This is a genomic window from Alteromonas sp. B31-7 (assembly GCF_015767655.1).
Taxonomy (GTDB): Bacteria; Pseudomonadota; Gammaproteobacteria; order Enterobacterales; family Alteromonadaceae; genus Alteromonas; species Alteromonas australica.
Map to the genome: position 1 here is coordinate 4,210,015 of NZ_CP065233.1, position 57,671 is coordinate 4,267,685.

General features: G+C 45.7%; 51 protein-coding genes and 1 pseudogene (2 of these 52 only partly in view). 11 read left to right on the forward strand and 41 right to left on the reverse strand.

All coding sequences use genetic code 11. The features are described 5' to 3' along the window. The 16 genes from IUA53_RS18435 to IUA53_RS18510 form a co-directional block, all read right to left on the reverse strand. A protein-coding gene (locus tag IUA53_RS18435; protein ID WP_196897533.1) for an aldehyde dehydrogenase family protein crosses the window boundary here: on the reverse strand, positions 1 to 902 show its 5' portion. 526 nt of this gene lie to the left of the window's left edge; the window shows 902 of its 1,428 coding nt (coding positions 1–902); its start codon is at positions 900 to 902; the stop codon falls past the left edge of the window. A 9-nt stretch (positions 903 to 911) separates the two neighbouring features. Beyond that, positions 912 to 2,552, reverse strand: coding sequence for an acetolactate synthase large subunit (locus IUA53_RS18440; protein WP_196897534.1), 1,641 nt, complete (start codon positions 2,550 to 2,552; stop codon positions 912 to 914). A 126-nt stretch (positions 2,553 to 2,678) separates the two neighbouring features. Next, complete coding sequence (locus IUA53_RS18445) at positions 2,679 to 3,089, reverse strand: DUF4112 domain-containing protein (RefSeq protein ID WP_196897535.1); 411 nt, start codon at positions 3,087 to 3,089, stop codon at positions 2,679 to 2,681. 23 nt (positions 3,090 to 3,112) lie between these two features. Then, on the reverse strand, positions 3,113 to 4,192 hold the full coding sequence (hemH, locus tag IUA53_RS18450; protein WP_044058334.1) for a ferrochelatase: 1,080 nt from the start codon (positions 4,190 to 4,192) through the stop codon (positions 3,113 to 3,115). A 226-nt stretch (positions 4,193 to 4,418) separates the two neighbouring features. Continuing rightward, a complete protein-coding gene (locus IUA53_RS18455; protein WP_196897536.1) occupies positions 4,419 to 5,486 on the reverse strand; it encodes a DNA cytosine methyltransferase in 1,068 nt (355 codons plus the stop codon). Beyond that, entirely contained in the window at positions 5,479 to 7,593 is a 2,115-nt protein-coding gene (locus IUA53_RS18460; protein ID WP_196897537.1) for an ATP-binding protein, read from the reverse strand. Before IUA53_RS18460 ends, IUA53_RS18455 begins: the two co-directional genes overlap by 8 nt. A 798-nt stretch (positions 7,594 to 8,391) precedes the next feature. Continuing rightward, positions 8,392 to 9,990, reverse strand: coding sequence for an AbgT family transporter (locus tag IUA53_RS18465; protein ID WP_375276538.1), 1,599 nt, complete (start codon positions 9,988 to 9,990; stop codon positions 8,392 to 8,394). Between the two features lie 232 nt (positions 9,991 to 10,222). After that, the gene (hflC, locus tag IUA53_RS18470) at positions 10,223 to 11,107 is read right to left on the reverse strand and encodes a protease modulator HflC (RefSeq protein ID WP_044059100.1); all 885 of its coding nucleotides are present in this window, start codon (positions 11,105 to 11,107) and stop codon (positions 10,223 to 10,225) included. Positions 11,108 to 11,112: 5 nt separating this feature from the next. Then, positions 11,113 to 12,261, reverse strand: a complete 1,149-nt coding sequence (hflK, locus tag IUA53_RS18475) for an FtsH protease activity modulator HflK (RefSeq protein WP_044058336.1) — start codon at positions 12,259 to 12,261, stop codon at positions 11,113 to 11,115. Positions 12,262 to 12,330: 69 nt separating this feature from the next. Then, a complete protein-coding gene (hflX, locus tag IUA53_RS18480) occupies positions 12,331 to 13,620 on the reverse strand; it encodes a ribosome rescue GTPase HflX (RefSeq protein ID WP_044058337.1) in 1,290 nt (429 codons plus the stop codon). Between the two features lie 17 nt (positions 13,621 to 13,637). Continuing rightward, a complete protein-coding gene (gene hfq, locus IUA53_RS18485; RefSeq protein WP_044058338.1) occupies positions 13,638 to 13,889 on the reverse strand; it encodes an RNA chaperone Hfq in 252 nt (83 codons plus the stop codon). A gap of 78 nt (positions 13,890 to 13,967) precedes the next feature. Then, positions 13,968 to 14,903: a tRNA (adenosine(37)-N6)-dimethylallyltransferase MiaA gene (gene miaA / locus IUA53_RS18490; RefSeq protein WP_044058339.1), complete on the reverse strand. Its 936-nt coding sequence runs from the start codon at positions 14,901 to 14,903 to the stop codon at positions 13,968 to 13,970. Then, on the reverse strand, positions 14,896 to 16,674 hold the full coding sequence (gene mutL / locus IUA53_RS18495; protein ID WP_196897539.1) for a DNA mismatch repair endonuclease MutL: 1,779 nt from the start codon (positions 16,672 to 16,674) through the stop codon (positions 14,896 to 14,898). The genes miaA and mutL overlap by 8 nt, the downstream gene beginning before the upstream one ends. A 34-nt stretch (positions 16,675 to 16,708) precedes the next feature. Further along, on the reverse strand, positions 16,709 to 18,043 hold the full coding sequence (locus IUA53_RS18500; protein ID WP_196897540.1) for an N-acetylmuramoyl-L-alanine amidase: 1,335 nt from the start codon (positions 18,041 to 18,043) through the stop codon (positions 16,709 to 16,711). Between the two features lie 69 nt (positions 18,044 to 18,112). Beyond that, complete coding sequence (gene tsaE / locus IUA53_RS18505; protein ID WP_196897541.1) at positions 18,113 to 18,595, reverse strand: tRNA (adenosine(37)-N6)-threonylcarbamoyltransferase complex ATPase subunit type 1 TsaE; 483 nt, start codon at positions 18,593 to 18,595, stop codon at positions 18,113 to 18,115. Between the two features lie 42 nt (positions 18,596 to 18,637). After that, positions 18,638 to 20,137, reverse strand: coding sequence for an NAD(P)H-hydrate dehydratase (locus IUA53_RS18510; protein WP_196899597.1), 1,500 nt, complete (start codon positions 20,135 to 20,137; stop codon positions 18,638 to 18,640). Between the two features lie 6 nt (positions 20,138 to 20,143). On the opposite strand from IUA53_RS18510, the gene queG reads away from it, so the two are divergent. Further along, positions 20,144 to 21,304, forward strand: coding sequence for a tRNA epoxyqueuosine(34) reductase QueG (gene queG, locus IUA53_RS18515; RefSeq protein WP_044058343.1), 1,161 nt, complete (start codon positions 20,144 to 20,146; stop codon positions 21,302 to 21,304). On the opposite strand, the gene IUA53_RS18520 is transcribed toward queG, so the two are convergent. The 3 genes from IUA53_RS18520 to nudC all read right to left on the reverse strand — a co-directional run bounded on the left by IUA53_RS18520 (position 21,301) and on the right by nudC (position 24,061). Then, positions 21,301 to 21,768 (reverse strand): hypothetical protein, encoded by a 468-nt coding sequence (locus IUA53_RS18520; RefSeq protein ID WP_196897542.1) that lies wholly within the window; start codon positions 21,766 to 21,768, stop codon positions 21,301 to 21,303. The genes queG and IUA53_RS18520 overlap by 4 nt on opposite strands. Before the next feature lie 54 nt (positions 21,769 to 21,822). Then, positions 21,823 to 22,914 carry a uroporphyrinogen decarboxylase gene (hemE, locus tag IUA53_RS18525; protein WP_052364460.1) on the reverse strand — a complete coding sequence of 364 codons (1,092 nt, stop codon included), beginning with the start codon at positions 22,912 to 22,914 and terminating at the stop codon, positions 21,823 to 21,825. A 295-nt stretch (positions 22,915 to 23,209) separates the two neighbouring features. Continuing rightward, entirely contained in the window at positions 23,210 to 24,061 is an 852-nt protein-coding gene (gene nudC, locus IUA53_RS18530) for an NAD(+) diphosphatase (protein WP_196897543.1), read from the reverse strand. A 153-nt stretch (positions 24,062 to 24,214) separates the two neighbouring features. On the opposite strand from nudC, the gene rsd reads away from it, so the two are divergent. The 5 genes from rsd (at position 24,215) to IUA53_RS18555 (ending at position 27,378) form a co-directional block, all read left to right on the forward strand. Then, on the forward strand, positions 24,215 to 24,691 hold the full coding sequence (gene rsd / locus IUA53_RS18535) for a sigma D regulator (RefSeq protein WP_044448922.1): 477 nt from the start codon (positions 24,215 to 24,217) through the stop codon (positions 24,689 to 24,691). A gap of 30 nt (positions 24,692 to 24,721) precedes the next feature. Continuing rightward, positions 24,722 to 25,195, forward strand: coding sequence for a transcriptional repressor (locus IUA53_RS18540; RefSeq protein ID WP_044058347.1), 474 nt, complete (start codon positions 24,722 to 24,724; stop codon positions 25,193 to 25,195). Then, positions 25,185 to 25,649 carry a chemotaxis protein CheX gene (locus IUA53_RS18545; protein ID WP_044058348.1) on the forward strand — a complete coding sequence of 155 codons (465 nt, stop codon included), beginning with the start codon at positions 25,185 to 25,187 and terminating at the stop codon, positions 25,647 to 25,649. Before IUA53_RS18540 ends, IUA53_RS18545 begins: the two co-directional genes overlap by 11 nt. Beyond that, positions 25,639 to 26,085 carry a secondary thiamine-phosphate synthase enzyme YjbQ gene (locus IUA53_RS18550; RefSeq protein WP_044058349.1) on the forward strand — a complete coding sequence of 149 codons (447 nt, stop codon included), beginning with the start codon at positions 25,639 to 25,641 and terminating at the stop codon, positions 26,083 to 26,085. The genes IUA53_RS18545 and IUA53_RS18550 overlap by 11 nt, the downstream gene beginning before the upstream one ends. 93 nt (positions 26,086 to 26,178) lie before the next feature. After that, positions 26,179 to 27,378: an OmpA family protein gene (locus tag IUA53_RS18555; protein WP_044058350.1), complete on the forward strand. Its 1,200-nt coding sequence runs from the start codon at positions 26,179 to 26,181 to the stop codon at positions 27,376 to 27,378. A 62-nt stretch (positions 27,379 to 27,440) separates the two neighbouring features. Here the strand turns inward: IUA53_RS18555 and dnaB are convergent, their stop codons facing one another. The 5 genes from dnaB to IUA53_RS18580 all read right to left on the reverse strand — a co-directional run bounded on the left by dnaB (position 27,441) and on the right by IUA53_RS18580 (position 31,790). Then, entirely contained in the window at positions 27,441 to 28,826 is a 1,386-nt protein-coding gene (gene dnaB / locus IUA53_RS18560; RefSeq protein WP_044058351.1) for a replicative DNA helicase, read from the reverse strand. 146 nt (positions 28,827 to 28,972) lie between these two features. After that, positions 28,973 to 29,458 carry a hypothetical protein gene (locus IUA53_RS18565; protein WP_196897544.1) on the reverse strand — a complete coding sequence of 162 codons (486 nt, stop codon included), beginning with the start codon at positions 29,456 to 29,458 and terminating at the stop codon, positions 28,973 to 28,975. A gap of 255 nt (positions 29,459 to 29,713) precedes the next feature. Next, entirely contained in the window at positions 29,714 to 30,703 is a 990-nt protein-coding gene (locus IUA53_RS18570) for a DUF4097 family beta strand repeat-containing protein (protein WP_196897545.1), read from the reverse strand. A gap of 12 nt (positions 30,704 to 30,715) precedes the next feature. Then, on the reverse strand, positions 30,716 to 31,222 hold the full coding sequence (locus IUA53_RS18575) for a hypothetical protein (RefSeq protein ID WP_044058353.1): 507 nt from the start codon (positions 31,220 to 31,222) through the stop codon (positions 30,716 to 30,718). Further along, positions 31,215 to 31,790, reverse strand: coding sequence for an RNA polymerase sigma factor (locus IUA53_RS18580; RefSeq protein WP_196897546.1), 576 nt, complete (start codon positions 31,788 to 31,790; stop codon positions 31,215 to 31,217). The genes IUA53_RS18575 and IUA53_RS18580 overlap by 8 nt, the downstream gene beginning before the upstream one ends. Positions 31,791 to 31,921: 131 nt before the next feature. Between IUA53_RS18580 and IUA53_RS18585 the strand changes: the two genes are divergently transcribed. After that, positions 31,922 to 32,560, forward strand: coding sequence for an MOSC domain-containing protein (locus tag IUA53_RS18585; protein WP_044058355.1), 639 nt, complete (start codon positions 31,922 to 31,924; stop codon positions 32,558 to 32,560). Between the two features lie 67 nt (positions 32,561 to 32,627). Here IUA53_RS18585 and rplI read toward each other — a convergent pair whose 3' ends face one another. The 4 genes and pseudogenes from rplI to IUA53_RS18605 all read right to left on the reverse strand — a co-directional run bounded on the left by rplI (position 32,628) and on the right by IUA53_RS18605 (position 35,075). Beyond that, on the reverse strand, positions 32,628 to 33,080 hold the full coding sequence (rplI, locus tag IUA53_RS18590) for a 50S ribosomal protein L9 (protein ID WP_044058356.1): 453 nt from the start codon (positions 33,078 to 33,080) through the stop codon (positions 32,628 to 32,630). A 26-nt stretch (positions 33,081 to 33,106) separates the two neighbouring features. Beyond that, entirely contained in the window at positions 33,107 to 33,334 is a 228-nt protein-coding gene (rpsR, locus tag IUA53_RS18595; protein WP_012519954.1) for a 30S ribosomal protein S18, read from the reverse strand. A gap of 11 nt (positions 33,335 to 33,345) precedes the next feature. Then, entirely contained in the window at positions 33,346 to 33,747 is a 402-nt protein-coding gene (rpsF, locus tag IUA53_RS18600; RefSeq protein WP_044058357.1) for a 30S ribosomal protein S6, read from the reverse strand. A 148-nt stretch (positions 33,748 to 33,895) separates the two neighbouring features. Then, positions 33,896 to 35,075: pseudogene (locus tag IUA53_RS18605) on the reverse strand (GAF domain-containing sensor histidine kinase). A 295-nt stretch (positions 35,076 to 35,370) separates the two neighbouring features. Here IUA53_RS18605 and IUA53_RS18610 point away from each other — a divergent pair. After that, a complete protein-coding gene (locus tag IUA53_RS18610; RefSeq protein ID WP_044058359.1) occupies positions 35,371 to 35,658 on the forward strand; it encodes a YebG family protein in 288 nt (95 codons plus the stop codon). A 105-nt stretch (positions 35,659 to 35,763) separates the two neighbouring features. Here IUA53_RS18610 and IUA53_RS18615 read toward each other — a convergent pair whose 3' ends face one another. The 6 genes from IUA53_RS18615 to IUA53_RS18640 form a co-directional block, all read right to left on the reverse strand. Continuing rightward, positions 35,764 to 37,338 (reverse strand): methyl-accepting chemotaxis protein, encoded by a 1,575-nt coding sequence (locus IUA53_RS18615; protein WP_196897547.1) that lies wholly within the window; start codon positions 37,336 to 37,338, stop codon positions 35,764 to 35,766. Between the two features lie 155 nt (positions 37,339 to 37,493). After that, positions 37,494 to 38,999 (reverse strand): sensor histidine kinase, encoded by a 1,506-nt coding sequence (locus IUA53_RS18620; RefSeq protein WP_196897548.1) that lies wholly within the window; start codon positions 38,997 to 38,999, stop codon positions 37,494 to 37,496. Between the two features lie 59 nt (positions 39,000 to 39,058). Next, positions 39,059 to 40,141 (reverse strand): methyl-accepting chemotaxis protein, encoded by a 1,083-nt coding sequence (locus IUA53_RS18625; RefSeq protein WP_196897549.1) that lies wholly within the window; start codon positions 40,139 to 40,141, stop codon positions 39,059 to 39,061. A 77-nt stretch (positions 40,142 to 40,218) separates the two neighbouring features. After that, a complete protein-coding gene (locus tag IUA53_RS18630) occupies positions 40,219 to 41,220 on the reverse strand; it encodes a LacI family DNA-binding transcriptional regulator (protein ID WP_196897550.1) in 1,002 nt (333 codons plus the stop codon). Positions 41,221 to 41,281: 61 nt separating this feature from the next. Then, complete coding sequence (locus tag IUA53_RS18635) at positions 41,282 to 42,622, reverse strand: glycoside-pentoside-hexuronide (GPH):cation symporter (RefSeq protein WP_196897551.1); 1,341 nt, start codon at positions 42,620 to 42,622, stop codon at positions 41,282 to 41,284. 33 nt (positions 42,623 to 42,655) lie between these two features. Next, positions 42,656 to 44,002, reverse strand: a complete 1,347-nt coding sequence (locus tag IUA53_RS18640; protein ID WP_196897552.1) for a GH1 family beta-glucosidase — start codon at positions 44,000 to 44,002, stop codon at positions 42,656 to 42,658. 480 nt (positions 44,003 to 44,482) lie between these two features. On the opposite strand from IUA53_RS18640, the gene IUA53_RS18645 reads away from it, so the two are divergent. Then, complete coding sequence (locus tag IUA53_RS18645; RefSeq protein WP_196897553.1) at positions 44,483 to 47,155, forward strand: glycoside hydrolase family 16 protein; 2,673 nt, start codon at positions 44,483 to 44,485, stop codon at positions 47,153 to 47,155. Between the two features lie 67 nt (positions 47,156 to 47,222). Continuing rightward, positions 47,223 to 50,171, forward strand: a complete 2,949-nt coding sequence (locus tag IUA53_RS18650) for a TonB-dependent receptor (protein ID WP_196897554.1) — start codon at positions 47,223 to 47,225, stop codon at positions 50,169 to 50,171. 100 nt (positions 50,172 to 50,271) lie between these two features. On the opposite strand, the gene soxR is transcribed toward IUA53_RS18650, so the two are convergent. Further along, a complete protein-coding gene (gene soxR, locus IUA53_RS18655; protein ID WP_196897555.1) occupies positions 50,272 to 50,703 on the reverse strand; it encodes a redox-sensitive transcriptional activator SoxR in 432 nt (143 codons plus the stop codon). Positions 50,704 to 50,841: 138 nt separating this feature from the next. Here soxR and IUA53_RS18660 point away from each other — a divergent pair, with 138 nt between their 5' ends. Then, positions 50,842 to 51,417: a flavodoxin family protein gene (locus IUA53_RS18660; protein WP_196897556.1), complete on the forward strand. Its 576-nt coding sequence runs from the start codon at positions 50,842 to 50,844 to the stop codon at positions 51,415 to 51,417. Positions 51,418 to 51,505: 88 nt separating this feature from the next. Here IUA53_RS18660 and IUA53_RS18665 read toward each other — a convergent pair whose 3' ends face one another. The 6 genes in view from IUA53_RS18665 to IUA53_RS18690 are tightly spaced (at most 56 nt apart) and all read right to left on the reverse strand, a layout consistent with a single transcriptional unit that may run on beyond the window. Then, on the reverse strand, positions 51,506 to 52,234 hold the full coding sequence (locus IUA53_RS18665; protein WP_196897557.1) for a HugZ family pyridoxamine 5'-phosphate oxidase: 729 nt from the start codon (positions 52,232 to 52,234) through the stop codon (positions 51,506 to 51,508). A 23-nt stretch (positions 52,235 to 52,257) separates the two neighbouring features. Then, positions 52,258 to 53,082 carry an ATP-binding cassette domain-containing protein gene (locus IUA53_RS18670; protein WP_196897558.1) on the reverse strand — a complete coding sequence of 275 codons (825 nt, stop codon included), beginning with the start codon at positions 53,080 to 53,082 and terminating at the stop codon, positions 52,258 to 52,260. Further along, positions 53,072 to 54,169, reverse strand: coding sequence for a FecCD family ABC transporter permease (locus tag IUA53_RS18675; RefSeq protein WP_196897559.1), 1,098 nt, complete (start codon positions 54,167 to 54,169; stop codon positions 53,072 to 53,074). Before IUA53_RS18675 ends, IUA53_RS18670 begins: the two co-directional genes overlap by 11 nt. Continuing rightward, positions 54,170 to 55,117 (reverse strand): heme/hemin ABC transporter substrate-binding protein, encoded by a 948-nt coding sequence (locus IUA53_RS18680; RefSeq protein WP_196897560.1) that lies wholly within the window; start codon positions 55,115 to 55,117, stop codon positions 54,170 to 54,172. A 4-nt stretch (positions 55,118 to 55,121) separates the two neighbouring features. Then, entirely contained in the window at positions 55,122 to 56,279 is a 1,158-nt protein-coding gene (locus tag IUA53_RS18685; protein WP_196897561.1) for an HmuY family protein, read from the reverse strand. A 56-nt stretch (positions 56,280 to 56,335) separates the two neighbouring features. Beyond that, positions 56,336 to 57,671: the 3' portion of a TonB-dependent receptor plug domain-containing protein gene (locus tag IUA53_RS18690; protein WP_231401193.1), read on the reverse strand. The gene runs 650 nt beyond the window's last position; only the last 1,336 of its 1,986 coding nucleotides appear in the window; its start codon lies beyond the right edge, outside the window; its stop codon occupies positions 56,336 to 56,338.

Consider the following 57,671-nt stretch of genomic DNA (forward strand, 5'->3'; position numbering starts at 1 on the left):
TGTTTAAATTCATCGTAAATGCTGCGATGAACAAGCAATCTTTGCACGCTGATACAACTTTGACCCGATTGATAATAAGCGCCAATGATAATACGCTGTATGGCGTCGTTAATATCCGCATCTTCATCCACTACGCAAGCCGCGTTCCCGCCAAGTTCCAGCACCACAGGCTTTTTCCCCGCTTTCGCTTTCAGTGCCCAACCCACGTCAGGAGAGCCAGTAAAGCTAAGCAGTTTTAAACGTTCATCGGTGGTGAACAAATCTGCGCCGTCTCGGCTGCAAGGCAAAATAGAAAACGCCCCTTTAGGTAAATCTGTTTCTGCCAATACTTCACCAATGATCAACGCGCCTATTGGCGTCCGTGATGCTGGCTTAAGTACAAAAGTACAGCCTGCTGCAATAGCCGGTGCAACTTTATGGGCAGCAAGGTTGAGCGGAAAATTAAATGGCGAGATAAAAGAACAAGGACCAATGGGCACCTTCTTCGTCATGCCTTGATACCCTTTCGCACGGGCTGAAATTTCTAGGTTAACAACCTCGCCGTTAATTCTTACTGATTCTTCAGCCGCGATTTTGAAAGTATCGATAAGGCGTGTTACCTCACCTTTAGCATCATTAATGGGTTTACCCGCTTCTATACATAATGCTTTTGCAAGTTCATCAGCGCGTTCGGTGAATCGCTTCACACAATGTTCGAGTATGGCTTGTCGCTGGTAAGGCGCTAACGTGGTCACTGCGCCTTGTGCCTGCTCAGCGGCTGCGATGGCCTTATCAATAACCTCGGCGTCCGCGAGTGCCACACGAGTGGCACACTCACCGGTGTATTTATTAGTTACCTCTAAATCTGTATTTGCATATACCGCTTCACTGGCTAAATAGTAGGGATAGCTATCCTTCAACATAATAACTCCTTAAAGTTTGGCACTTAATTCAGCAATCGTCTGATTAAGCGTTTTGTCGTTTTGGCTATAGTCCACGGGGCAATCAATCACATGTACTCCGGGGTTATTTAAACAACTCTCCACCATAGGAATGAGGATATCTGCACTATCCACCCGCCAGCCTTTGGCACCATAGCTTTGCGCATATTTCACAAAATCAGGGTTGCGATAATCTAAGCCAAATTCATCGAACGTCATGTGAGCTTGCTTCCACTTAATCATTCCGTACGCATCGTCACGCAATATGATCACAACCAAATCTAGCTTTAACCGTACGGCGGTTTCAATTTCCTGACTATTCATCATAAATCCCCCGTCGCCGCACACGCTAAGTACCGGCACATCAGGCTTCACCAACTTTGCGGCAATGGCCGATGGTAAGCCTGCGCCCATAGAAGCTAGCGCGTTATCAAGAAGTAACGTATTTGGGTGGTAGGCTGGATAATTGCGTGCGAACCAAATTTTATAAACGCCATTATCTAAGGTGACGATTCCCTCGTCCGGCATGACCTTGCGAATATCCCTAACAAAACGCTCAGGTAAAATAGGGAAGCGACTGTCGTTTTCGGCTTCAGCTCTATGTTGTACATACGCCTCATGAACATCTTTATAAAAGTCGAGCTTCCACGTTTCTTGTGGCTCAATCCCTTCTTTTATTTGCCAAACACTATTTGCAATATCGCCTATCACTTCCGCTTGAGGAAAATATACCGGGTCCACAGCGGCGGATTCAAAATTAATATGAATCACCTTTTTGCCATTGTGATGCATGAAAAAGGGCGGTTTTTCCACCACGTCATGGCCCACATTAATGATGAGATCGGCACGTTCAATGGCACGGTGTACAAAGTCGTTGTCTGATAACGCTGTGTTGCCTGCAAACCTAGGGTCGCTTTCATTCAGAACGCCTTTGCCCATTTGGGTAGTCACAAAAGGAATACAGGTTTTATCTACAAATTCACGCAACATTTTTGCCGTTAGCTTGCGATTTGCACCTGCGCCAATCAGCAGCAAAGGAGAGGTGGCCTGCTCAATCATATCTATAGCATTGGCAATGGCTTTGTATTCAGCGATAGGGCGTCGAGTTAGGCTGGGGGACAGTAAAGGTTGGGTCGTGGTTTCTACCGCAATATCTTCTGGCAATTCAATATGCACAGCACCTGGACGCTCTTCATGAGCAAGGCGAAACGCTTCGCGCACCATGGAGGGTATTCTATCTCCACTGACAACTTGGGCTGTAAACTTTGTGATTGGCCGCATCATGTCAACAATATCGATAACCTGAAAACGGCCTTGCTTGCTGGTTTTAATCGGCTTTTGACCGGTTATCATTAACATGGGCATCGCACCTAGCTGTGCATAGGCGGCGGGCGTAACCAGGTTCGTGGCCCCCGGCCCCAAGGTAGCAAGGCATACACCCACCTTTCCCGTGAGTCGCCCGTAAGTGGCGGCCATAAAGCCCGCCCCTTGTTCATGGCGTGTTAATATGAGTTTGATTGTGGATGTGCGAAGCGACTCTAACAAGTCTAGATTTTCTTCGCCGGGGATCCCGAAAATATACTCTACACCTTCGGCTTCTAGGGCTTTAACAAATAAATCAGACGCTTTCATTGCTCATATACTCCATGCGGTGTAATGGCGCAGGAATGCACCAAGATACTCTTGCTACGGAGGGAGTATAATTAACGATTGATCTTATTTAATGACAGCCCTATCCATTTGGCGGACTAACGCCTGCTACTTATCTAAACCGGCTTCCCACTGAGCCAATTTCTGTTGGGTAGCGACATCCACGCTCTCTTTGTTCTGGCTTATCCACCAGCGCTCCATAAGACGCACGTTTTTTTGGTTAGCTTTGTAAAAGACGTCAATCAAATCACCAATAAACGGAACAAAGCCCAAGCCAAAATCTATCGCTGAGTTCTTAACCATTTGCGCTACCAGCGCTCTAGGCATGCCCAATGACTTCCCCAGCCAAACAATACGCAATGAAATTAACAACATCAACGCATCACCCGCCCCAGGAATAAGGCCAACAATAGAATCTAGGCCTATACGAATCGGAATGAAAGGAAGCTTAATTGCCGTGTCTAGAAGGTTGGCGAGCTTCTGCGCTTTAAGTAAGGCTTTGGGTGCTTTAACTTCCATGTTGCTTCTCCACTTTCAAAAGGTTACTTCGTCGCGCCAAGCGCACGAGCAAGGTCTGCGCGTAAGGCATTTTCACCGCCTAGTTGCCAACCATGCAGATTTTCCTTAACAATGTCGAAAATTACATCCATATGTTCATCGTCGCTGTTCAACGCTGGGATATACTCATACTTTTCGCCGCCAGCCTCCATAAAGTATTCCCGGTTTTCTTCACCAATTTCCTCTATGGTTTCCAAGCAGTCGGCAGAGAAGCCTGGACACATAACCTGAATAGATTTAACGCCTTTATCAGGCAATGACTTCATGGTTTCGTCAGTATAGGGAGTTAACCACTCTTCACGGCCAAATCGAGACTGAAATGTAGTCATGTATTCATCGTGTGCCAAGCCCAGCTTTTCTGCAAGTAAACGCGAGGTTTTGTGACACTCACAATGGTAGGGGTCGCCATTCATGAGGTAGCGCTTCGGAATACCGTGATAAGAAAGCACCAGTTTTTGCGCTTTACCATGCGTGGACCAATGCGCTTTTACCTTATTCGCCAGCGCGGTAATGTAACTGTCTCTATCGTGGTAATTATTGACGAATCTCAATTCTGGTAACCAACGGCGTTTAGTAAAATCGGCAGCCACCGCATCAAATGTAGAACCCGTAGTAGACGCACAATATTGGGGGTACAGTGGCAATACAACCAGCTTTCTCACGCCTTTTGCTAGCATATTGTCTATGACACTAGATACCGAAGGATTGCCATATCGCATGGCATAATCCACAACCACATCATCGCCATACTCGGTTTTGCACCGGGCTTCTAACGCTTTTGATTGCGCTTTGGTAATAGACAATAGGGGCGACCCCTCATCTGTCCATACCGTGGCATAGGCTTCCGCTGATTTTTTCGGGCGCGTGTTCAAAATAATAAGATTAAGTACAAACCACCATATGGCTTTTGGTACTTCAACAACACGGGGGTCGGAAAGAAACTCTTTTAAATACGGTCTTAACGCAGTGGCAGTTGGGCTTTCTGGGGTTCCCAGGTTGGTAATCAACACGCCTATTTTGTCTTTTTGCGCGTGAGTAAAGCCCGTATTACTTTTGTATTTCATGAATTCTTTCCGCGTTTAGTATTTTTAAAGGATGTACTTATTATACTGAATTAGCGCTAATTATGATCGCAAGTGAGAGAAATATCCGGCGATTGACCTAACAAGAAAAAGCGATTAAAAAGGCGGTTTAAACCGCCTTTTTTCATAACTCTCGCTATTATGTAGCTGATGCACAAAGTTACAGCTAAAGTTTTTCTTGAGCTTTAGCTGTAATTAAGATGTTGTTTTATGCATGCTTCTGGATTGATTCACGACAAGCGTTACTCATCACACGGGCAAACTCACAAGGAAGAGCATTTCCAATAATTTGACAAACATGGTCTATATAGTCGGACTCAAATGAAAAAGAATCAGGAAATGTTTGCAGTCGAGCTGCTTCACGAACAGATATAGTCCTATCTGCAACTGGATGACCAAATCGGCCTTTGCTCAAAACAGTACAACCACCAGTAATCGTTGGTGATACGCTCTCAAAGCTCATCCTACCGTAAACATTTGAAAAACCATTATTTACTCCTTTATGACATTCGGGCCTCAGGTGATCTGGAATATCATATCTCGGTCCCCCTGGTTTCAAATGCTTTAACCTTTCGAGATTAATAGAGGCTAGATTTCGAGTTACATTCCAATTAAACTTTCGCCCTCCACCATTTCGATTGGCTTCAGACAGTAAAATGGGCTCGTCGACATCCTTCAGCGCTTCTCCTACTGTTACCCAAGGTCTCATGTTTTCATCCCCTTTTCTTGAGTGAGTCGGTTTGGGTATCTCAATTTCAAAACCCAACCCAGCTAAAAGTACAAATCTTTTTCTGTCTTGTGGCACACCATAGTTTGCAACCTGAAGAACATCGAAATTCGCCTTGTAGCCCAAACTAGCAATACTCGAAAGAAAGTCATCAAGGAATGTTTTACCTCTTTTAGCCAACCCAGGAACATTTTCAATCATAATTGCTTTGGGCATAGTTTCCCGAACTAACCTAGATACTTCTTTAATGAGACTATTTCTAGAGTCTTCCTCTCGATAATTTCTTGTTAGTGATGAAAAGCTTTGGCAAGGGGGGCAACCTGCAAGCAGGTCAAGTTCCCCTTTTTTTATTTCTGCTCTTTTGAGGATTTCCTTGCCTGATACAAACCTGATGTCGTTTTCAAACATTACCGCATCTTTGTTATTGGCTCTAAAGGTTTCTGCGGCATATGGATTATTTTCAACAGCAGATAAAACAGAAAAACCAGCCTGCTTCATACCCTCTGAAAGACCGCCGCCGCCAGCAAATAAATCTATCGAACTAAGCACCAAAATCTCCACCGGTCTTTTTATTAATTCGTTGAAAAAATTCAGATAAAGTTGAATTAGCTTCTGCCAACTTCTTGAGAAGATCTATCGATTCCTTTCCACCAAGCTCAATTGCTCTTCTTATCCTGTAATCATCAACATATTCTGCAGAAACACCGTTGATCATGGATGCTAAAAGCTCTACGTAGTCTTTTCTAGAAGACAAGCAGACATCCTGCCAAGACATAATCTCTATTTTGTTGTTGTTATTCTTTCTGCGCCATTCATTAGGATTACGTCCAATAAGATAACCAAAAACATTGGAGTCTGAGTAGTGGTCTTGAAACCATCCCATATACGTTTGCAGCTGGTTGTAGTGCCTTCTTTGCAAATCCACAAGCGGGCTCTTTAGCTCAATCAATATGATTGTTTTATTGTTTGCATCGGAGAAAACGGTAAAGTCTGGTCTAGTACCTGAGTCCGGCTGGTCTTTAACATCTCGTTCAGTAAAGCCATGTGCCTCGAGTGTTCCATCCAAAGCCGCTTTTTTCGCAACCTCCTTCATTGTCTCGTCTGCGTAGACCTTTCCTTTATCGGAGCCAAGAATCCAAGGAAATTCTTCTAATAACGCTTGTAACTGGGGTTCAGTTCCTGTTTTACTCAACCGCTCAAGTTTTGTTAGAGCATAAATTCTTTGTGAAACCATGATTGAAAGTGACATTGCTTCTGGCACCAGGTGCTCGTGGATTTGATCTAGTACCGTAATAAACTCATTTTCATTATCAACTGAGTCAACCCTGTTCCATAATGACTTGATGATCGTCTGGCTGGGTTGATGGGTCCATGCTGACGCTAATTTAGTGATAACTTCATTTTGCAACTGCTCATCTTTTTGGATTTTATTACTCATAGAGCAGACAATATCTGTTATAGCTTGCTGTTCCACGGGAGTTACTTTGAGCTCACCCTGCAAACTTCTAACTTTTTTGGTCACGATCCCTTCGTTTTTGATTTTGCGGTCTTTCTGGTACTGTCTGATCCACTTACCAACTTCATCTTTTCCCCAATCATACAGATCCTTAGTGTCATCGTGCTCCCAGTTGATACTTGTTCTATCTGTCGAAACAATATCCTCGTCAAATTCGTCTAACCAGTCAGCTTCTACCACCCCATACATATAGCGAGTCCATATCTCGCTTCCTTTTAAACCGAATACGAATGGCCTGTCCTGTGCAATTTTTCCATGTGTATATACACCCACACCCGCTTGGTCTTGAGGCCAATCTGCCTTTTCGACAAATCCTACCCAGAACTTAACTTCTCTATCCTGGCCATTAATTTTTACAGTTTCCGACTTGTAACCTTTTTCTGGATATCGTATGTGGAAAGCAGGTAATGCATCTTTTTCTTCTACAACTTTATCATTAACATTTACGGAAAAATCATCTCTCAATAGAGTTACCGTGAAACGTTGACCTATCGATTCCTTCAGGCGCTTTTCAGATACAGATTTTTTGAGGGATAGATCAGAAAGAACGATTAAGGTTCCTTGTCCATCAATTTTACGTAAAAACCGACTGACATAACCATTTCTCTCTTCTTGGAGCGGTAATTCAGACTCAGCCACACCATCACAAATTATTTTCGGCCTATATTCTTTTGCTTGTGGCTCTAAAAGGCTATCAGAATCCGAGAGCATTCCAGATAGATCAAGTTCAAACCAATAAAATAACCCTGTTGTACGGCTAACAGTTATAAGCGATAGCTTTCGAGCTATTCCAAATGGAGCAAGTTTACCTATACCTTTCCTGCCCATTATACATCGCTCTTTCGTTGTTCTTGATGCGAGTGTACTTCCTGCTCTCTTTTTCTTGCCTATTATGAAGTACTTCTCGATCAGTTCCTGCTCTGTCATACCAACACCGTCATCCATAATGGCAATACTTTCTGGCTGGTTTAACTCTATCCAAACACTCTCTGCGTCAGCGTCCCAAGAGTTAGAGATTAGCTCAGCAATCACGTTTGTTGGCTTGTTTTGATATAGCTTTAATCCCAAATGCTCTATGATGTTATGACTATATTTAAGAACAAACTCTTTATTGTTTTTATTGTCAACTTTTTGATTCATCTCAATTCCTTTTTATTCTTGAACATACTTCTTTGAGGATTCCCACCGAACTTTCCAATCTCAGCACCTCCTCTAACTTTACGGGTTTGAATATCTAAGCTTAAATGTTGCTCTCTAAAGTCTATATTCTTCTCAGCCATCGTACCCATCAAAGCAGCAATAACTCGTAACTCATTGGGAATTCGTCCACTTTTTGCATGAATTGGGTTGCTTTTTTTAGAAGCAATGCAAACTCCTTGGCGGTCCAGCCAGCTTTTCCCAAATATCGAGAGAATTCATCGTAAGTCATTTTTACATCATGCTAAACTCTAAAATAAATTTAAATATTTTATGTGCTAAACACATTAATAAATTTGTTTGAGGTGAAGGTCGTAAGGACGTGTACGATTAACTCGCTAAAGTCTACAGTCATTGAAACGTGCTGTCGTGTTACGACGGTTTCACACGACTAAAGAAATTAGGTTAATCAATCGAATGGTTAACTTTATACAAGTAGCTCAATTTGCAATCATCAGAATCTTCGATTTTTCTTTCCGAAATTACATTTTGTGCAAGCTCTGAATAGTATCTTAACCAGAACGGCATCTAATTCTCGCTCTAAAGCGCTTTTAACACACTGTAGGCGTATCAGTTCACGTTCAACATCAGCCAATTCGCCATTGAGCCTTTGATGTTGCTTTATTAACCAATTAATTGAAGGTGGAATACGTATAGTCATGAGGAGCATAATATTTGCTCCCCACAGAAATATCATTGGTAACAGCTACATTATAGCGATAACTTTAGAACAATGGCGCTTTATGGCTGGTAATAGGTGGCAGCACCTGGCCCCACTGGCATACCTAGCAAAAATACCCAAATGTAAAAGAGAATAGTCCACCCTACAATAAACACCATGGAGTAAGGCAGCATCATTGCTATCAATGTTCCCATTCCCAGGTCTTTTTTGTATTTAGCGGCCATCGCGAGAATTAAGCCAAAATAGCTCATCATTGGCGCAATGACATTGGTGACGGAGTCTCCTATTCGATAGGCAGCTTGAATAACCTCTGGCGAATAACCAATCAGCATTAGCATGGGTACAAAGATGGGGGCGGTTACCGCCCATTGTGCAGATGCACTACCCAAAGATAAGTTAACCACACCACACATTAAAATGAATAAAATAAACACAGACGGGCCATCTAAACCCACAGCCTGAAGCAGGGCTGCACCCTTCACGGCCAATACTGTACCTAAATTCGTCCATTTGAAAAACGCCACAAACTGCGCAGCAAAAAACACCAGGGTGATATACAGCCCCATGGCGCCCATGCTTTTCGCCATGGCGTTAATCACATCCTTGTCGTTTTTCATGGTGCCAGTGATTTTACCGTAAACAAAGCCTGGCACCGCAAAAGTGACAAAGATAAAAGCAACAATGCCTTTTAAAAATGGCGAGCCTGGCACCGCACCGGTTTCTGGGTGACGCAAAATTCCGCTTTCTGGCACCACGGTTAACGCCAATATTCCACACACCACAAGAAACGACACACCAGCCCACACTAATCCTTTTTTCTCTAAGGCCGTAGGTTTGTGCATACTTTGTACGGCTAAATCATCCGGGGCGTCGGCTTCATCAAATTTCCCTAATCTAGGCTCTACCACCTTTTCAGTGACCAAGGCGCCCATAGTGGCCACCACGAAGGTACTGACAAACATAAAGTACCAATTAACTTCAGGCCCCACGGTGTAATCTGGATCTATCATGTGCGCGGCGGCCTCAGTAATTCCAGACAGAAGCGGGTCTACTGTACCTAATAAAAGGTTGGCGCTATAACCCGCAGAAACCCCAGCAAATGCTGCGGCTAAACCGGCTAAGGGATGACGACCCAAGGAATGGAAAATCATGGCAGCCAATGGAATAAGTACAACATAACCTAATTCACTTGCCGTATTGGAAATAATGCCGGCAAACACAATGGCGAAGGTTACCGCCCGTTTAGAGGCGTTCATTACCAATGCACGCATTGCCGCTGACAATAGCCCTGAGTGCTCAGCAACAGAAACCCCAAGGAGGGCGACCAATACTGTACCAAGCGGCGCAAACCCCGTGAAATTAGTCACTAATCCTGTAACGATGCGCTGCAGGCCTTCTGCGCTCATCAATGATATTACTTCAATCATGCCGTCAGCTTCGCGCCCTTTCGCGCCTTCAGGGCGAGGGTCAGCCACGGCAATATCAAAATAGCCCAGTACGCCGCTAAGCAATACAATAAACACAGAAAGGAGTGCAAAAAGCGTTACTGGGTGTGGAAGCAAATTCCCTAACCACTCTACGGTGGAAAGAAATCGCGAAAATAGCCCACTATTTCCGCCGTTTTTATCGGCAGAATGGGTGTTTGAATTATCCGGAATCAAAGTATTCCCCTGTCGTTTTTATCTCATACTTACCGACCCGTCAGCAGGGTGCTCTGCGGTGCCGTACCAATAAGCTGATTTTTATAATATGTAATTTTCGCGTGTATTTTACCCGATTTTGTCGCAATTGGGCAGAGGGGGTAAAAACAGAGAGGATAGAGAGGCGTAAATTAGGCGTAAAAAAACCAGCTGCAAAGCAGCTGGTTTTTGTTTAACTAGGTGAGGTAAATTAGTTCTTACCTTTCGAGCCATTCATGTAACGGAAGAAATCGCTATCGGGGCCAATGACCATGACGTCTTGCTTGCTGTCAAAACTGGCTTTATAGGCATCCATACTGCGTAGGAAGCTATAAAACTCTGCGTTTTTAGAGTAAGCATCAGCATAAATTTGTGCTGCAAGTGCATCACCTTCACCACGAAGCTGTCTTGCATTACGTTCAGCATCAGCCAACATAACGGTAACTTTTGCATCAATGTTTGCACGAATCACCTCAGCTTGCTCCTGACCCTCTGAACGGTGCTCTCTTGCCACTGCATCACGTTCTGCACGCATACGTTGGAAAATAGAGTTGCTCACCTCAGTCGGTAGGTTAATCTGCTTAACACGCACATCAACAATTTCAATACCCAACGCGTCAGATGATGTTGCGGCTTGCTCCATTGCTTGGTTCATCAATGCAGAACGTTCGCCAGACACAATCTGACCGATGGTACGTGTACCAAATTCAGAACGAAGGCCATTGTTCACTTTTTGCTTCAATAGGGCTTCGGCTTGCAGTTTGTTACCGCCAGTGGATAGATAATAGCGCGCAAAATCATCAATACGCCACTTAACGTAAGAATCAACAATTAAGTCTTTCTTTTCACTTGTAACGAAACGGTCTGGCGAGTCATCTAACGTTTGAACACGCGCATCTAAATGCTTAACCGAGTCAATAAAAGGCAATTTAAAATGCAGGCCAGGGGTAAACACTTTGGTGTCTCCTGTTGCATCATCACGCTGCACTTTACCAAATTGGATAACAATGGCGCGCTCGCCTTCTTTGACCACAAATAAGGCGCCAGACATTAGCACGACAACTAAGACTAAAATTGCAATCGCTAAATTCTTAATCATGATTATCTCCCCTCTCTGTAACTTTCGCCACGTAACCCTGTTGAGGGCGAGCTGTTACGGCTGCGTTGCCCTTCATCAAGCACTGGCATTTGCAAACCTTCTAAGGTGCTGCGAGAGCGAGGCGTTGAACTGTTTTGCTGACGTTCCATTATTTTATCTAGCGGAAGATACATCATGTTGTTCCCGCTTTTGCTGTCCACTAGGATTTTACTCGTGGCGCTAAGTACTTGTTGCATCGTTTCCAAATAGATACGTTCCCGAGTAACTTCAGGCGCACGCTCGTATTGCGGAAGTAATTCTTCAAACCGTGCAACTTCACCTTGGGCTTCTAGTGTAACTTGCTCTTTGTATGCTTGAGCTTCTTCGTTCATACGATTCACTTGGCCACGGGCGCGCGGCTCTATCTCACGAGCGTAGGCTTCGGCTTCGCGAATGAAACGCTGCTCGTCTTCCTGGGCGGCAATAGCATCGTCAAATGCATCTTTAACTTGCTCTGGCGGACGGGCATCACGGAAGTTCATATCAATAATCGATACACCCATGTTATAAGGTTCGATAATTGCCTGTAACTCTTCCCATACACGTTGACGAGTGACTTCACGCCCATCGGTCAATACGTCATCCATAGTGGAGTGACCCACTACATATCTGATGGCGCTATCAAGCGACTGACTGAGGCTCATTTCAGGGTTCTCTACGGCAAACGTCCATCGGAATGGGTCAACCACGCGATATTGCATTTCCATTTGAACATCTACCACGTTCTCGTCTTCAGTCAACATAGAGCCAGAAGAAGATTTATCGCGGATAGACTGCACATCGACAGGAATAACAGAATCGACAAAAGTAGGTGCCCAGCGTAAGCCAGGTTCAACCTGTTGATAATATTCACCAAAGCGCAGCACTACGCCACGTTCTGCTTCACGTATGGTATAGAAACCACTGATGATCCATATGACAACGATGAGGCCAATTAGTATACCGGCACCAATGCCACCCAAGCTTTTGCCTGAGCCACCATTGCCACCAGATTTACCAAACTTACCAAATAAGTTCTTAAATACATCATCTAAATCCGGGGGACCTTGATCGCGTCCGCCGCGGTTTTTCCACGGGTCGTTATTATTGCCACCCGGCTCATTCCAAGCCATGCTGATACTCCATAGATTACAGTTTTATTTTTGAAATTCGCATGCATTGCCGTGTTAATTTAAGCACGGTTAATGTCGCACAACATACTCTGATATTCCGTTTTCCAAACGCTTTTCAAGCCTATTCCAGTCTGCCGTTTGCATACGCACATCGACGACCCAATCCCCGTGGCTGTCATATTCTTCGTTTGCTATACAGTCTAATTCGTATAGCACTCCGCGAAGACGACTTTGCGCAGGTGGGATTTTAAGCGTGTAATTTACCATACTTGTTGCCAAGCATTCACTAAGCGCTTGAGACAGTAACTCGGTACCTTCGCCAGTCTGGGCTGACAACCAGACGCGAGTTGGAATACCGTCCTCATTTCGTTCTATACGCGGTTCAACGTCTTCAAGTTTATCAATCTTATTACAGATAAGTAATTGTTGAATGTCGCCCGCATCTATTTCTTCCAATACGTTGTTCACTTCGTCCATGGTTTCACGATATTTCGCGTCGGCAATGTCCACTACATGTAAGAGTAAGTCTGCTTCTTGCGTTTCTTGCAGTGTTGCTTTGAACGCAGCAACCAGATCATGAGGCAGGTGACGTATAAACCCAACTGTATCGGCCAATATAGCTGGCCCTACGTCTTTCAGTTCAATTTTTCTAAGCGTAGGGTCTAGCGTGGCAAACAACTGATCAGCTGCGTAAACATGTGAATCGGTTATTGTATTGAAAAGGGTAGATTTTCCTGCGTTGGTATAACCCACTAAGGATACAGTAGGAATTTCCGCACGTTTTCTTGAACGTCTACCTTGCTCCCGCTGCTTTTGTACTTTTTCCAAACGGCGCAAGATAGCTTTTATTCGTCCTCGCAGTAAACGACGGTCGGTTTCAAGCTGGGTTTCACCCGGCCCACGTAAACCTATCCCACCTTTTTGTCTTTCAAGGTGAGTCCAACCCCGAATAAGCCGGGTTGAAATGTGACGCAACTGGGCCAGTTCAACTTGAAGCTTACCTTCGTGTGTTCTGGCTCGTTGGGCGAATATATCGAGGATAAGCCCAGTTCTATCTAGCACCCGACATTTGCAAACCGCTTCTAGGTTACGCTCCTGTGAAGGTGATAGTGCGTGATTGAAGATAACGACATTAGCGTCGTGCGCTTTTACAGCTGCCGCTATCTCTTCCGCTTTCCCGGATCCAACAAAAAATTTTGCATGAGGCGCACTGCGAGACGTCGTTAATACATCTGCGGCGGCGACGCCAGCAGAAGACACTAGCAACTCTAGTTCAGCTAAATCTTCTTTGTTGTTCTCATCGGTAAAATTGACATGAACAAGTACAGCCTGTTCACCGGCTTCATAACGGTCAAACAAGCGCGTTACCTTTTAAATTATTCACTTTTAGTATTTTCAGAATCTCCTGTTGAGCTCGGCATTGTAATAGCGCGAGCAGGCACAACGGTAGAAATTGCGTGCTTATACACCATTTGGCTCACTGTGTTTTTAAGTAGAATGACGAACTGATCGAACGATTCCACTTGTCCCTGCAACTTAATACCATTAACCAAATAAATTGATACTGGTATACGCTCCTTGCGTAACGCATTTAAGAATGGGTCTTGTAAAGATTGCCCTTTAGCCATTTGATATCCTTAGTTTTTATTATTCGCAGCATGGAAAAAATGCTACTGCACGTCTAATGTATACCACACTCCATTAAGTTAGAGTGTGACTTTCGCTGTAATTTTAGTCAAATTATCTTTAGCAAATGTGTCAAGCCAGGTTACGTCTTCCCATCCACGCAACCATGTGAGCTGGCGTTTGGCTAATTGGCGAGTAGCAATTATACCCCTTTCGCGCATGTCGTCATACGACATTTGCCCATCAATGTATTGCCACATTTGCCGATAGCCTACGGAACGTATAGAAGGTAGATCTTCATTTAGATCACCCCGTTCGTATAGCTGTTTAACTTCCTGTTCAAAACCTTCTTCAAGCATGATATCAAAGCGCGTAGCGATACGCTCATGCAATATACTTCTTTCAGACGGCGCAATAGCGAATTGGCTAATGGGGTAAGGGCAAGCCTCACCTTTCTCTTGTTGCCAATACGTCAAGTTTTTGCCCGTACTGCGATAAACTTCTAGTGCGCGAGTTAAACGTTGCGGATCATTAGGGTGAATTCTCGCACCACTAACGGGATCGACGCGACACAACTCGTCATGCAATTTAGACCATCCCAAGCTTTCAGCCTGTGTGGTTATCTCTGCACGTATCTTTTCATCAGACTTAGGTAGTGGCGAAATTCCATTTATCAAGGCATTAAAGTACATCATTGTACCCCCTGCCAAAATTGGCACCTTGTTTCTGCCGTGTATATCTTCAATTAACTTAACGGTATCACGACAAAATTCCGCCACCGAGTAACTCTGCGACGGGTCAATAATATCAATAAGATGATGAGGTACCGACTGCCTTTCTGCTTGCGTCGGCTTCGCCGTACCTATGTCCATATTAGTGTAGACTAAAGCTGAGTCTACGCTGATTATTTCGCACTCAACTTTTTCTGCTAGCTCAAGTGCCAGACCCGTTTTACCAGAGGCAGTTGGCCCCATGATAGCTATCACAGGTTTTGCAGGTTCTGTGCCATTAACCATCAACACCTCTCCAAAACTCAAGCACACGGGTTAAGTCGCGCACTTTACCAAATCGCTCAACCATTTCCCATTGTTTACGATCACTTTGCTGATCCAACCAGTGCCATACATCCAACGCCGTATTCTTATCGACTTCATCTTCATCAATGAGAAACGACGACGCTATATCATCTATATTGTTCAACGTGGAAGATATGAGTTTTTCGAACCATCGCAACCAAGGCAAATGGCGGGTTCCGGCGGGGACCTGTTGTAATCTAAATTTTCCCGCAACGTGATTGATTTCAAAGTTGAGCTGCTGCAAAAGTGCAATGGTCGCCTCATTTGCCCCCTGACTATTTAACGCCACTGGCATCAATAATGGCTGGCTATGCTCGGCACTCTTGCATTGTTCAAGCAGCCATAACGGCACTATTTGAGTAACTTCTAAAAGGAAAACTTTCTCACCTTGTGTGTAAATTCTACACAAGCTTGTCAGTTGAAAAGCGGCTTCGTCGGCAATGCTTCTACCTGACGCCTGGGCTTGAGTGTTGCCATTTGGCGACATTAATGCATTAAATCCAGCTTGATATGCCGCACTTGGGCCTTTTGACTGACGCGATGAATAAGTGCCCGACTCTCGCGCTTGAGGCGCCGGCTGCGAACGTGGCGTACTCGTTAACGGGCGAATATAGTCATGATTTACGTGACTGTGCTCAAACGCTTTGACCGGTACTTCTATGGATGTGTGCTCTGAACCTGAGTGTTCACTATTAGGTTCACTGGCTTCAGGTTCGCTTATTTCCTGTAATGCATCGCATACCGATTTACAGATAAAATCATGTACCAGCCTGCCTTGCTGAAAACGGACTTCATGTTTCGCTGGGTGAACATTGACGTCCACATCTTTGGGGTCGATGGTCATATAAACAACAAACGCTGGCTGCTCTACAATTCCCCATACACTCTCGTAGGCCTGCCGTATAGCATGCATTATAAGCTTATCTCGCATACTACGCCCGTTAACAAAGCTAAACTGCAAATCATTACTGCTTCTAAGCATCACCTCATTGCCTAGCCATGCAGTTAACGAAATACCTTGATAATCCACCTTAACCTGTACCGCATTTTCGATAAATTTCTGACCTAACACGGCAGCAATTCTTGATGCGAGTGACCCCAGCTTATCCGCAACATAACGTTTTACCATTTTGCCGTTGTGTTTGAGCAAAAAGCTGGCTTGTGGGTTACTTAAAGCGATGCGTTTAATCACCTCTTCAATATGCTGGAATTCTGTTTTTTCAGTACGCAGAAACTTGCGCCTTGCCGGGGTATTGTAGAAAAGGTCGGCCACATCTATTGTGGTGCCTTTAGGGTGAGCTGCCGGTTGAATAGTGACAGCCATCTCGCGCCCTTCACAGTAAGCTTGCCACGCTTCTGATTGGCTTTCAGGCCTTGAGGTTAAAGTTAACCGGCTAACCGAACTAATACTGGCTAGCGCCTCACCACGAAACCCCAATGACATGATATGCTCTAGGTCATCAAGGGTGACTATTTTACTGGTGGCATGACGACTTAGCGCAAGTTGAAGTTCATCTTTCGCGATCCCTTTGCCGTTATCACGAATGAGAATACGTTTATGCCCCCCCTTTTCGATTTCAACCTCGATTCGATTGGCACCCGCATCAAGGCTGTTCTCCAATAGCTCTTTAACTACGGAGGCGGGGCGCTCTACCACTTCGCCGGCGGCGATTTGGTTCGCCAACTGGGGGGATAATAACTGTATAGGCAAAGGAAAACCTGTTTACTGTTTTAATGTGAGGAAATTAGGTACTTGGAATGCTAAGTACTTGCCCGATTCGTACAACGTCACTGTTGAGATTGTTCGCCGCTTTAAGGCTACTGACTTTAACATTATAACGCTGTGCTAGCAGAGAAAGCGACTCCCCACTTTTCACTTTGTGCGTTCGGTTTGACGATCTCATCGACGCCCATAACGTGCCATCCGGTGGTACTTGTTTGAAATACCGCTTAGTTGCACTGAACATGGCATTGGCTAGGCGTTCACGATGCTTCGCCCAGTTAAGGTTTTTCTCTTCCTGTGGATTTGAAATAAACCCGACCTCAACCAATATGGAAGGAATATCTGGTGCAGTGAGTACAGCAAAACTGGCCGCTTGCGGTCGTTTCTTATGGAGGGATGTCACTTGCTTCAATTCTTCCACAACCTTATTTCCAAGGTCATGACTTGTGGCCATACTATGATCCATCGATAAACCCAGTATGGTCTCTGTTAAGTATCGCTCGCTTGATTTATCGTTAATGACTTCAGCAGCCCCACCTAGCAACTCTGAATGGCGCTCTGATTTCTCCAACCATCGACCTAACTCGGTGTCGGCCCTTCTCATTGATAATACCCATACCGACCCGCCTTTCGGTTGCGGCTGACTAAATGCATCGGCATGGATGGAAATAAGTAAGTCCGCTTTTTTCTGGCGAGCAATTTCAGGCCGCTGATTGGGAGAAATATAATAATCGCCGCTTCTGGTCATAATCGCGCGCATACCGGGCTCGTCGTTCACCATAGCTTCGAGCTTTTTGGCAATACTCAAGGTGATATGTTTTTCATAGGTGCCAGCAGGCCCCACTGAACCCGGGTCGTGGCCGCCATGGCCCGCGTCAATTGCCACGATGATGTCTCTATCTCGTTGGCTGTGGCTTTCGTCCATGACCACGGTATTCTGTTGTGGCTTCGCCGTCACAGGGGCACTGTCTTTTAAATCGACCACAAGCCGATGCCCATAAGGGTGGGTGGGCGCCATAGCAAAAATAGAGGGGGTGGCTGCGCGATTAAGTTCAATAACAATGCGCGCCGATTGCTTATTTTTAGGCGTGGAGTAGCGTACTCTTTTAACCAACGAGCCAGTTTTATCGGCAGTTTTCAATTTTGCTTTGTCGGAAGTTCGGGGTAAATCGATAACCAAACGATGGGGATTTTTTAACGTAAAGTAGCTAAATTCTGGTGCACCCGACATATCAAAAACCACACGGGTGGAGTCTGTTGATGGCCAAATGCGAAGGCCATCAATGTTATTTTGGGCAGCGAAGACAATTTGCGCCCATATGCACAAGCTCATTACCCATAATATTTTGCGCACCATAGTTAAGCCTTACTTCGCCTTTGCGTACCTGTTGAACCAGGTTTATCGTTGTATTTTGTCGTCTCTTTGCTAAATGCACTTACAGTTTTGCAGTATTTTAGCGCCTTTGGCAGAGCGCGCCTCTATTTTAAATTGGCGTCCTGCAGGGTCAATATTTATACTAATCACTATGTCGGGCGATGCCAAGTATTCCGCGCCTTTTTCAGACCATTCTACTAGCGCGATAGTTCCGTCGCCGAAATAATCGCGAATGCCCATAAATTCTAGCTCTTCTGGGTCAGCCAACCGGTATAAATCAAAATGGTAAACAGACACGGTTTCCAACTCATAGGGCTCAACCAGCGTATAAGTTGGGCTTTTTACACTGCCATTGTGACCGAGTGATTGAATAAAATAGCGACTAAAGGTGGTTTTTCCCGCCCCGAGATCGCCGTCTAAATAAATCACCGCCTCAATGGGCGATTGCGCAGCAACCGCCGAGGCTAAATCTTTTGACAACACCTCTGTTTCTTCAGGTGTTTTGGCGTAAAAGGTAGAGTGGGGATACGACATTAATTTACTTTCCACAAAACAAAACCAGCGTAAGCCAGCGCATTATTGATTAATTAGCACGCGAACCGCGTCAAACAGGTCACTTGCAATCATACCACGTTGCCCGTACTGCTGCGCAATATCATCACCTGCTTTAGCATGAAGTACCACGCCATATTTTGCCGCGATGTCTACCGCTAACCCTTGCGCCATTAAAGCACCTAGGATGCCACTTAATACGTCTCCGCTTCCTGCGGTGGCAAGGGCTGGATTTCCATGGCGGCAAACCCAGGTTTTTTCCTCGTTATCAATGAGTGTGCCCGCCCCTTTTAGCACACAAACCGCGTGGTAACGTTGAGAACACTGACGAGCATAATTGAAACGGTCACCTTCTACATCGTCTACCGACACGCCCAGCAAACGAGCCGCTTCGCCAGCATGGGGAGTAAGTATACTTTCGTTAATGGTGTATGCGGTGGACTGTTTGCATAAAAGGTTGAGGGCATCAGCATCTATTACTACCGGTTTGTTGTGCGCCTGACAATGCTTCATTGTGATTGCAAACGCCTGGTCGGCCCAACTATCTTGCCCTAGCCCTGGCCCAATAACCACACAGCTAGCCCATTCTAGCGCGGCATCTAAGTCGCTGTCCGTCACCATAAGTTCAGGTCTACCCGCACTGACTTGTATCACCGACGATTGATGCGTGTAAACGCGAACCATACCAGCGCCGCTACGCAATGCCGCTTCACTGGCCAGCCTAATCGCGCCCGCTGTGCCTTTGTTGCCACCAATACATAATAGCCGGCCGTATGTGCCTTTATGGCTGTGCACATCGCGGGGGCCCATGCCTTTGAAGTGGTCGATGTTCAGCAAAGTTGCACTGGCCTTTGCCAGCGATTGAAACGCTTTACCCACACCCAAATCGGCGTAGACCAATTGCCCACAAGACTGCTTACCGGCCCCAGTCACTAATCCAGGTTTAATCCCAACGAAAGTGACAGTGACATTGGCTTGAACACATCGCCCCATGCTTTGACCGGTATTCGCATCTAAACCAGAAGGAACATCGATACTCACCACGGGGGTGACGGCACTATTTACCGCATCGATTATATCTGCAAATTCATTTCGAATCGTGGTTGTGATCCCGGTGCCTAACAATGCATCAATAATGATATCAGCTTTGTCTATATCACCTTTCTCAAAGGCTTTTATTTTGCCTCCCGCATTTAACCATTTCGCTTGTGCGTCACCGGCGTCGCCCTCAAGCGTGCGCTCTGGTTCAACCGCGCACACGATAACCTGTTTTCCTGCTTGTTTTGCATTAAGCGCTGTAATATAGCCATCGCCAGCGTTATTGCCCTGCCCAACCAGAACAAGGTAAACATCTGAATTGGCAAACCGCTCTTGGCACTGTAGGTACACGGCATCGCCAGCCCTTTGCATTAAGGTGGCCAAATCACAGCCAGACTCTGCTGCCGCTTTTCCTTCATTTTCCCTTACCTGATCGGCGCGAAACAGTTTGTATGATAAGCTTGAGGAGAGTTGAGTATCTAACATAGCAGCATGTCCAAAATTCATTCTATTGACCTAATTCAATTGAGCAACGATATCAAGGCTTGGGGCCGCACGCTAGGCTTTCAAGACGTAGGCATATGCGATATTGATTTAAGTAAACACGAAAAGCCGCTGCGTGAGTGGTTAGACAAAGGCTATCACGGCAGTATGCACTTCATGGAAAGTCATGGCATGAAGCGCGCCCGTCCCGACGAACTGGTGCCCGGTACGCTTAGGGTCATCAGCGTTCGCATGAATTATTTGCCGCCAGATGCCTCGTTCGCTTCGCATCTCAACGATCCCGACATTGGCTATATAAGTCGTTATGCCCTTGGGCGAGATTACCACAAGGTATTAAGAAAAAAGCTTAAACAACTTGGTGAAAAAATAGCACACGCCATCGCCAATAGTGATATTGAACATCAATACCGCCCTTTTGTAGATTCTGCGCCAGTACTTGAGCATGCCCTTGCTGAAAAGGCTGGTATAGGGTGGACGGGAAAGCACAGCTTGACCTTAAATAAAGACGCTGGTTCGTGGTTTTTTCTAGGGGAGTTATTTACCAATTTACCCTTGCCGATTGATGCGCCAGCAGAGCCTGCCTGCGGAACGTGCAACGCCTGTATGACGATGTGCCCGACGAATGCGATTGTTGCGCCGTATACCGTCGATGCTAAGCGCTGCATTTCCTATTTAACCATCGAATTGGACGATGATATTCCAGAAGCGCTTAGACCCTTAATGGGCAACCGAATTTACGGGTGTGATGATTGCCAACTCGTGTGCCCGTGGAATCGCTATGCAGACATTACCGAAGAAAGTGACTTTTACCCGCGCCAAGTGCTGCATGGAAAGCGCTTAATCGACCTTTTTGCATGGTCTGAAGCCACCTTTTTAAGCCATACCGAAGGTTCTCCAATACGGCGAATTGGCTATGAAAAATGGCAAAGAAATATTGCCGTGGCCTTAGGCAATGCCCCTTATAGCAGTGAAATAGTGGATGCACTTCAACAGGCCTTAAAAAAGGTGAGTGACCGAGTAGATCGCCATATTCAGTGGGCGATTGCACAGCAACTTGCGCGCAAGTCCAACTTAGGAAAGGACACGCCTCTTCGGCAGCAAGACCGCTTAATAAGAATTGTCCAAAAAGGGTTACCGAGGGATGCCTAGCTGGCTTGGCCGAGCTTCTGCGAACTTAATGTTTTACGGGTAGAAAAGGTAACTTCAATAGTCGCTATACCGTCGCCGGAAACTGCACGGCGCTTAGACTCATAAAAATGCCACCAATCTTGCTGCTGTAAATCGTGGATTAAGCGTAGAAAACCATCATTATCTCCCGCATATCGTGCCGTGAATTCACAGGCATCGCTGGCATCGCATTGAAACGCCGTTAGGGTGAACGCCTTTCCATTTGGATGCGTATTTAGGAAGTCGGTTAATACTACAGAACGTTGCGGAAAAGTCCCCGTTCCATGACGTATTGATGGCTGTTCGTGTTTTCGGGAACGGGTTAGCACGTCATTGATGCGCGCTTTTTCTGCAGCAGAGGCCACCAGTTTGCCTCGATAAAAGCCAAACTGATAACCTGCTACAGCGATAAAGCCCACCAATAGCACGAGGATCCAAGTTTTCATGTTGCGCGAGTGGATACCTTGTTGAACCTGTTAAGTAAGCTCAAATACGTCAACCTATTTGTGATAGGGCTGACTGAGTTCATGGACGGCATTCACAAACACGCCTGCGTTTTCTGGTGGCACGTCTAAATGGATGCCGTGGCCCAAATTAAAGACATGGCCAGAGCCGTTTCCGTAGCCTTTTAGAATATGAGCAACTTCTTCACGAATGCGTTGTGCAGGCGCATACAACATGGAGGGATCCATATTGCCTTGTAACGCAACCTTATCGCCCACTCGTGCGCGGGCATTTTCAATATCAATGGTCCAATCCAGCCCTACTGCATCACACCCAGTGGCGGCGATTGACTCAAGCCACATCCCACCATTTTTGGTAAACAGTGTAACAGGTACTTTGCGTCCATCTGCTTCGCGGGTTAAGCCGTCGACGATGCGAGCCATATATTGCAATGAAAACTCATTGTAATCACGAGGCGACAACACCCCACCCCAGGTGTCAAAGACCATGACAGACTGCGCACCGGCGGCAATCTGTGCATTAAGGTATTCAGTGACTGAGTCAGCAAGTTTTGCCAACAATGCGTGCAGCGTGGCCGGCTCTGCAAACGCCATTTTCTTGATTTTCGTGAACGCTTTGCTTGACCCACCTTCAACCATGTAGGTGGCAAGTGTCCAAGGGCTACCAGAGAAGCCAATTAAAGGGACGTCACCTTTAAGCTCGCGACGAATAGTACGCACCGCATTCATGACATATTGCAACTCGCCTTCTGGATCGGGAAGACCGATTTTATCCACATCGGCTTTGCAGGTGATTGGGTTTTTAAATCGAGGACCTTCGCCTGTCTCAAAATAGAGTCCAAGTCCCATTGCATCAGGAATGGTTAGAATATCAGAAAATAAGATGGCAGCATCAAGGGGGAAGCGTCTTAAAGGCTGTAGTGTCACTTCACAGGCTAATTCAGCATTTTTACACAAGGACATAAAGTCGCCCGCTTCCGCTCGCGTTGCCTTGTATTCAGGTAGGTAGCGTCCCGCCTGTCGCATCATCCAAACAGGTGTAACATCAACCGGTTGTTTTAAAAGAGCCCGCAAATAACGGTCATTCTTCAACGCTGGCTTAGCAACACTATTTTCATTTTGCGACATACTTACACCTAATCAAATAAATTAATTCAAAACGTCAAAATTATACCAGTAATCTGGGTTAATGTATTAAAACCTTAGTAAAAATCACCCCATGAGACCAACCCCTGATTAAATAAGATGAACTTATATTGAACTTTAGTCTTGATTTAACCGTAGGGGTTTGCTATTACTATTACCAGCAACGAAAAAGAAGCCCTCAAGGGACCGTGCTAATCTCATTGAAACCCTGCTTCGGCAGGGTTTTTTATTCACTGCTTTACCTTAGCGATAAGGTTAACGCGCCTCTCATACCTTATTACTCATCCTTCACATTTTTAGCCTTCATTTTTTCTATGGTGGCCTCAATTAGCTGTCCCGCAATAGACAACTTTGGCGGAATATTCGGTAAAGCATCAGGCGAAAACCATTGTGCGTCGTCAATTTCATTTTCTTGGCAACGAATGTCACCTTGCTCATACTCGGCGATAAAGCCCACCATAATTGAATGTGGAAACGGCCAAGGCTGGCTGTCAAAGTATTGAATATTTTTGACCTTAACTCCCACTTCTTCAAACACTTCGCGATGAACCGCTTCTTCTAAAGATTCACCACTTTCAACAAACCCCGCTAATGTGGAATACATGTTCGCTTCTTTGTGACGCACGCCTTTGGCAAGAAGAAGCTGATTTTCGCTATGGATAGAGACAATGATACAGGGCGACACCCGTGGATAACTTCTATGATTACAGCGATGGCAATGCACAGCCATTTCCCAATTCACTCGCTCTGTATGCGCGCCGCATTTGCCGCAAAACCTATGGGTACGAAGAAAGTGAACATACTGCCATGCGCGTCCAATGACCGAAAATACCGTATTTTGCTGCTCGTAAAGCAAATGTCGCAGTGACACGGCTTCCCACTCAGGGGCTTCGACACGTTCAGCCCCTAAATCCACCACATACACAGGCGCGTTTTTCTCTGCTACGGGTTCAGATAAGGGCGGTAGCTCATGGATATCGTCTGCATACTCAGCAAGAAAATGAAAATCGCCTATACTGCCCGATGGAATATTGTTGTCGCCCTTACGAATGATGATACGGTCATTGCTTACAATCACCCAATGGCCTGCTTTGGCCGAAAGATGCTGAATACTGCGTTTTATCATCATAATATTGCCACCTATTCGCTATATATTTGCCGATAAGATAACATAAATATAATGTAAGCTTTTATCACGGTTCAATTTGTGTCGTGTTAGCAGAGTGTTATACTAAAACTCATTTGCGCTGAGCGGTTATCGGTTTTAAGGAAGGACCCAAACATGTTACAGCAGTTAGAAAGAGTGAAAGCTAAATGGGGCGGTAAAAGTGAAACCGTTGATAACTGGCTGTTAGCAAGGCAGCGCTTACTTGTAAGCTATTGCGCATTGGCAGGCCTGAATACGCATAATAGCTCGTTGCCCGAGGCAAACGATATTTCAGAGTTTTGCGAAAATCTAATGGATTACCTTTCTACCGGCCATTTCGAAGTGTTCGATATGCTGGTAGATAATGACGAAAACGGGCAGGCGCTAAAACACCGTCTTTACCCTAAACTTACGCAAACGACTGATGCTGCGCTTGAGTTTAATGATAAATTTGCCGAAGCCGTAACCATTGAACAAGCTGAACATTTTGATAGCGCATTAGCGAATCTTGGCGAAACCTTAGAAGAACGTTTTGGGTTTGAAGATGAGCTAATAGAGCACATGTACGCGAGCGATGCTGCGTCACAGGTGACACACCGTGCACCGCAGTAGAATAAACAACGTATATAATGGTAGTAATTAATGAATAATACGACGCTGATCCATAAAGCCCGCGTTTATTGCGAACAGCGAGGAGCAAGGTTCACACCGCTAAGAGAAAAGGTGTATGAAATCTTAGTCTCCAAGCATGGGCCAATGGGCGCCTATGAAATGCTAGATGCTTTGAAGGAAACAGAGTCTAGTGCAAAACCCGCTACTGTTTACCGCGCGTTAGATTTTTTACTGGATTTTGGCTTAATTCATCGGCTGGAATCAAATAAAGCCTTTGTTGCTTGCTATCATTTTGGTTGTAAACACCCTGTACAGTTTCTAATTTGCGACAGTTGTGGTGACGTTGCAGAGATACAGTCAGAAGGTTTAAAAGACACATTAGATAATCAAGCCAAGGCAAACGGTTTCCTTATTTCTAAGCAAACCATAGAAGCACATGGTCTTTGTGCAGATTGCCAAGCGTCGGAAGAAACCGTGGCCGAGGAACACTCACATGAATGCTGATTTTGTAAACCCTTTCATTGGCGGCTTGCTCAACGTTATGGAGACAATGGCGCAAACCAAGTTGACACCAGGTAAACCAAAGCGTAAACAAAGTGATGTAGCTAAGGGCGATGTTTCTGGCCTTATCGGTATGGTGGGCCCAAATGTAAGAGGCTCGATGTCGATTACCTTTGATGAAGCGTTAGCCCTGACCATTATGGAAAGAATGGTCGGCGAGCGTCCTGAAAAGCTTGATGCAGAAGTGGGCGACATGGTAGGTGAAGTGACTAACATGATATGCGGCAGTGCTAAGCGCGACCTTGCTGAGCGGGGTTATGAATTTGGTATGGCTACCCCTATCGTGGTTTCAGGCAAGCAACATACCATTAGCCACCAAGTAGATGGCGCCAAAATTATTTTACCCTTCATGTGCGATGAAGGATTAGCGCACTTGGAAATATGTTTTGATAAATAATTTCTGGCACTCTGAAAAAATTACACTCCCGGCATTTCCAAGAGGCTTTCATTTAATCACTGATAACATTATTGAAGCCTTGCCGGATTTAAAAAGAGTTGAAATTGGTGTGCTGCATTTATGGTTACAGCATACGAGTGCGAGTTTAACGGTTAATGAAAACGCCGATCCTACCGTAAGAGCGGACATGGAGAGTTTCTTTAACCATACTGTAAAAGAAAATTTATCTTTTTACAGGCACACTTACGAAGGTAGTGATGACATGCCAGCGCACTTAAAATCAAGTATACTAGGCTGTCAGGTAACCGTGCCTGTAGAAAAAGGTAAACTCCTGCTAGGTACATGGCAGGGGATTATGTTAGGTGAACACCGCAATCATGGCGGCCCAAGAAGAATTATTGCCACATTACAAGGAGCTGAAACTAGCTCTATATAACAAATAGGCATAAATCGTGCTTAGCTATTTAGTTGAGCACTAGAAAGAATTATCACAAATCGATAATCACTCAACGTTAAACAGGATGTGACTATGAAAAAACACTTTAAATTGGCAGCAATTTCTTTAGCTGTTCTATCTACAACTGCGTTCGCACAAGACTCTTCAGAGCCGGAATATAAGCAGTGGTTTGGTTTATCGGGTATGTTTTATAACACCGACCCAGGTCGTCCGCTTACTGAAGGCGTTTATGATGATGGTCAAGGTATATCTTTCGAATACGGTTTCCGCTTTACGCAAAGCTGGGCTGCTCGTATTGAATATACTGACCTAGAACTTGATTACACATCTGCAATCAGCACAGGTTCTACATCTGAAGACGGCGAAATGGTCGGTATCGACGCACTTTACTTCATGCCTGACGACATGTACTACCTGTTTGGTGGTATTAAGCGCCAGTCAGTTGGTGAGTCAACTACCCTTGCTAACGTCGGTATTGGTAAACACTGGGATTTGTCTGATACGGTTAAAGTTATCACAGAAATCGCGACTTACCACGACTTCGGTGAAGACTACAACGACTACAGCGTTAAAGTTGGTGTAAGCATTCCATTCGGTAAATCAACGCCAGCGGCACCTCAAGACAGCGACAACGATGGCGTAGTTGATAGCCGTGACCAATGCCCTATGACGCCAGCTGGTGTTCGTGTAGATGCAACAGGTTGTAGCGTAGATAACGACAACGATGGTGTTCTTAACAGTGTTGACCAATGTCCAAACACGCCTGCTGGCACGAAAGTAGATGCGAAAGGTTGTGCAATCAAAGATGCCGACAATGACGGTGTTGTTGATGCAATGGACGAGTGTCCTGACACAGCTGCTGGCGTAAAAGTTGATGCGAAAGGCTGTACAGTATTTGACGAAGAAACGGTAGAAATTACCCTACGCGTTCTTTTCGACAACGAAAGTGCTGTTGTGAAAATGCCTAAAGATCCTGAAATTTCAGAATTTGCTGAGTTCATGAAGCAATATCCTTCAACCACTGCGGTAATTGAAGGTCACACGTCTGCTCCAGGTTCTGAAGCGTACAACATGGACCTTTCTGAGCGTCGTGCTGCTAACTTCAAAGATGTAATGGTTGATATGTATGGTATCGATTCAGACCGTCTAGAAACTATCGGTTACGGTGAAAGCCGTCTACTTGATACTGCGAGCAATGCTGAAGCGCACCGTGTAAACCGTCGCATTTCAGTAACAGTGAAAGACACTGTTAAAGTTCCAGAAGAGAAGTAATAGTCACTCTTATTAAAAAAGGCGCCTAGGCGCCTTTTTTATTGCTCTGATAACACAAAATTCTAATATTCATCAGGCACAGCAGGGCCTGCATAGTTGTCGAAACGGGAAAACTGGCCTTGGAAAGTCAGACGGCTGGTACCAATAGGTCCATTACGCTGCTTACCAATAATAATTTCAGCCACGCCCTTATCTTCACTGTTCTCGTGATACACCTCATCACGGTAAATAAACATGATAAGGTCGGCATCCTGCTCGATAGATCCTGATTCACGAAGGTCAGAGTTAACTGGACGTTTGTCTGCCCGTTGCTCCAAGCTTCGGTTCAACTGCGACAGGGCAACCACGGGCACTTCCAACTCTTTCGCCAGCGCTTTTAATGAACGGGAAATCTCGGCAATTTCCAAGGTTCTATTGTCGCTCAGCGAAGGGACTCGCATAAGTTGCAAATAATCCACCATGATTAAACTGATGCCGCCACGTTCTCGTGCTAGCTTTCTTGCTCGACTGCGCACATCCATGGGCGTCAACCCAGAAGAGTCATCGACAAACAAGCTATCTTTGTCTTTCAGCATGGCCATGGTGTTTGAAATACGCGCCCAGTCTTCATCATCAAGCTGTGCGGTTCTGATTTTCGTCTGATCCACGCGACTAAGGGAGGCCAGCATACGCATCATGATTTGTTCCGACGGCATCTCTAAACTGAACACAAGTACCGGCTTTTCTTCCGACATCATGGCATTTTCAACCAAGTTCATGGCGAAAGTGGTTTTACCCATAGAGGGTCGAGCTGCCACAATGATAAGGTCTGATGGCTGTAATCCACTGGTCTTTTTATCAAGATCGGTGAACCCGGTGGTTACCCCTGTCACTTCTTTATTGGTTTTTACCAACACTTCGAGACGGTCAATGGTTTTGCCTAAAACCGACTCTACATCACGGGGGCCTTCGTTCTCGCCGGTTCTGCGCTCGGCGATTTCAAACACTTTACTTTCGGCTAAGTCGAGAATGTCTGCGCTGTCGCGACCTTCTGGGTTGTAGCCAACTTCTGCAATTTCGTGTGCCACACCAATGAGTTCACGGGTTATGGCACGCTCACTGATAATTTGAGCATAAGAGACCACATTTGCAGAACTCGGGGTGTTTTTAGCAAGCTCGCCTAAATAAGCAAACCCTCCCGCATCCTCGAGCTCATCATGCTTTTCAAGCTCTTCAGACACTGTGATAAGGTCCACTGGGTTACTGTTGTTCAGCAACCTAATAATGGCACGAAAGATAATTTGATGAGAACGGTTGTAAAAATCCGTGTCTGTGACCAGCTCAGCCACTTTATCCCAGCTTTCAGGATCAATAAGCATGCTGCCAAGAACTGACTGCTCTGCCTCTATGCTATGAGGCGGAACCTTCAATTTCTCTACGCTTTTATCGCCTTGGGGAGGAGATACCACTAACGTTACCTTCTTAGTTCACCAAAAATCCAGCTTGCTATTATGCGCTTTTGCGATGCTTTGAACAATAAAGGATATTGCCCAAAGCGTTTGAAGGTCAAAATTTTAATCAGGTGAATCGGCTCAACCAGCGGATAATAGAGGGGCTATATGGGTGCCACCTCTAACGTTTTTTCTATGCGATAGAAGGTACCATTAAAAACAGTATAAGCCGTGGTATCTTCCTGAAACACCAAAGTGCTACCTATATCTTTTGCGCCCAGTCCGCAATCTATGGTGACTTGTGTCACTTTGCCTGGGACAAAGCCAAGTGATTTAGCATCCACGCGATAATATTGGCTAAAGTCATCTAGGTGAAACTGTTGTTCATGATAACGCGGGGTAATGCACTGTTGTTGATTCAGCGTCGCCCTATCACTTTTATATTGTAGAGAACGGCCTAATATCGTTTGTGCCTGCTGTGGTGACACAGCAGATATACCCGGTTGGTGCGCCTCTGTCACCACCCATGTTCCCTCAAAAAAGGCAGGCTCTTTTACCGCACAACCTAGGGTAAACGCACTGACACTGAGTGAAAGGGCAATAAAACTGTGAAAGCGCCAAAACCGCTTAAAATGGCGTACAACACCCACGAAAAACTCCTTATTTAAACTTTTTTCGTCCTATTCGCTACAGAATATGAGCCTCCCAGTAGAAGAGCGTTCATTTCTTAAGACAAAACGACAATAAAATACGTTGATAACACAGAAGAAAATAAAAAGTGCGGCGGCGTTCAATTTCTGAGTCTGCCCCTTTTCTTTCTCATCATTCATGTGTTGATGGTGAAGAAATGGGGGCAGATTTTGTTTTTTCAATCGTTATAACTAATTAGATTTTGACTATTTAATTCATTTTTCGTCTATGGTGATACTACCATGGACAGTAGAGATATCTACACTGCCTTCGCCACCATTGTTGATAAAGCGCAACCAGCTACTCGGGCCGTACTTTGGTTTTTGAGGCTTGTCGCTAGATATATTGTTTGAAATATTACCGCCAGCATGGGTCTCAATATCGAACTGTGCTGACACCCCTGGCTGAAATACCATATTGATGGTTCCACCTACTGAACTCGCCTTCACCCTGCCATTAGGGTTAAGTGTAAGGAGGCTTTTTACATAGCCATTGACGGTGTTAATAGATAGCGCATCAACCGTCTGTAGCGTCAAATCAATCTGACCATTGACGGTTTCGACGGTGACATCAGGGCTAGATGTCGTCACCGCAATCTCGCCGTTCACAGATGCAAACGACACCATTTCATTGCCTATATGGGCAGCTTGTATTTCGCCATTTACTGTCTCTGCATCTAAACGACCATTGACATTCTCTAGGGTAATATCACCGTTCACTGATTCGGCTTTTACCCGTTTACCTGTATTGCTGATACTCACATTTCCATTTACTACCTCGACGTTGGCACCTTGGGTGACACCTTCTAAATACACATCGGCATTAACCGCAGTGTAATTAATATCGCTGTCTTTAGGCACGTAAATGGTCAGATCGTCGCCTTCGTCGTTATTTTCCCACCACTTTTTACCAAGTCGGTTTACTTCAACGTGTATGATAACCACGTTACCTTTGCGTTCAAAAATGAACTCATTGGTTCTATCACTTAGCTCGCCTACCACCTTGACTTGCTGATTATCCCAAACTTGAATATCCGCTTTACCATTTACATGCTCTATATCGAGCTTAGGTGAGGAGCCAGTGTCTAACGTACGATCCACCTTTTCACCGGCATCAGCTGGGGTACTTGCCAGGCTAAGGCCTAAGGTAAATAGGCTTAGCGAAAGCACGCGTGCATAAGTAGAACAGTTGCTATAGAAATTCATGATGAATTCTCCTTAGATTTGCTGCCATTTGGGCGCGTGCACTCGCTCAATTAGGGCAATTTGTTGTTGATAAACTTGATGTAACATTCGAATAAGCGCCGCGTTATTTGGGTCGTTTTTAAGGGCTGTTTTAATCGCCAACGCCGCGTCGTCTAACTCATTCATTTGCGCTTGCCAGTTATCCGTTACCGCAGGCACACTTTGATAACTAGCGAGTAAACTGGTAACTTGCTGTTGCTGTTGCTGACTCATTGATTCCACTAAGGCATAGCCTGGGCTCTCCTTGTCATGCGTATCGAAAAACTGAGGAACCGTTAACCATAACACGCTGGCCAAACACACACTGGCTGCCAGTGCGAACCACTGATTTGATGACACTCTAGTCGAAACCGCTTTTTCTTCTACAATGGCTTCAGACGTTAGTCCCAACTCAATCCCTTTCCAGAGATCTCGCTGTGGCTGTTTCTCTGTTGGCAAGTCGTCGATTTTAGCGTGTAATTGTTTGTCGAAATCATTCATCTTCACACCCCATCCAACCTTTTATCAATTGCTTCGCACGGTGAAACTGCGCTTTACTAGATCCTATCGCCATGCCTAACATGGCCGCAATTTCTTCATGTCGGTAACCCTCTATGGCATGCAGCACAAACACCATGCGCGCGCGTTCTGGTAACCGTAAGATTAGCGCTTCCAAATCGACTTCTGCGCTGTCAGATTCAGCGACATTTGTCATTGCAGAACTCGTTTCAAGGTTAAACATGCGCTTTACCCATCCCCGCTGCTTACGCATATAATCCACAGTGACATTTGCTGTTACACTGTGTAGCCATGTAGTAAATAGGCTCTGACCGTTAAAGTTACTCAATTTATTGAATAACTGGATAAACACCTCTTGGGTCGCATCTTCAGCTAAACCTTTGTCACCGGTTAGGCGAAAACATAAAGCGTAAACACGACCCACATGCCCATGGTACAGCGCCTTGAAGGCTTGCTTATCGCCTCGTTGCGCAGCTGATATAACAGCCTGTTCGTCGCTTGATGCCGACACCGTACTGGCGTGTATGACACGTTGTTGGGTGTGCTCCATGATAATCTCTATTATTTATTAGCAAGCCTGAACATTCGCGGTTTTTGGCTGGCGTATTTGTTAGTATTGTTAGGTTAGTCGTACCCTATACTAGAAAGGTTTAAAGTCACTACAATTTTTTTGGAGTTTTCATGGATGCCGTTTTCACCGTTAATGGCCTTTTTGCTGGCCGCGCACAACCTTTGGGCCCAAGAGGCGCCCCGAGCTGCATTGTAAAGTCCGCTGTTGCTTCATTAACTGTAAGGGAAGATGGGACAGATGAGGATGATCAGGCGAATAAGCGATTACATGGAGGGCCAGAAAAAGTCCTTCACCAATTTGCCCCCATTAATTACCTTACTTTGCAAAAGCACTTTCCCGACGGTAAATTCGTTGCCGGAAGTATTGGTGAAAACATCAGTGTAGACGGCATGGATGATGCCACTGTATATATTGGTGATATCTGGAAATTCGGCGAGGTAGAGTTGCAAATAAGCGCGCCAAGGGCGCCATGTAACAAAATATCCCAGCGCTTTGAAATACCGAACCTAGACCGGTTTGTCGGTGAGCGAGGCATAACGGGTTGGTATTACCGAGTGATTAAAACAGGGAAGATTCACGTAGGGGACGAAGTCACGTTACTTCATCGTGAGGAAAACAGCGTGAACGTCAACACCTTGATGCAATGCGTACACACCAAAGCTGACAAGGTTCTCGCGAACACGCTTGCTCAACTGACTGTGCTTGATGACGAATGGCGCGAAAAATGTGAGAAAATTGCAAAAAAATAGCGCTGAAATAAGCCCATAGACACAAAAAAGCCGCTCAAAAGAGCGGCTTTTTCATATACGTCAACGCTTACGCTTCAGCAATGATGATCACTTTGATAGAAGTGATTACGTCAGAGTGAAGTTGTAGGTCGATGTCATACTCACCAGTCTCACGAAGAGTACCAGTAGGTAGTTTAACTTCTGCTTTTTCTACTTCAACGCCAGCTGCAGTGATTGCATCAGCGATGTCGCGAGTACCAACAGAACCAAACAGTTTACCTTCATCACCAGCAGGCGCGGCGATGGTTACTTCAGCCAACTCGTTGATTTTATCAGCGCGTGCATTTGCAGCAGCTAGCTGCTCAGCAATTTTCGCTTCTAGTTCAGCACGACGTGCTTCAAACTTTTCAACGTTGTCTTTTGTTGCAGGAACCGCTTTACCCTGTGGGAAAAGGAAGTTACGAGCATAACCAGACTTAACAGTCACTTGGTCGCCCAGACCGCCAAGGTTGGCGATTTTATCTAGTAGGATGATATTCATCTTAGCTACCCCTTAAGTTCGCCAAATTACTTGTGTGAATCAGTGTACGGAAGCAACGCAAGAAAACGTGCGCGCTTAATCGCAGAAGACAGCTGACGCTGATATTTTGCGCTTGTACCAGTAATACGGCTAGGGACAATTTTACCGCTCTCTGTGATGTAGTTCTTAAGAGTAGCGATATCTTTGTAATCTATCTCAGTCACACCTTCTGCAGTAAAACGGCAGAACTTACGACGTCTGAAAAAACGAGCCATGAGTGATCTCCTTAAGCGTTGTCTTCAGTGGTTTCAGTTTTCTTTTCTGCGCGCTCTTGGCGAGGTGCAGAATCGTCACGACGCTCACGACGAGGCTCTTCTTTCATCATTGGAGAAGGCTCAGTTACAGCGTTCTTAGTGCGCATTACCATGTTACGTAGGATAACGTCGTTGAAACGGAAAGCATTTTCCAGTTCGTCAACAGCTTCTGCAGTGGCTTCAGCATTGATTAGTACGTAGTGGGCTTTGTGCAGCTTTTCAATTGGGTAAGCCAGTTGACGACGGCCCCAATCTTCTAAACGATGAATCTGACCACCGTCTTGCTTAAGAATTGTAGTATAACGCTCGATCATACCAGGTACTTGTTCACTCTGATCAGGGTGAACCATAAATACGATTTCGTAATGACGCATTATAGCTCCTTACGGTTGTAGCCTCGACAGTACAGCCGACTGTATGGAGACAAGGAACGAATTGGGTTGGCTGTAAGGGCGCGCATTATACGCGCAGGCAATTAATTGCACAAGCATTAATCACCGACTAAAACCGCTTAATGCGTATTTAGCGACGTAAGTTAGCAGAGAAAGTAAACACCGTTGCCTGTTCGTTTGACACCACTGACAGTTTTCCTTGATGAGCTTCGGCTATTTGAGAGGCGATGAAAAGCCCTAATCCTAGCCCGCCCGAGTGTTTGGCATTTTTATTCCGCCAAAAAAGGTTGGAAAAGCTTCGCTTTAGTGTCTTCTGGTATAGGGGTACCGCTGTTAGCTACGCTAAGGGTGAACACGCCATTCACCTTACCGGCATAAACATCGATAGGGTGGGCATGGTCGCCATGGACAATGGCATTAATCAGCAGGTTCGAAAGCAATTGGCCTATGCGTTCTGGGTCGCAATAATGAGGCCCAGAAACCTGAATATTGGTATTAATATGGCATTCGGGGTGTAGCGTAGCCAATTCATTTACACCGTGCAATAACTCTTCTTGAAGCGTCTCAGACGAGCGTACATTTAGGGAAATGCCTTTGCCCATTTTACCATGGGTGAAATCCATCACATCATTAATAAGGCGCTTCATTTTATTCACACTGTTATCCATGCGCTTCAGTACCTTTTGGGTAGTGCCATCGGAAAGTGTTTCAGAGAGAAAGTCCACGCCCATTTTTAACGATGATAAAGGCGTACGAATATCATGGCCTAGGATAGCAATGTATTGCTCTCGCAATTTCGCCGCAGACTGCTCATCGAATAAAGCGGATTTGGCAGAACTAAGCTGATCGTTTACCTCAAGTTGGCGAGAGATGAGCTCAGCAAATGACGCTATTTGATTATCAATTTTTGCTGTTTTTAATGCGGTAGGGGTGGGATCTAACCCACACAAGGTGCCAAAAAATGAGCCGTCGGTTTTGTATATTGGGTAAGAAAAATAGCTCTCAAATCCATACATGACAGGAATGGGGCTGGTTTTATATTGACTGTCTTTAGAGGCTTCTTCTATTACAATGGCCTTCGCAGACTGGCGAACTTGGCTACAAAACGTGGTTTGGATTTCAAGCTCATCACCAGGCTTTAAATTAAAGTCTACCTTGTCGAGTACCGAACACATGGTCCAATTATCTTCGGTGACTCTGGCGACGCATATAAAGCGTAACCCTGTGGCTTCTGACAGAATATTCATGATATGCGGTACCGCTTCAATAGCTTGGATGGCAGCAATATCTTGTTGAATGGCCTGTTGCATTACATCTCCTTTCCTACCGAATTTCTGTCGTTTGTCTTTTTCCTATGCGAGGACAAAGTAGTGGGTCAGCACCACTTAAACACATCGGTGTTTCGCGAAATCTACCGAAATGGCGAAGCTTTTCCCAGAATAACAGACTTTGCCAGTTCCCCGCATCAAAAGTTATGCGAGCGCGGTGGCGGGCGCTGATATTCGCTAGGCGACCAAATACGTGTATAAACCGCAAATTAACTGTTTATTTATACAGTAAAATACTGTACAGTTTTTTTGTCTTTTAAAAAACAGGGGACCTACCATGGCCATTACCACACAGTATGTTGTTACACACAAAGGGGTAGAAAAATTGGTAACTACCGATAAAAAAGAAGCCGATCAATACGATAAAATGCTTGACGCTGCCGACCAGCTAGCAGAATACATTCAAGCGAAAGGCATTAACTTAGACGATAGCCTTGCTGAAGAGCTTTCTATTATGTTGGCAAAAAGCAAAGATAAAGTGGCTAAGATATTTAAAGGTGCAACGGCACAGAGCGTCTTAGAAGACGAAAGCGCCGAAGTGGTAAAGCTAAAGGCTAACGGTTAACCACGGCGAGGTGACCTACCGTTAGCAAAGCGCTTTTCAAACGATTTGCCTGCGCTACGTAGTGAATGAATTACGTTTCGCGCGGGCAACTATCCACAAATGAGTCTAGCGCTTGTCAGTGCTAAAACGGAGAATAAGCGAATGCACTTGTTCTACTGTTGTTTTAAGGTCGTTACTGGCTTTCAGTGACGCTTCAGAGGCTTGTTGGGTGTCTTGCGCACCGTCAGCCACTTCTACAAGCTGCTGATTAATATGGTCGGCCACGGTACTTTGCTGTTCAACGGCTGACGACATTTCAACAGTGGCAGAGGCTATACCAGAAACTGCATTGTTAATTTCTTTAAGCGCCCCTCGAGTCTCTTCAACAATTTCGGTGCCGTGTTCTGCTGAACTTAGCCCTTCCGTTGACACTTTTACAGCGCGTTCGGTACGCGCTTCTAATTCTTGAATAATGTTGTGTATTTTATCCGTGGACTCTCGTGTTTTTGAGGCTAATGTTCTCACTTCATCGGCCACCACAGCAAAGCCCCTTCCCTGTTCACCTGCTCTAGCGGCTTCTATTGCTGCGTTAAGGGCTAACAAATTGGTTTGATCGGCAATCGTGGAAATAATACTGGCAGCTTCGCCAATATCAGAGGTGGATTGGGCTAGTTCTGTTACTGTATGAGAAATAGATTCTACGGCTTGACGTAACTGCAAAATAGCCTGCATGGATTGCTCAGCTTTGTCATTACCGGTTTTAACATTGTCTGCTGCAGTTTGCGCACTTGCAGCATTGGCCTCCACACGTTGAGCCACATCTTGGATGGCTTGGCTCATTTGGGTAACGGCAGATGCAATTTGCTGTGTCGCCTGATTTTGTTGTACTACGGCGGCACTGGTTGTTTCTGCTTGGCAATGTGTGGTGGATGCGATTGTCTCTAGCCCAAATGAAGCATCTTTAATTCGCGTTAGCGCCGTACGAGTTCTGGCTAGCTCACAGGCAAGTACTAGCTTAGCTTGAGCAATATAGTTCACATCCTGATAATAGGTTTGCGCCACAATATCGTTGCTGTAGCTAGCGGGACTTAACGCTAAAAGCCCCTTCCATTGCACGCGGCTAACGCTACTTTGCCATGAGAGCATAACAAGGGAAGCCATCAGGGCTAACAAGCCTGCGAATGCGCCGTATGCAACCCCCGCCCCTATCGCAAGTAAGATACCAATGAGCCATATTGGATAGACGGAAGCGAGTAAAGAAGCGGCTTTACTCATCATACTGACCGGCGATTTATTCTCCTGTAAGCGGTGGTAAATTCCTAGCGCTCTTTCTTTTTCATGGTCTTGGGCTGCGATCCTGACAGATTCGTAGCCCACAATATTGCCATTTTCATACACCGGCGTCACAAACGCCGACACCCAGTAATGATCGCCATTTTTGCACCGGTTTTTAACCAGCCCCATCCAGCTTTTTCCCGCCTGAAGGGTCGCCCACATCTCTTTAAAAACGGATGCTGGCATATCAGGGTGCCGAATAAGGTTATGATGTTGACCCACAAGCTCTTCGCGGGAATAGCCACTCACTTCCACAAACTCATCGTTGCAGTGCTGAATAACACCTTGGCGGTCGGTAGCGGATATAAGACGGTAGTGGGGAGGGAATACGTTCTCGCGTTGAGTGACGGGCTGATTACTTCTCATAGTTTACGCTATCTCCATCAAACGTTATCACAGCGTGATACAAATTGTTCGTTATTGTCAGGCATAACAATAAGCCTAGAACACAATTCACAAATTTGTATACTAAAGTAGCATCTTTAAAAAGTCACTCTCTATCAAATACGTACCGAGGTGAATTAGGCACGTTTAAGCGAAACCGATACGGTTGTCCCTTGATTTTCTTGGCTCACCACTTCAATTTCGCCTTCGTGCTCTTCAATAATGGTTAACGAAATAGACATCCCTAATCCCGTGCCATCCCCCGGCGGTTTCGTGGTAAAAAATGGGGTAAACATTTTATCTATCACATCTTTTGACATGCCGTGCCCCTGATCTTCAACGCTGAGTATGGCCAACGTATCTGTCTCGTCTAAGCGAATAAAAATGCTTTTCCCTTCAGGTGTAGCATAAATAGCATTGGTAAGTAAATTCACCAATACCTGTTGAATTTGCCCAGCATTTCCTAGTACTTGCACATCATGAGAAGGCGCAATAAAGTTAACGCTGTTTTTGTACTTATGTAAGTTGGCTGTCAGTTTTACCGCGGAATTCACAGCTTCCACTAGGCTTACGGCACTACGCTTGCCTGCGCTCGGGTATGAAAAACTACGAAGCGCTTTAACTATTTCGACAATACGTTCAATGCCTTCGGATGACTCTTCGAACATTTCGGCAATAGCTTCAGCACTTTCGTTTAGAGAGTATCTATCTTCAAACTCACGAAAACGCGCTAGGATGTCGCCCCCTGCTTGCTCACACAAACCTTGAATATCGCCAAGGGCACTTTGATAATCTTTAAAGATATCTTTCGCCACTGAAGTATTACTTCTCACATACCCTATGGGGTTATTAATTTCATGAGCAATACCCGCTGCTAGTTGTCCGAGCATGGCCATTTTATCGGCAGAAACCAGCTTCTCTTGTAAATGTGCTTGGTTTTCTTGCATGGATGAAAGCGCGGCTTTTTGATGCCTAACCTCGTGCTTAGTGCTTTGATAACCCAAGCCAAATTGCAGGTAATGTTTCGTGGTGTCTAAGATATGCAGCATTTCTTCATCTAAATGGTCGTCTTTAGTCACCAATGCTAACCAAGCGTTTTCATCCTTGCCTAGCTTTTGCATAAAGTGGAGTAACCTCACCTCTTGCTCAATCCTTGGGTTATCGATTGCACTAACACACCAGTGAGAATAGTCGTCACAGTAAGAAAGAGGCAGCGCTTCCAAGATAGTACTCACCATATCAGGGGCATCTATCCACCCTTCCTCGTGGGTCCACACCTTATCGTCCGCTATTTCAGGTTCTTTTCCTGGCGAGGTGATGAGCACAATACCGCAATAGGCATCGGTGAATTCCACCGCCGACTTGAGGGCGGAAAAAATGAAGCCCGATCCGCTGTCGGATTGCGTTAGTTGAGAAGCAGAGCGATTTAAATAGAGAAGTTCTCGTTCACGCTTTTTACTCTCGTGAAGCGCTTTACGTAAAGCTTGGTTAGCAAGATAGGCGTCGTTGGAGTAGCTTTCTAAAAACCACTCCGCATTTTTTCGGGCGTGTTTTTGACGCTTTAATTGGCGTTCAAGTGAGCTCACCTTAGCCTTAAGTTCGGCGACTTCTTTGGCTTCACCTTGTTGTGATGAATGCTCCAAAATCTCTTTCTCCTGACTTAAGGCTAGTGTTTTCCCTTATGGGTAAGTATAGCCCAAGATTACTGAGTGAGTTTATCCAATACCATCATGACGCGTTCACTTGCTTTTTCCATTTCCAGCACTTTGCTTTCTACAGTATGAGGGTCATTTTTCATATTGGCTTGCAGTGCCGCCACGCCATGTTGGTGAACCGCAGCGTGAGGGGCTTCAAGCTCTCTAAACGCTGAAAGTTGGGCCAATTGAGCATTCCGATTGTCGCTATACCATTGACCTAAACGACATTGTGTATGGTCAGCAAAATCACTGGCTTGTTTGCTACTATAGCCACACAGTACCGCATAAACCTCAGATTTCCACACTACGTGATCTAGTTTAACGGTTTGAATAAATGCACTGAGTGCGCCTGTGCTTATGGTGCTTCGCATGCTATCGCAATGGTTGACCATCACTTCGTAGCTGTTGTTTAGCGTATTGATGCCAACTTCAAGGGCTTCATTGTTGCCTCGTAGCTCATTAACCCCAGACACTGCTTTCGCTGTGGATTGAATGATACCGTTAACCAACTCAGACACCTCCGTCGCTGATTTGTTGGTTTCGGTGGCCAACGCCCTAACTTCATCTGCGACTACACTAAAGCCTCTACCCGCATCACCTGCACGGGCAGCTTCTATCGCCGCATTCAGTGCTAGCAGGTTAGTTTGATCAGAGATACTGGTAATCGTAGAAACAAACTTGTTGATGTTATCAGCTGTGGTGGATAACCCTGAAATGCGCTCGCTCATGCTGCTCATTTGAGAGCTCAGGCCCCCCATGTCTTTGATGATTTTTTCCAATACACCGGAAGAATCACTAAATAACTGGCCAATATCTGCGGTGGCTGTATTTTCTGCATCTATGTGTTCAAATGCAGCGAATACCGTTTCTCTGATTCCCCCCACTTGCTGCAATGAATCAAGCAAGCCCTTGGTGATCCCAGGCGCGTATTGGGTTGACTGTGACTGCTGCAGCTCGTTATTTTGTTGATGTAGCGACTGATTTTCAGCCTCTAGCGCGCTTATTCTGTCAAGCGCTTGGTGGTATTGTTGTTGGAGTTGCGATACTTCAGCCGCTTTTTCTTCATAGCGATGGCGAGAGACAAACATAGGTGTACCAAATTAGATAAATTATTTTCAGGGTAACAGATGTGTCGGCACTTCCACCATTAGTCTGAAGTCGAATCTCATATTAATTTTGCGGTTGTACCTCTCACAATGACTTGAGGCGCCAGAATGTGCTCAATAGACATTTTCCCATCTCCGTAAGCATGATTTAAAATCCATTGCGCCGCCATCGCACCTATTTCCCTTATGGGGTAGTCAATGGTGGTGAGTTTAGGCGTTAGGTAACTGGCAAAATCCACGTTATCGAAGCCGATAACCGATACGTCTTCTGGTACCCGTTTGCCATGTTTTCGCAATGCATTTATGGCTCCTGAGGCCATTTCATCGTTCGCGCACGCAATGGCAGTAAAATGCACTTTGCGAGCCATTAATTCGTCTACGCACTCTTCACCAGAAAAAGCCTGGAAGTTACCTTCTGCCATCATGCTGTCTTGAAAACTAAGCCCATTTTCCTGTAACGCTTTTTTATGCCCGGTTAGGCGGTTAATACCATCAGCTTTAAATAACGCACCAGCGGCATAGGCAATGTCTTTGTGGCCTAGTTGAATAAGGTGATGTGTTGCTAAGTATCCACCCAGTACATTGTCTAAACTGATGCACTTTTCACCAATGTCCTCGATGTACCTATTAACTATAATCATGGGCACATCTTGGCTGGCTAAATCAACCAAATAGGCATCACTCACCGCTTCCACATGCAGTATAAGTGCATCGCAACGGCGACTTAGCAGCGCTTCAATTTCTTTCTTTTCAAGGTCTTCATCACTGTGACCTGTAACCACAAACATGTGTTTGTTGGCTTGTCTAAGTACCTTTTCCGACCCCGCCATCATAGTACCGAAAAACGAACCATGTAGTTCTGGCACCACATAACCTACGGTATGTGTTTTGTTTGAGGCGAGTGAAGCTGCAATAACATTATGCCGATAGCCTAGCTTTTCCATGGCATCGACAACTTGTTTGCGTGTTTTTTCCTTTACTGTATCTGTGTTGTTTATCACACGTGACACGGTTGCTGAAGACACTCCCGCTAATTCACTGACTTGCTTAATTGTTACCATAGTGCTCTAAAAATACATCGATTCCCGTGTACTTATCCCTGCTGTATTAGAGAAATGCCTGTTAGGCGTTATTTGTTTTTGTCGTTAAACCCAGCGCGTTTTGTATGGACACCACGGTTTGGTCATCTAATGTATACCAGCGCATAATTATCGCAACACCTATTGAAGCAACTGCAGGCCCAATGCAAAACAAGGCAACAATACCTTGCGCGACATCTGGGTTGAACACGCCCGCTTGATAATTGAAAAACGCAAGTAGCCAACCAGCCAGCGCTCCTCCTAATGCCAAACCAACTTTGATAAAAAATACCACGGTAGAATAGGTTAAGCCGGTCATTCTTAGGCCAGTTTTAAACTCGCCATAATCCACTACATCCGCAATTTTCGACCATAACAAAGGGGTCGCCATCTGCAAAAACAGCCCCCATAAAAAGTGCAAAGAAATAGCGGCGTACCACGCATCATAAGGAATGAAGAAGTTAACAACGCAAAGACAGGCACTGATTATTTGTAAGCCAATATACACTTTGATTTTACAAAACCGTTTGGCTACAGGGTTGGCCAGCGCACATCCGATAATACTGCCGATCATGCCGGCGGTCACAAACAAGGTGGCAGACTCTGGACGCTGTAATACATATTTCACGTAATATAGTGCAAGTGTATTACGCATTACCATGCCTGTCAGAAGTACTATTGCCACCAAACAAAGCACCCGACACTGGTCATTTTTAAATAACGCCGCAAGTTGAGACTTATAGGCTACTGGCGCATCATTAGAGGGAGGCACTCGCTCTTTTGTGCCTAAAAAACAAAGTAAAAATAGCATGGCACCAACAGCACTCATAACCATCATTGCGCGCTGATACCCCAGCGCTTCGTTTCCCTCTCCAAGCCATTCAACTAACGGTAACATAAACGAAGTCACCAGTAGCCCACCAGCCATGGCGAAAACGAATCGATATGACTGTATGGATACTCGTTCAGAAGATTCTGCACTCATCACACCGCCTAATGCAGAATAGGGAATATTAATGGCGGTATACATCAACATTAACAATGCATAAGTGGCAAAAGCATAAATAAGCTTGCCGTTTTCGGGGAGCCATTGAGGAGAGGTGAAGGCCAGTACACTGCATAACGCAAAAGGTAGCGCTAACCACAACAAGTAAGGGCGGTACGATCCCCAACGGGTGCGTGTTCTGTCCGCTAGCGAGCCCATAAGAGGGTCGGTAATCGCATCAAAAATCCGCACTAATAAAAACATGCTTCCAACGGCAGCTGCCGATAAGCCCACCACGTCCGTGTAGTAAAATGTCAGAAACAACATCACGGTTTGAAAAATGAAGTTGCTTGCTGTATCGCCTAACCCGTAGGCAATTTTCTCCTTTGCACTCACCATAAGCTTCACCGTTATTTTATTGTTATAAGTGTATTAAAGCATCTCTTTACGTTGCATGAGCAGATTTTGTAATTTCTTTGCACTCGCTTTTAGCGTGCGCTTTTGGGTACTGTAATCCACATAGACTATGCCAAATCGCTTTTCATACCCTAAAGCCCATTCAAAGTTGTCTAGCAGACTCCACACAAAATACCCCGTAATATTCACCCCAGCTTCCATCGCATTGGCCACCGCCTGTAAATGCGTGGTCAAATATCGAATACGCTGCGTATCGTTAACTTCACCTTCGTCGTTAAGAAAATCGTCACTTGCGAGGCCATTTTCTGTAATGAGCAACGGCGGTAAGGTGTAATCAGTATGCAGTTGTATAAGTAAATCCGTTAAACCTTGTGGATAAACCTCCCACCCCATTGCCGTGGTTTCACTGCCTTCAGGAGGGGGGAGCTGACACGGATCGCTAGTGCCATCATCTTTCACTTTAGCCCGCGTGTAATAATTCACCCCTAAATAGTCTAAAGGAGCCGCAATAATATCCATGTCGCCGTCTTTAATATCCGGACGATGTGCCTGCGGTATTTGCTCGATAAGTGAGGGATACTCACCATGAATAAGCGGCTTTATATACCAGTCGTTATGGTGATCGTGAGCCAGTTTCGTGGCACGTATATCCTGTTCGCTGGGTGAGTTAGAATAAAACGGGGTAAAATTCAGCACTATCCCCGCTTCTGCCTTAGGCGCATTTTTTCGGATAATAGGCATGGCTTTGCCATGGGCTAACAATAGGTGATGAATGGCTTTTTTGCCATATTCCTTACCCACCAAGCCTGGCGCGTGCACACCAATTTCATAACCTAAATAGGCGCTGCAAAAAGGTTCGTTTAACGTCGCGTAGGAAAAAACCCTGTCACCAAAGGCTTTTGTGACGACATCGACATAATTGGCAAATGCGTCGGCTGTCTTTCTATTCAGCCACCCGCCGGTATCTTCCAAATACTGAGGCAAATCCCAGTGATACAAAGTGACGTAGGCCTTAATATTGTTGCGTGCAAGGGTATCTAGAATTTTGCCGTAAAAATCTAAGCCTTGCTGATTAACGCTACCATCTTGTCTTATTATCCGCGGCCAACTCACTGAAAAACGATAGGCATCAACATTTAAGGCGTTAATGATAGAGAGGTCTTCTTCTATGCGGTTAACGTGGTCACAGGCCACAAGGCCATGACTGGCATCTGCAATTTTACCGGGCTTGTTACAGAAAGTGTCCCAGATGCTTAACTCTCTGTTATCTGCATCACCTTCAATCTGAAACGACGACGTGGCCACGCCAATCGTAAAATCACGTTGCGCGAATGGAGAACCTGCTTCGGCCAATATATCCATGAGTTAACAGCCCTAATTTAAAAATAGCTACTACGACAAGGCGATTCATCTTGCCTAATAAGACGGCAAAGACGACCACTAAATTCATTTGAGCTTACCAAATCTTGTAAGCGCTTTCATTTCATTTATATTAGCGTTACTTTTACACAAAATACCAGCTTTACATTTAACAAATAATTGGCACTCCAGTTGTAAAAATGCAGTAAACCAAAATAAAATCAACATTTTCCCGTGTGCAAAAACACCCCAAAAGCCCTTAGAAATGGGCAACCCCTGTTGCAAACACCAAAATCAAACATGCGTTTAAATGTTAAATTAATGAGAAGATGATTGATTTTTTCTCGTTGATATATTAATTTAATGTAAGCGCTTTCAGAAGGCCTTTTTATTTTTCTGACTTTGTAAGCGCTTACAGCACCCTTTTTACTGGCCATCGCGGCAATGATTACAACTAACTTCTATTGAACAGGGCTGAAAATAATGACTAAAAAAGCAACTCAACTTACGCGGATAGCAGCCGCGTTATCAGTCACTACCCTATTTGGCTGCGGTGGCGGTGCCACCACCTCAACTGACATCGACAGTGTTGACGTTTCTGCACCTGTCAGTGATTGGCAACTCGTATGGAGCGATGAATTCGACGATACGGGTATTGACGACAACAAATGGACTCATGAAGTTAACTGCGATGGTGGCGGTAACAATGAAGCCCAATGTTATACCGATAGTGAAGAAAATGCGTTCGTTAGTGACGGTGTACTGAATATTGTCGCTTTGCCGGCAGAAGAAGGGGCGGCAAAGCCTTACACGTCGGCACGCCTGATTACCCAATATAAAGCAGATTTTAAATATGGCCGCTTTGAAATACGCGCCAAGTTACCTGAGGGTCAAGGCAGTTGGCCAGCATTTTGGATGATGCCAACTGATAGCGTATACGGTGGTTGGCCGCGTTCTGGCGAAATCGACATTATGGAAGCAGTGAACTTGAAAGCTGCAGATGCTGACGGTAATCCTGAAGCGCATATTTATGGAACGCTACACTATGGTCAAGAATGGCCAAACAACGACAGTTCTGGCCAAGCCTACTCGCTACCTGATGGGTCGAATCCAGCAGACGATTTCCACACTTACGCCATCGAGTGGCAAGAAGGTGAAATTCGTTGGTATATGGACGATTACCTTTATGCTACCCAACGTCGTTCTGAAGTAAGATATAACAGCAACGGTGAAGCCACAGGCTTATCACATCGTGGTTGGTACACTGAATATTTTGAACAGGGTACCGGAGAATTGGTTACTCACTGGGACAATGCCCCATACGACCAAGAATTCTACATGATCTTAAACCTCGCGGTAGGCGGTAGTTGGCCTGAAGCAGTCAATGAAACAGGCATCGATCCCGAAGCGTTCACGAATGGACAGAGCTTCGAAATTGACTATGTTCGTGTGTACGAATGTGGTTCAGACCCTGAAACGGGCGCGGGCTGTGAAACCATTCGTCCTGGATACGACTCACTGGACGACGCGTTAGTAGAAGGTGCAGCCCCCATTCCTTCGGCGCCTTCAACAGGCGTTGCGGTCAATCTAACCATTTTCGATGGTACAACAAACCCTGACTGGCCTGCATGGGACTGCTGCGGTGGTACCACACCCGCCATTGTTGAAGACAGCGAAGAAGGCGACGTTTACGAATTTAGTATTGGTGCTGAACCTACCGTAATGGGCTTTATCAGCCGCGAACTTTTCATTACCGATCCAGAAGGCGAAGCCTCACCATTTGACGCCTCGCCAATGGAAGAAAACGGCAGCGTTAAGTTTGACTTAAAGATGGTTTCTTCACCCGCAGACGCATCGGCAGCATGGCTATTTAAAATAGAAAGTGGCGAAGGCACGACGGCGGTAGAACTGCCATTGATGGATGGCTATGTAGGGCCTAATGCAGACGCTGGCGCGACACCCGAACAAGGGGTGTGGGAATCCTATGAATTTCCTTTAAGCGCATTAGCCGAAGTTGGCCTAGATACCAGCGCTATCGACGTCATTATGGTATTCCCAGCATGGGGCGCCGGTGAAGGTGCAGTATACCGCATGACTAACATCGAAATTTCTCAAGAATCAGCCTATCCAGAATTGGTGATTTTCGAAGATGAGATGAATGCTGATTGGCCAATGTGGGATTGCTGTGGTGGGTCTACCCCCACAGAAGAAATCGATAACGAAGAGCATGGTGTGACCGCTGAATTTCGTATTGGTGCTGAACCTACCGTAATGGGCTTTATTACTCGCCCAGTTTCAGGTGGCGGTGATACACCTTTCGACGCGTCGGCGTTAGCTGATGGTGGACTACTTCAGTTCGATATGCGTGTGGTTAGCATGCCAAATGACGCCAGCGCCGCTTGGTTATTCAAAGTAGAGTCTAATGATGCTTCCAGTGCAGTAGAGCTGTCACTATCGGATAGCGTTGAAGGGCAATCGCCTGTGGCAGGCGAATGGCAAACTTATACCTTCCCCATTGCTGACTTGCAAGCCGCGGGCCTCGACATCAGTGCTATCGACGTACTTATGGTATTCCCTGCTTGGGGTAGCGGTGAAGGTGCTGTTTATCGCCTTGATAACGTAAAACTTTATCACCCTGACGGTGACGCGACTGTGGCAGAAGGTCTTACTGTGTTTGCAGACACCGCCGCTGACCAATGGTCTATCTGGGATTGTTGTGGCGGTTCAACCCCCACCGAAGAAGTTGATGATGCTGACCACGGTACGGTCGCCGAGTTTCGTATTGGCGCCACGCCGACGGTAATGGGCTTTTTGGCTGACGATGACGTGTACTTTGACGCGTCTGCCTTGTTGTCTACCGGTGCGGTTAGCTTTGACCTGAAAGTTAGCGCAATGCCAAACGACACTTCTGCCCCTTGGCTATTCAAAATTGAATCTGGCGATGCAGCTACCGCTGTGGAGTTAGGTTTAGCTGATAGCTTAGAGGGTGTAGACCCAGTCTTGGGCGAATGGCAGACCTATACCTTTCCGCTGCAAACCCTTTACGACGCAGGTTTAGATATCAGTGCTATCGACGTCATTATGGTGTTCCCAGCCTGGGGCGCGGGCGAAGGCGCAGTGTATCGTATGGACAATGTTGAAATAGCAGCGCAATAACAAAGCTACTGCCGCCGGCTATTCTCAGCGGCGGCGGTTAAACAGTGAAAAGATTAGTAGGGCAATTATGAAAAATACAACCTTTAAAAAGACCCAACTTGCCACCTCAATGGCTTTGTTGATGGGCTCATCATTAGCACTTCCAACTTACGCGCAAGAAGCCGATGCAGAATTACAGCCTGAAGGCGAAGTAGAAGTGATTCAGGTCAGTGGTATTCGCGGCAGCATGATTCGTTCAATGGATTTAAAGCGCAGCTCTAGCGGTGTGGTTGATGCCATATCGGCCGAAGAGTTGGGTAAATTTCCTGACACCAACCTTGCCGAAGCGCTACAACGTATTACCGGTGTTACCATTAGCCGCTCAAACGGTGAAGGTAGCCAAATTACAGTGCGTGGTTTTGGGCCAGAGTTTAACTTGGTTACTCTGAACGGTCGTCAAATGCCTGGCACAGGTTTCACCCGTTCTTTTAATCTGGAAAACCTCTCTTCAGAGGGGGTTAACACCCTTGAATTACACAAAACGGCTCGAGCTGAAAACCCAAGTGGTGGTTTAGGCGCAACAGTTAACATTATCACCATGAAGCCGTTAGCGCGTCCGGGTCAACAGGCATCTTTCTCAGCAAAAGGGATTTACGACACATCCAATGTTGAAGGCGATGATGTAACCCCTGAAATAGCCGGTGTTTATAGCAACACCTTTGCCGATGACCGATTTGGCTTTGGCGTGTCATTTTCTCACCAGGAACGCGACTTCCAGCAACAATCTGCCAACATTCAAGGGTGGGTATTACAGGAAAATGCAGAACTGCCTGATTTAGATGCCGCCAATGTAATCGACAATCGCACGAATATTACTGACGCTGCCTTTTTTCCAAAAGACATGAACTACAGTATCAATGATGTTCAACGTGAGCGTTCAAACGGACAAGTTACCTTTCAATTCCGCCCTGTAGACAACTTCACGGCCACCCTGGATTACACAGCTACGCGTGCCATTACCGGCACTAACACAGTAGGTTGGGGTATTTGGAATAACTTTGGTTCTAACATCAATGCTTATGAGCTAGATGAAAATGGCACTGCGGTTTACGCCGACATCAGTGGGGATGACGCCTCATTTACTGCTAGCCGCAATACCACCCGCGTGGATGCCCGCTCTCTAGGTGTAAACTTAGATTGGGAATTGAATGATGACTGGCATTTCACCCTTGATTACCACGATTCTTATAACGAGACTGACAATGGCTACGATGAAGGCCTAGGCTCTTCAGGTCAAATTATCTTAGGTTCAGACCAACTTAGTTCAAAGGTTTATGATTTCAGGGAAGGTGAAATTCCTCAAGTATACGTAAACTGGAATAACGGAACCAATGAAATCCTTCCTAGCGAGATAGACTCAAACTTCAGTCAGTTTATTTATTCACCGGGCCGTTCTGATATAGAGCAGCTTCAATTGGATGGAACCTGGTTTAACTCTGCCTTTGATATCCCGCTTGTGAAAGTTGACTTTGGTGTAGCGCGCACCGAGCAAGCACTTACTGGCTTCACTGCATGGAGCGGATTACGAGGCGGCCCAGGTTTTAACCCCTCGTACACCGAGATTTTTCCCGATAGCATGTTCGTACGTCACGACACCGATGGCTTCTTAGATGCCTTTGACGGTGGCGGTGCCGACATGAACCCAGGCTACTACTATACCTTTGATTTTGATGAAGCCATTGCGCGTCAATTGGCCTATTTAACTGCAGATGTTGTGGGTGAAAGTAACGTTTACTCTACCGATCCTTACTTTAGTGGCGACCCTTCTGTCAGTAACGTTGAGGAAGTGACCAATGCAGTTTATGTTCAAACTGAATGGGATTTCGACTACAAAGGCTATTACATTCAAGTGAATGCCGGTGTTCGCTACGAAGAAACGGAAGTGCCTAGTGCCGCCGAAGTACGTGTACCTACGCAAGTTAATTGGGTATCAGCCTCTGAGTGGGTCACCGATTTCGAAGATGACCTTCAGCTACTAGACTTTACCGGTGAGTACAGCATTGCGTTGCCGATGTTCGACGTAAAAGTTGACTTGACCGACGACATTGTAGCTCGCTTCTCGTGGGGTAAGTCGATAACCCGTGCCCCTATTGGCCTGTTACAAGGCGGTTTGTCGTTTAGCGGCAGTCCGAAAATTGGCGCTCGTACAGCCTCAGCCGGCAACACTAGTCTCCTGCCTTACTTATCAGACAACTTAGACTTGTCATTTGAGTGGTACTACGACGAAGCAAGCTATGCGTCACTGGGCTTATTTAGAAAATCAGTGAAGAACTACATCTCCTACACGTCAGTGCAAGAAACCTACGAAGGGCTTCACGATATTTATCAAGGTCCACGTTGGAACGAAGCAGTCTCGGCTTTAGAAGCTGATGGGGTTCAGGCAACTGACTCTGCCATTTACGATTACTTTGTACAAAATGGTTATGCTGATGAAAACGGTGTGGTGTCCCCTACTTCTGACGATCCTCTGATTGAATGGCGAGTCACGCAGCCTCGTAACCTAAGCGACAAGCGCACGGTTGAAGGCTTAGAAATTGCGGTTCAACATACTTTTGGTGATACCGGGTTTGGTGTCGGCGCAAACGCCACTATCGTTGATGGCGACGTAAACTACGACCCATACGATTTAACTGCAGAGCAAAATCCGATTGTGGGTATTAGTGATTCAGCCAACTTCCAGGTGTTTTATGAGAAGAATGGTTTGTCGGTAAAAGTCACTTATGCATGGCGTGACCAATACCTAGTAGGCATGGGCCAAGCCCAAGGCTCGGAAGACAACCCTGCTACTCAATTTGATACCTACGGACAAGTAGACGCCAGCGTGAACTACGACGTTAATGAGAACTTAACCGTCTTCCTTGAAGGGGTGAACATTAACGATGAAACCGAACGTGGCTTTGGCCGCTTTGAAGAGCAATTCTTATTTGCTCGTCAATATGGTCCACGTTATACATTTGGTGCGCGTTACACGTTCTAAATAATAACGCCGCCCATGGTTATCATAAAAACCACCGCCTAAGTTTAGCCGGTGGTTTTTTTCGTTTTGCCCAATAGGCTTCTATTTACCGCAAGCTACACTATTCTAGCAATAGAGCTCCAGAGCCACTTGACGCGAGCTCGTCCTCAGGGTTCCTTAACGCACAAGCTTCCATTGATAAGCAGCCACACCCTATACAACTTGAAAGATCATCTCGAAGTTTAGTGAGCTTCTCAATACGTGCCTCAAGTTGCCTGTGCCAAAACTGAGACAATTGTTGCCAATCTGATTTGCTGGCCGTTTTGTTCATAGGCAGTACCGCGATGGCTTCTCTTATCTCATTCAGTGACATACCCAATTGTTGCGCCACTTTTATGATGGCCACACGGCGTAACACCGCCCTAGGGTATATTCGTTGATTTCCATTGTTGCGCGTGCTTTTAATCAAGCCTTTATTCTCATAAAAATGAAGCGCTGAAATACTCACACCACTGCGCTTTGCTAGTTCACCTACTTTTAATACCTGTTCCATACCTTTCTATCGCCGTTCAGTGCTGGGCCGTTTCCTAATTCACTCATTTAAGGAAAAAAGTTATTGACCTCAACTTAAGTTGAGGTTTTAGGCTAAGTATAAATCACAATGTAACGGCCAACACAATAGGAAATCCCAATGAAAAAACTACTTACCCTATATTCGAGCGCACGCGCCACAGGCAACACTTTTCAACTGGTTAATACCTTTCATCAAGTTATGCCAACAGAGATATGTTATTTAGATAAAATGCATGTAGAGGGTTTTGACTATCAATACCGAAACCAAAACGATGATTTCAATGGGCTTATTGAAAAAATGCTAGAGGCAGACATCATTATTTTTGCTTCCCCTGTGTATTGGTATGCCTTTACCCCTGCGTTTAAATGTTTCTTTGACCGCTTTACCGATCTCATCACTTTGGCGCAACAAAAACACAAGGGAAAAAAATTACGCGAAAAAGCCTTTTACGTATTTGCTACCTCAGCACACACCACACTTCCCGACAGCTTTATCACTCCACTTCAGCAAACACTAAGCTATTTAGGTTGGCAGTACCGAGGGCTGCTGCACATAAATTGCAAAACGGGCTTTGACCCGATAGTTGCACAGTCACTGTGCGAAAGAATGGCGAAAAGTATGGTTAGCAAACCTAAGCCATCCTTGTTAAGTCAGGTAGGTCGTTTCGCACAATATATGTCTTACTATAAATGATGATAAACGCATACGGACGAAGGACTGGAGAGCAGTGGCAGATATTGAACCACTGAGGAATCTCCTTCCTTCACCGGATTAATCGTTTTTAATTTTCTATCGCTGGGCTTAAAGCTTCACGTGCCTGTTTAGTTTGAATCACTAGCTGTTCGCGAACGTGTTTGGCCGACAAGCACACGTCTTCGAAAGGCACAAACCACACGTTGTCGCCATCGGTATAATGAGCGCCTTCAGGAAACACACCACACATTTTAGGGGCAAGAACGCTAACATTCAGTGTATGCTTTAATATGAGTGACATTGCATCCACATGATCTTCGTTCATATGGGTGATCATGCCGTCGACATTACTGTGCCATTCCTGTTTTTCTTGGTGCCAGTAGGCTTTATCTACCCAATGAATTTTACCAAACCCGCCTATGTAACGTACCCGTTCTGTTTTAATCACATAAAAGTTAAAGTCATGGGTTTGCCTATACCCTTTGGCTTGCGGAAAAAGACGAATGTACTGGGCTTCAATGTGTGACTCATTGACACACATTGCATTCCCCATAATTGTGACTCGCCCATTCGCTTGGGAGTCGTCTTCTTCGTTGTCGAAAATCGTTAAGCTCACTTTGTCGTTGGCTTTAATATTGCGCGTATGCAGCGCAATGTCACTGATATAAATAACCGCATCACCTTCAGGTGTCAGGTAGTATGGCACCACAGAACCAAAAGGATAACCAGGCATCGACGTAGAGTGCGTGCCAAGTACGCCACTGTGTTGTGCTCTGGCTAATTGTTTTGCAGCAAGTGCAATTTCGGGCATGCCCATGGTTTCTTCCTCTTCTATTTCGCTTAATGAGTAACAAAAACACCATGTTCAGGATGTTTTATAAGGTGTAAATCAGTTTGGTAACATTGCTTTAAAATCCGCTGATCAAGCACATCCGCGGGCGGTCCATCAGCAATGACACCTTGATTAGCTAGCACCAGCATTCTTGTACAATAGGGCGTCACAAGATTAATATCATGGCTAATACATATGATGCTAAGGCCGTGTTGGCTTAATTTTGCCAATAGCCCCATCACCAGTTTCTGGTGGCGTAAGTCTAGCGCCGATGTGGGTTCGTCCAGTAAAAGCAACTTGCCAGTTAAATCGTCCTCTAGTGACGAGGGGACAAGTTGTAGCAAGGCTTTGGCCAAATACACCCGTTGTTGCTCTCCTCCTGAGAGCGTTTGAATGTTCCGGTGCAACAGGTGGCTTAAATCAAGTGCATCAGACACAGTCGCAATACACCCACGACGAATGTGGCTTGGTTCTATCATTGCGTGTCGCGCCAAGGTTAAAACTTCATCCACTAAAAAACCAAAAGGCGAGGTTTGATGCTGACACATCACCGCTCTCATTGTTGCTAACTGTTGAGCGCTGTAGTGCTCTAGTGGCGTGTCATGCACATATATCTTTCCGCTCACCAGTGCGCGAAATGCCCCCTCTCCACCGCATATAATGTTAAGCAGTGTGGATTTACCACACCCATTTTCTCCGGCTATAGCAATAAATTCTCCGGCCTTTACGGTGAAATTAACCTTGTTGAGCAGTGAACGTTCACCCCGTTTCACCTGCACCGCTATAACCTGTAACACCGTATTTTCTGGTGTTTGAGTAATGCTATTGTCCACCGCTGAACACTCCTTTTTGCTGCCACAAAAGATACAAAAAGAACGGGGCGCCAATGGCAGAAGTCACAATGCCAATCGGTATTTCCATTGGTGAAAACACGCTGCGTGACAATGTATCAGCCGCACTTAATAAGAGTGCGCCAACAAGCGCAGACGCTGGAAGCAATATGCGATGGTTTACCCCAAATAGCGTTCGACAAATATGGGGAACCACTAAACCGACGAAACCAATTATTCCGCAAAGCGCTGTGGCCAGCGCCACACAAAATGTCACCAACCATAACATGCGCTTTTTATACCGTTTCACATCTAATCCCATGTAGGCAGCCTCGCCCTCACCTAGGGCCAATAAATTAAGTGCATTTTGCATTCTGAATAGCCCAATAAAGGCGGCCACACAGGTAATACTGACGATGATGGCTTTGTTCCAATTGGCACCTGCCAAGCTCCCCATTGTCCAATACGAAATCTGACGTAAGGCGTCATCACTGGCGACGTAGCTGACGGCTCCTATAATCGTGCCGGTAAACGCATTAATCGCTACGCCGGCTAAGATTAACGCGGCCACAGATACGCCTTGCGGGCTTTTTGAAAATTTCAGAACCAATAACACTGCAGCTAAGGCACCAAAAAACGCCCAAACGCCTACCCAGAGAGATGCCATAGCAGGGGGGATAAAAGAAAAGGCACTGGCCGGCATCACAGCCATGCTTACCGCAGCTGCCGCTGCCGCTCCCCCTGAAATACCAATTAAGCCGGGGTCGGCTAATGGATTTCGCACTAAGCCCTGCATGGTACAACCTGCCGTTGCGAGCAACGCACCAATTAATGACGTCATAATGACCCGAGGCAGTCTCAGCTGGGTAAATACATACCAGTGAGTGGTGTTACTTATGCCAGAGGCGTCGCCAAAAAGCCCTTGCATATAGTCCACAAGCAAACGCCCCGTATGAATATCTAAACTTCCACGGGTCAACGACAGATACATACTGACTAGGAGCGCAAAAGAGAACACCCATAGACCACGCTTGTGTTTTTGTTGCCTTGATCTCATGAAGCTAGGCAGTGACGTGCACACTTCAGCCATTTACTCTGCCTTATCACGCGCAGGCGTGGCAGTTTCATTGACAGCCTTTAATGCCAGTGCCTGTAAAGCATGTTCAGAAATGGCAGACATGCCTTGTGCAAAACGGGGCGATAAACCTAATGCCACGTTACTGTCCAAGGCTTTTACCAGACAATGCTTACCCGCAAAGGTAGCAGCGATAGCAGGGTGGCTACATAAGTGACTCAGCGCTTCTTTGCCATGCAGCATGTGGCCTGCCACAAAAATGACGTCTGGGTTATGTTGTAAAACGGCTTCGTTATTAATCAGCTTGTACCCTTCTAAGGACTCGGCACCGTTTTGAATTCCCAACAGATCGAACATTGCCTGAGGGACGGTATTATGTCCGGCCACGGTAAGCCCTCTGTCGTTATTTGAAACGACAAACAACGCTTTCATCGGCCTATTATCGACAGGGGAATAGGCGGCTTTTTGCTTTTTGAATGCCTCTACTTCATGGCTCACTCGCGCACTTATGGTTGTCGCTAGGTGTTGCGCTTTATCTGATACCTGTAACTTCTCGCCAACGTGTTCGATGAGTTGCCTTAAGCCTTGGAGGTTTTTAGGCATATCGTAAATAACCACATCAACACCCGCCCCCGAGACCTGCTCAATCATGTCACTGGGGCCCGTGGCACTGGCACCGAGCAACAAAGTGGGTTGTTGGGCTAGCACGCCTTCGGTGCTTAACTGGCGAAAGTAACCAAGTTTGGTTATGTGTCGGGCTTTTTCTGGGTACATGCTGGTACTGTCTGTAGCCACCACTTGGTCGCCCAATTCAAGAGCAAAAACGATTTCAGTTAGGCTTCCCCCTGCGGTAATAATTCGCTGCGCATTTTGCTGTTCATGAGCATGGGCGTCTGAAAGACACCCTACGCTCACAAGCAAAATAGACAGACCTATCTGGGCAACCCATTTTGCATTTACCATTCTTCTACTCCGCGCTTAGCGCATCGCTGCGGAAACTGTAACTTCCTGACGTGCCTTCTTCATCGTAGTAGCTTGTAATTTGCATTTTAAACACAGTGTCACCCGCCTTAATTAAATACACGCCAAACTGGGAATAAAGTAAATGTGTCGTACTGTCGTAGTAATACCAGTTGTTTTCAGTTATTGCATATTCACTCACTGTTTCACTACTGAAGCCATAGTAAGCGGCCGCTGCTTCATCCACACCCGAATACGTATCTGCATCGGTTCTTAACACTAATGCATCATCGGCTAGGTTTATAGCAAACTCGCCTGCGCCATCGCTGCATGGAATGGTAATATCCCAAGCATCGTCGGCCGTTACGGCTTGTTGAAGATCAAAGTCAATATAAGCGGGTTCGGTACAACCGACTAAATTGGCAGTAACGGTTACCGCTTCCGCAAATTCTGTTTGCCCATCCAATACACTTTGATGCATAACAGTGAGGCTTATTTCTCCCATTCCATAGCCTTCAGTCACTATGTCTGTCACATTAAATTTAGTGTAATTGTCGTCGGATGAAACGATGTAATACACATCCTCAGCCGCGCTCACGACGTGCGTGGTCGTATCATAATTGTAAAACGTGGTGCCAATCACTTGGCTATCGCTGTCAGTCGAAAACTCAGTGTCATCAGGAATATCACTGGCTGACACCGCGAGGTAATCATCTAGCTCGCTATCTACGGTGGCATTTAGGAAACTATCGGCAATGGCATTGCCTTCGTCATCAAAGAAGTCTGCATTATTACCCGTAAAGTAAAGACTGACAGGCGTCTCTTGATGAGTATTTAAAAATACACTGGTACGTTTAAAGCCAATGTCCCACTGGGTGTCGGATGCAGCTTCTTCGTCGGTAAGCGTCACTTGGCTTTGGGTATCTAAATCAAAATACACGGCTACCGGCTCTGACGTCGTTCCTGTACTAAATGGGCCATAAATCGAGCCTTCCTCATTACTTGTATCATCAGTGCCGGAATCCGTGTCGTCGGTGCCGCTGTCGGTGCTATCGTCGGTTCCCACACCGGTATCCACATCTGTGGATGAATCACTGCTGGAACCGCCGCATGCTGCCAACCCTAAGCTAAGCGCAATAAGCCACGCTAATTGTGTGTGCTTCATTCTTTTTTCCTCTTTTCTATTTTACGTGTTGTGGCAAAAGTCATGGTGTTTCATGGTTAAAATGTATAGCTCGCCGAGAGATACACTCGACGCGAAGAAGTTGGCCTTGCATCAAAGACCCCCGCCGATACAGCATCCGGTGCGCGATGTTCGTTAGTGAGGTTTTCTACCCCAGCTCGCACGGTGATATCAGTATCAAGTTCATGCTGCAGTACGGTGTTGATAGTGGTGTATGCATCGTGAGAAGTTTGTGTGTAGCCGGCAGTGGGCGACACATCATTTTCATGAACAGCGTAAAGTTGAATACTGGTATCAGTATGCGTAAATCGATAGGTTAAAGCGGTTTTAATAAGGTGAGTGGGCCGTTCAGGTAAACGTTCGCCATCTTGATCTTCTGTGTGTAGATAACTGTAGTTGGTTTGCCACTTCCAATTGTCATTTTGCAGTGCAACACTGACATCGGTGCCATAAAGACGTGCTTCATCCAGATTGTTGTATACAGAAATGTCTAGGCCGGCGTCGGTAGACGCTTCATCGTCTCTCAGGGTAATAATAAAGTCTGAGGCTTCCGTATAGTGAAGCTCTACGTCTGTTTTAATCGTCCATTCACTGTGTGAAATTGGCCATTCAAAGGCAGCGCCTATGTGACTACTGAGTGCTGTTTCGGGTTGCAAATCAGGGTTTCCAAGAACCATGTAACCCAAGTTGCTGTGGTCAAAAACGTAATAGCGTTCCTTCAAATTAGGCACACGGTAACTGCTACCTACCCCCCCTCGTAAATGTACAGATATCCCGTTGTAGTTCAGAGAACCCGTCGCACTCAGTTTTGCGGCGGTATGCCAATCAAAATCTGAGTCGTTTTGAACACGTACACCCGCTAATAGTTGTGTATTGTTATGCTGCCACTGCCCTTGAAGATAGGTTTCAATGCTTTGTCGGTTTACATCATCAACCTCTACCACACCGGTGTCTATGTTCTGTTGATCAAGGGTATCCGCGTGCAAAACAACACCACTTACCCAGTCTATTCTTGCTTCGCCAAGTTGAGCAGTGAACGGGTACTGCGCGTCTATTTCGCCTAATGCGATATCCGTATTGCGCAGGCCATTAGTATTACCACTGGTTTCATCATGCGCTAAATAACGCGTATTCACTTGCCATACACCGGGTTGTTTAATACTTATATCGTGCTGCCACTGCTGAACATCTGATTGATAACTGATAATGCTGGTTTGCCCGGGTATGGCTGATTGAGGTCTATGCTTTGATTCATCAAACCACTGTAAAGCGTAGCTGATGTCAGTCCTATCAAGTTGGCTAGAAAGGGCCAATTTAACAAAGTTTTTATCTACCGCGCCGCCGTCTTGAGCAATGCTAGATGCATCATAGTCA

What these genes read in the sequence shown, in the direction of transcription:
- IUA53_RS18440 (WP_196897534.1), bottom strand. Translation starts at nt 2,552, where the DNA reads ATGAAAGCGTCTGATTTATTTGTTAAAGCCCTAGAAGCCGAAGGTGTA.
- IUA53_RS18445 (WP_196897535.1), bottom strand. Translation starts at nt 3,089, where the DNA reads ATGGAAGTTAAAGCACCCAAAGCCTTACTTAAAGCGCAGAAGCTCGCC.
- hemH (WP_044058334.1), bottom strand. Translation starts at nt 4,192, where the DNA reads ATGAAATACAAAAGTAATACGGGCTTTACTCACGCGCAAAAAGACAAA.
- IUA53_RS18460 (WP_196897537.1), bottom strand. Translation starts at nt 7,593, where the DNA reads ATGAATCAAAAAGTTGACAATAAAAACAATAAAGAGTTTGTTCTTAAA.
- hflK (WP_044058336.1), bottom strand. Translation starts at nt 12,261, where the DNA reads ATGGCTTGGAATGAGCCGGGTGGCAATAATAACGACCCGTGGAAAAAC.
- hfq (WP_044058338.1), bottom strand. Translation starts at nt 13,889, where the DNA reads ATGGCTAAAGGGCAATCTTTACAAGACCCATTCTTAAATGCGTTACGC.
- miaA (WP_044058339.1), bottom strand. Translation starts at nt 14,903, where the DNA reads ATGGTTAATGGCACAGAACCTGCAAAACCTGTGATAGCTATCATGGGG.
- IUA53_RS18500 (WP_196897540.1), bottom strand. Translation starts at nt 18,043, where the DNA reads ATGGTGCGCAAAATATTATGGGTAATGAGCTTGTGCATATGGGCGCAA.
- tsaE (WP_196897541.1), bottom strand. Translation starts at nt 18,595, where the DNA reads ATGTCGTATCCCCACTCTACCTTTTACGCCAAAACACCTGAAGAAACA.
- IUA53_RS18510 (WP_196899597.1), bottom strand. Translation starts at nt 20,137, where the DNA reads ATGTTAGATACTCAACTCTCCTCAAGCTTATCATACAAACTGTTTCGC.
- queG (WP_044058343.1), top strand. Translation starts at nt 20,144, where the DNA reads ATGTCCAAAATTCATTCTATTGACCTAATTCAATTGAGCAACGATATC.
- IUA53_RS18520 (WP_196897542.1), bottom strand. Translation starts at nt 21,768, where the DNA reads ATGAAAACTTGGATCCTCGTGCTATTGGTGGGCTTTATCGCTGTAGCA.
- hemE (WP_052364460.1), bottom strand. Translation starts at nt 22,914, where the DNA reads ATGTCGCAAAATGAAAATAGTGTTGCTAAGCCAGCGTTGAAGAATGAC.
- nudC (WP_196897543.1), bottom strand. Translation starts at nt 24,061, where the DNA reads ATGATGATAAAACGCAGTATTCAGCATCTTTCGGCCAAAGCAGGCCAT.
- rsd (WP_044448922.1), top strand. Translation starts at nt 24,215, where the DNA reads ATGTTACAGCAGTTAGAAAGAGTGAAAGCTAAATGGGGCGGTAAAAGT.
- IUA53_RS18540 (WP_044058347.1), top strand. Translation starts at nt 24,722, where the DNA reads ATGAATAATACGACGCTGATCCATAAAGCCCGCGTTTATTGCGAACAG.
- IUA53_RS18545 (WP_044058348.1), top strand. Translation starts at nt 25,185, where the DNA reads ATGAATGCTGATTTTGTAAACCCTTTCATTGGCGGCTTGCTCAACGTT.
- IUA53_RS18555 (WP_044058350.1), top strand. Translation starts at nt 26,179, where the DNA reads ATGAAAAAACACTTTAAATTGGCAGCAATTTCTTTAGCTGTTCTATCT.
- IUA53_RS18570 (WP_196897545.1), bottom strand. Translation starts at nt 30,703, where the DNA reads ATGAATTTCTATAGCAACTGTTCTACTTATGCACGCGTGCTTTCGCTA.
- IUA53_RS18575 (WP_044058353.1), bottom strand. Translation starts at nt 31,222, where the DNA reads ATGAATGATTTCGACAAACAATTACACGCTAAAATCGACGACTTGCCA.
- IUA53_RS18580 (WP_196897546.1), bottom strand. Translation starts at nt 31,790, where the DNA reads ATGGAGCACACCCAACAACGTGTCATACACGCCAGTACGGTGTCGGCA.
- IUA53_RS18585 (WP_044058355.1), top strand. Translation starts at nt 31,922, where the DNA reads ATGGATGCCGTTTTCACCGTTAATGGCCTTTTTGCTGGCCGCGCACAA.
- rplI (WP_044058356.1), bottom strand. Translation starts at nt 33,080, where the DNA reads ATGAATATCATCCTACTAGATAAAATCGCCAACCTTGGCGGTCTGGGC.
- rpsR (WP_012519954.1), bottom strand. Translation starts at nt 33,334, where the DNA reads ATGGCTCGTTTTTTCAGACGTCGTAAGTTCTGCCGTTTTACTGCAGAA.
- rpsF (WP_044058357.1), bottom strand. Translation starts at nt 33,747, where the DNA reads ATGCGTCATTACGAAATCGTATTTATGGTTCACCCTGATCAGAGTGAA.
- IUA53_RS18610 (WP_044058359.1), top strand. Translation starts at nt 35,371, where the DNA reads ATGGCCATTACCACACAGTATGTTGTTACACACAAAGGGGTAGAAAAA.
- IUA53_RS18615 (WP_196897547.1), bottom strand. Translation starts at nt 37,338, where the DNA reads ATGAGAAGTAATCAGCCCGTCACTCAACGCGAGAACGTATTCCCTCCC.
- IUA53_RS18625 (WP_196897549.1), bottom strand. Translation starts at nt 40,141, where the DNA reads ATGTTTGTCTCTCGCCATCGCTATGAAGAAAAAGCGGCTGAAGTATCG.
- IUA53_RS18630 (WP_196897550.1), bottom strand. Translation starts at nt 41,220, where the DNA reads ATGGTAACAATTAAGCAAGTCAGTGAATTAGCGGGAGTGTCTTCAGCA.
- IUA53_RS18635 (WP_196897551.1), bottom strand. Translation starts at nt 42,622, where the DNA reads ATGGTGAGTGCAAAGGAGAAAATTGCCTACGGGTTAGGCGATACAGCA.
- IUA53_RS18640 (WP_196897552.1), bottom strand. Translation starts at nt 44,002, where the DNA reads ATGGATATATTGGCCGAAGCAGGTTCTCCATTCGCGCAACGTGATTTT.
- IUA53_RS18645 (WP_196897553.1), top strand. Translation starts at nt 44,483, where the DNA reads ATGACTAAAAAAGCAACTCAACTTACGCGGATAGCAGCCGCGTTATCA.
- IUA53_RS18650 (WP_196897554.1), top strand. Translation starts at nt 47,223, where the DNA reads ATGAAAAATACAACCTTTAAAAAGACCCAACTTGCCACCTCAATGGCT.
- soxR (WP_196897555.1), bottom strand. Translation starts at nt 50,703, where the DNA reads ATGGAACAGGTATTAAAAGTAGGTGAACTAGCAAAGCGCAGTGGTGTG.
- IUA53_RS18660 (WP_196897556.1), top strand. Translation starts at nt 50,842, where the DNA reads ATGAAAAAACTACTTACCCTATATTCGAGCGCACGCGCCACAGGCAAC.
- IUA53_RS18665 (WP_196897557.1), bottom strand. Translation starts at nt 52,234, where the DNA reads ATGGGCATGCCCGAAATTGCACTTGCTGCAAAACAATTAGCCAGAGCA.
- IUA53_RS18675 (WP_196897559.1), bottom strand. Translation starts at nt 54,169, where the DNA reads ATGGCTGAAGTGTGCACGTCACTGCCTAGCTTCATGAGATCAAGGCAA.
- IUA53_RS18680 (WP_196897560.1), bottom strand. Translation starts at nt 55,117, where the DNA reads ATGGTAAATGCAAAATGGGTTGCCCAGATAGGTCTGTCTATTTTGCTT.
- IUA53_RS18685 (WP_196897561.1), bottom strand. Translation starts at nt 56,279, where the DNA reads ATGAAGCACACACAATTAGCGTGGCTTATTGCGCTTAGCTTAGGGTTG.